The sequence below is a fragment of the Novosphingobium sp. ST904 genome (assembly GCF_001298105.1).
In the GTDB taxonomy this organism is placed as follows: domain Bacteria; phylum Pseudomonadota; class Alphaproteobacteria; order Sphingomonadales; family Sphingomonadaceae; genus Novosphingobium.
Window position 1 is genome coordinate 1 of sequence record NZ_LGJH01000121.1, and the last position, 45,859, is coordinate 45,859.

At 62.3% G+C, this 45,859-nt stretch carries 38 protein-coding genes and 9 pseudogenes; 39 read left to right on the forward strand and 8 right to left on the reverse strand.

Features of this window, described 5'->3' with window-relative positions; all coding sequences use genetic code 11:
• From ADT71_RS06000 to ADT71_RS30120, 4 genes are all read left to right on the forward strand, one after another.
• Window positions 1-316 (forward strand): ATP-binding protein (locus ADT71_RS06000; RefSeq protein ID WP_197282929.1); only part of this gene is annotated, 316 nt, incomplete at its 5' end.
• 149 nt (window positions 317-465) lie between these two features.
• Window positions 466-741 (forward strand): metal/formaldehyde-sensitive transcriptional repressor, encoded by a 276-nt coding sequence (locus ADT71_RS06005; protein ID WP_021243461.1) that lies wholly within the window; start codon window positions 466-468, stop codon window positions 739-741.
• Between the two features lie 10 nt (window positions 742-751).
• Window positions 752-1,675: a CDF family Co(II)/Ni(II) efflux transporter DmeF gene (gene dmeF, locus ADT71_RS06010; protein WP_021243460.1), complete on the forward strand. Its 924-nt coding sequence runs from the start codon at window positions 752-754 to the stop codon at window positions 1,673-1,675.
• 25 nt (window positions 1,676-1,700) lie between these two features.
• Entirely contained in the window at window positions 1,701-1,868 is a 168-nt protein-coding gene (locus ADT71_RS30120; protein WP_081659631.1) for a DUF1289 domain-containing protein, read from the forward strand.
• Window positions 1,869-1,896: 28 nt separating this feature from the next.
• Here ADT71_RS30120 and cueR read toward each other — a convergent pair.
• The 3 genes and pseudogenes from cueR to ADT71_RS06025 form a co-directional block, all read right to left on the reverse strand.
• Window positions 1,897-2,282 (reverse strand): annotated as a pseudogene (gene cueR, locus ADT71_RS06015) (Cu(I)-responsive transcriptional regulator).
• Window positions 2,279-4,573, reverse strand: a complete 2,295-nt coding sequence (locus tag ADT71_RS06020) for a heavy metal translocating P-type ATPase (RefSeq protein ID WP_051187041.1) — start codon at window positions 4,571-4,573, stop codon at window positions 2,279-2,281. The pseudogene cueR and the gene ADT71_RS06020 overlap by 4 nt, the downstream one beginning before the upstream one ends.
• A 177-nt stretch (window positions 4,574-4,750) precedes the next feature.
• On the reverse strand, window positions 4,751-5,638 hold the full coding sequence (locus ADT71_RS06025; RefSeq protein WP_054435800.1) for an NAD(P)/FAD-dependent oxidoreductase: 888 nt from the start codon (window positions 5,636-5,638) through the stop codon (window positions 4,751-4,753).
• 315 nt (window positions 5,639-5,953) lie between these two features.
• Between ADT71_RS06025 and ADT71_RS06030 the strand changes: the two genes are divergently transcribed.
• Together ADT71_RS06030 and ADT71_RS06035 are read left to right on the forward strand one after the other, a co-directional pair.
• Window positions 5,954-6,226, forward strand: coding sequence for a flagellar biosynthetic protein FliQ (locus ADT71_RS06030; protein ID WP_021243456.1), 273 nt, complete (start codon window positions 5,954-5,956; stop codon window positions 6,224-6,226).
• A gap of 99 nt (window positions 6,227-6,325) precedes the next feature.
• Window positions 6,326-7,608, forward strand: a pseudogene (locus tag ADT71_RS06035) (type II restriction endonuclease).
• Window positions 7,609-7,614: 6 nt separating this feature from the next.
• On the opposite strand, the gene copD reads toward ADT71_RS06035, so the two are convergent.
• Entirely contained in the window at window positions 7,615-8,550 is a 936-nt protein-coding gene (copD, locus tag ADT71_RS06040; RefSeq protein ID WP_054435801.1) for a copper homeostasis membrane protein CopD, read from the reverse strand.
• A 4-nt stretch (window positions 8,551-8,554) separates the two neighbouring features.
• On the reverse strand, window positions 8,555-8,947 hold the full coding sequence (gene copC, locus ADT71_RS06045; protein ID WP_051035789.1) for a copper homeostasis periplasmic binding protein CopC: 393 nt from the start codon (window positions 8,945-8,947) through the stop codon (window positions 8,555-8,557).
• A 211-nt stretch (window positions 8,948-9,158) separates the two neighbouring features.
• Here copC and ADT71_RS06050 point away from each other — a divergent pair, with 211 nt between their 5' ends.
• The 17 genes and pseudogenes from ADT71_RS06050 (at window position 9,159) to ADT71_RS06130 (ending at window position 24,450) form a co-directional block, all read left to right on the forward strand.
• A complete protein-coding gene (locus ADT71_RS06050; protein WP_017502273.1) occupies window positions 9,159-9,755 on the forward strand; it encodes a cytochrome c in 597 nt (198 codons plus the stop codon).
• A 135-nt stretch (window positions 9,756-9,890) separates the two neighbouring features.
• A complete protein-coding gene (locus ADT71_RS06055) occupies window positions 9,891-10,172 on the forward strand; it encodes a hypothetical protein (RefSeq protein ID WP_017502274.1) in 282 nt (93 codons plus the stop codon).
• A complete protein-coding gene (locus ADT71_RS06060; RefSeq protein WP_031290470.1) occupies window positions 10,169-10,606 on the forward strand; it encodes a periplasmic heavy metal sensor in 438 nt (145 codons plus the stop codon). The genes ADT71_RS06055 and ADT71_RS06060 overlap by 4 nt, the downstream gene beginning before the upstream one ends.
• The gene (locus tag ADT71_RS06065) at window positions 10,603-11,175 is read left to right on the forward strand and encodes an RNA polymerase sigma factor (RefSeq protein WP_021243451.1); all 573 of its coding nucleotides are present in this window, start codon (window positions 10,603-10,605) and stop codon (window positions 11,173-11,175) included. The genes ADT71_RS06060 and ADT71_RS06065 overlap by 4 nt, the downstream gene beginning before the upstream one ends.
• Before the next feature lie 93 nt (window positions 11,176-11,268).
• Window positions 11,269-13,164 (forward strand): copper resistance system multicopper oxidase, encoded by a 1,896-nt coding sequence (locus tag ADT71_RS06070; RefSeq protein ID WP_021243450.1) that lies wholly within the window; start codon window positions 11,269-11,271, stop codon window positions 13,162-13,164.
• 339 nt (window positions 13,165-13,503) lie between these two features.
• On the forward strand, window positions 13,504-14,424 hold the full coding sequence (locus ADT71_RS06075; protein WP_231635643.1) for a copper resistance protein B: 921 nt from the start codon (window positions 13,504-13,506) through the stop codon (window positions 14,422-14,424).
• A gap of 23 nt (window positions 14,425-14,447) precedes the next feature.
• On the forward strand, window positions 14,448-15,140 hold the full coding sequence (locus ADT71_RS06080; RefSeq protein ID WP_026109409.1) for a PepSY domain-containing protein: 693 nt from the start codon (window positions 14,448-14,450) through the stop codon (window positions 15,138-15,140).
• Between the two features lie 42 nt (window positions 15,141-15,182).
• Window positions 15,183-15,629: a DUF305 domain-containing protein gene (locus tag ADT71_RS06085; protein WP_017502281.1), complete on the forward strand. Its 447-nt coding sequence runs from the start codon at window positions 15,183-15,185 to the stop codon at window positions 15,627-15,629.
• Between the two features lie 71 nt (window positions 15,630-15,700).
• Window positions 15,701-16,096 carry a DUF305 domain-containing protein gene (locus ADT71_RS06090; protein WP_054435802.1) on the forward strand — a complete coding sequence of 132 codons (396 nt, stop codon included), beginning with the start codon at window positions 15,701-15,703 and terminating at the stop codon, window positions 16,094-16,096.
• 46 nt (window positions 16,097-16,142) lie between these two features.
• Window positions 16,143-16,586: a DUF411 domain-containing protein gene (locus tag ADT71_RS06095; protein WP_021243446.1), complete on the forward strand. Its 444-nt coding sequence runs from the start codon at window positions 16,143-16,145 to the stop codon at window positions 16,584-16,586.
• A gap of 193 nt (window positions 16,587-16,779) precedes the next feature.
• Window positions 16,780-17,007 (forward strand): hypothetical protein, encoded by a 228-nt coding sequence (locus tag ADT71_RS33055; RefSeq protein ID WP_231635644.1) that lies wholly within the window; start codon window positions 16,780-16,782, stop codon window positions 17,005-17,007.
• A gap of 103 nt (window positions 17,008-17,110) precedes the next feature.
• Window positions 17,111-17,395 (forward strand): hypothetical protein, encoded by a 285-nt coding sequence (locus ADT71_RS06105; RefSeq protein ID WP_021243444.1) that lies wholly within the window; start codon window positions 17,111-17,113, stop codon window positions 17,393-17,395.
• A gap of 83 nt (window positions 17,396-17,478) precedes the next feature.
• The gene (locus tag ADT71_RS06110; protein WP_369818184.1) at window positions 17,479-18,759 is read left to right on the forward strand and encodes a TolC family protein; all 1,281 of its coding nucleotides are present in this window, start codon (window positions 17,479-17,481) and stop codon (window positions 18,757-18,759) included.
• A complete protein-coding gene (locus tag ADT71_RS06115; RefSeq protein ID WP_054435804.1) occupies window positions 18,756-20,249 on the forward strand; it encodes an efflux RND transporter periplasmic adaptor subunit in 1,494 nt (497 codons plus the stop codon). The genes ADT71_RS06110 and ADT71_RS06115 overlap by 4 nt, the downstream gene beginning before the upstream one ends.
• Window positions 20,246-23,387: pseudogene (locus ADT71_RS06120) on the forward strand (efflux RND transporter permease subunit). The gene ADT71_RS06115 and the pseudogene ADT71_RS06120 overlap by 4 nt, the downstream one beginning before the upstream one ends.
• Window positions 23,388-23,398: 11 nt before the next feature.
• Window positions 23,399-23,791 carry a copper-binding protein gene (locus tag ADT71_RS06125; RefSeq protein ID WP_017502290.1) on the forward strand — a complete coding sequence of 131 codons (393 nt, stop codon included), beginning with the start codon at window positions 23,399-23,401 and terminating at the stop codon, window positions 23,789-23,791.
• Window positions 23,792-23,916: 125 nt separating this feature from the next.
• Complete coding sequence (locus tag ADT71_RS06130; protein ID WP_082370183.1) at window positions 23,917-24,450, forward strand: YgjV family protein; 534 nt, start codon at window positions 23,917-23,919, stop codon at window positions 24,448-24,450.
• 239 nt (window positions 24,451-24,689) lie between these two features.
• Here the strand turns inward: ADT71_RS06130 and ADT71_RS06135 are convergent, their stop codons facing one another.
• The 3 genes from ADT71_RS06135 to ADT71_RS06145 form a co-directional block, all read right to left on the reverse strand.
• A complete protein-coding gene (locus tag ADT71_RS06135) occupies window positions 24,690-25,925 on the reverse strand; it encodes an aspartyl protease family protein (protein ID WP_231635645.1) in 1,236 nt (411 codons plus the stop codon).
• A 96-nt stretch (window positions 25,926-26,021) separates the two neighbouring features.
• On the reverse strand, window positions 26,022-26,894 hold the full coding sequence (locus ADT71_RS06140) for an undecaprenyl-diphosphate phosphatase (protein ID WP_054435805.1): 873 nt from the start codon (window positions 26,892-26,894) through the stop codon (window positions 26,022-26,024).
• Between the two features lie 66 nt (window positions 26,895-26,960).
• Window positions 26,961-29,483, reverse strand: a complete 2,523-nt coding sequence (locus ADT71_RS06145; RefSeq protein ID WP_231635646.1) for a cation-translocating P-type ATPase — start codon at window positions 29,481-29,483, stop codon at window positions 26,961-26,963.
• A 67-nt stretch (window positions 29,484-29,550) separates the two neighbouring features.
• On the opposite strand from ADT71_RS06145, the gene ADT71_RS06150 reads away from it, so the two are divergent.
• From ADT71_RS06150 to ADT71_RS06225, 16 genes and pseudogenes are all read left to right on the forward strand, one after another.
• Window positions 29,551-29,970, forward strand: a complete 420-nt coding sequence (locus tag ADT71_RS06150) for a helix-turn-helix domain-containing protein (protein ID WP_054435807.1) — start codon at window positions 29,551-29,553, stop codon at window positions 29,968-29,970.
• A 107-nt stretch (window positions 29,971-30,077) separates the two neighbouring features.
• Window positions 30,078-32,069 (forward strand): FTR1 family protein, encoded by a 1,992-nt coding sequence (locus tag ADT71_RS06155; protein WP_369818185.1) that lies wholly within the window; start codon window positions 30,078-30,080, stop codon window positions 32,067-32,069.
• 349 nt (window positions 32,070-32,418) lie between these two features.
• A complete protein-coding gene (locus ADT71_RS06160) occupies window positions 32,419-32,652 on the forward strand; it encodes a hypothetical protein (RefSeq protein ID WP_054435809.1) in 234 nt (77 codons plus the stop codon).
• 65 nt (window positions 32,653-32,717) lie between these two features.
• Window positions 32,718-34,075, forward strand: a pseudogene (locus ADT71_RS06165) (TolC family protein).
• Window positions 34,075-35,235: pseudogene (locus ADT71_RS06170) on the forward strand (efflux RND transporter periplasmic adaptor subunit). Before ADT71_RS06165 ends, ADT71_RS06170 begins: the two co-directional pseudogenes overlap by 1 nt.
• Window positions 35,236-35,238: 3 nt before the next feature.
• Window positions 35,239-38,492, forward strand: a pseudogene (locus ADT71_RS06175) (efflux RND transporter permease subunit).
• Window positions 38,492-38,839, forward strand: coding sequence for a DUF190 domain-containing protein (locus tag ADT71_RS06180; RefSeq protein ID WP_054435813.1), 348 nt, complete (start codon window positions 38,492-38,494; stop codon window positions 38,837-38,839). The pseudogene ADT71_RS06175 and the gene ADT71_RS06180 overlap by 1 nt, the downstream one beginning before the upstream one ends.
• Window positions 38,840-39,016: 177 nt before the next feature.
• Window positions 39,017-39,313: pseudogene (locus ADT71_RS33060) on the forward strand (SRPBCC family protein); the annotation flags it as partial.
• A 264-nt stretch (window positions 39,314-39,577) separates the two neighbouring features.
• Window positions 39,578-39,820, forward strand: a complete 243-nt coding sequence (locus ADT71_RS06190; RefSeq protein WP_008828954.1) for a zf-TFIIB domain-containing protein — start codon at window positions 39,578-39,580, stop codon at window positions 39,818-39,820.
• 373 nt (window positions 39,821-40,193) lie between these two features.
• Window positions 40,194-40,376, forward strand: coding sequence for a hypothetical protein (locus ADT71_RS06195; protein WP_008828953.1), 183 nt, complete (start codon window positions 40,194-40,196; stop codon window positions 40,374-40,376).
• Window positions 40,376-40,830: pseudogene (locus ADT71_RS06200) on the forward strand (MgtC/SapB family protein). The gene ADT71_RS06195 and the pseudogene ADT71_RS06200 overlap by 1 nt, the downstream one beginning before the upstream one ends.
• Window positions 40,831-40,898: 68 nt before the next feature.
• A complete protein-coding gene (locus ADT71_RS06205; RefSeq protein ID WP_231635647.1) occupies window positions 40,899-41,249 on the forward strand; it encodes a hypothetical protein in 351 nt (116 codons plus the stop codon).
• 85 nt (window positions 41,250-41,334) lie between these two features.
• Window positions 41,335-41,709: a hypothetical protein gene (locus ADT71_RS06210; protein ID WP_369818186.1), complete on the forward strand. Its 375-nt coding sequence runs from the start codon at window positions 41,335-41,337 to the stop codon at window positions 41,707-41,709.
• 31 nt (window positions 41,710-41,740) lie between these two features.
• Window positions 41,741-42,424: a ZIP family metal transporter gene (locus tag ADT71_RS06215; RefSeq protein WP_008828949.1), complete on the forward strand. Its 684-nt coding sequence runs from the start codon at window positions 41,741-41,743 to the stop codon at window positions 42,422-42,424.
• Window positions 42,421-43,026, forward strand: coding sequence for a cation transporter (locus ADT71_RS06220; RefSeq protein WP_008828948.1), 606 nt, complete (start codon window positions 42,421-42,423; stop codon window positions 43,024-43,026). The genes ADT71_RS06215 and ADT71_RS06220 overlap by 4 nt, the downstream gene beginning before the upstream one ends.
• Window positions 43,026-45,564, forward strand: a pseudogene (locus ADT71_RS06225) (heavy metal translocating P-type ATPase). Before ADT71_RS06220 ends, ADT71_RS06225 begins: the two are co-directional and overlap by 1 nt.
• The last annotated feature ends 295 nt before the right edge of the window (window positions 45,565-45,859 follow it).

A 45,859-nucleotide genomic window follows, 5' to 3' on the forward strand; every position in this document is an offset into this window, starting at 1 on the left:
CGGCCAGCTGGCAGAACGCCTGCTACGTCTCGACCTGCTCATCCTCGACGAGCTGGGTTATCTGCCCTTCAGCCCATCGGGCGGAGCCATGCTCTTCCATCTGCTCAGCAAGCTGTACGAGCGCACCAGCGTCGTCATCACCACCAACCTAAGCTTCAGCGAATGGGCTGGCGTGTTCGGCGATGCCAAGATGACCACCGCGTTGCTCGATCGGCTAACCCACCACTGCCACATCCTGGAAACCGGAAACGACAGCTTCCGCTTCCGTGCCAGCACCGCTGCGCCAAAAGCCAGAAAGGAGAAGCCAGCATCTTGAACCTGCCAGGATACGGCAGCACATAACCCATACCCACCCGGGTCAATTCTCAATGGAAACCCTGGGTCACATCTCAGTGGCAATCAACAGGCTCGGGGGCCTGAGACTGCTCTGGCTATCACCAACGAGATAGGGTAGGGGGGTATGCTATGGGACATTTGACCGAAGGCAGTGATGAGCTCCTGAAGCGCGTGCGACGTATCGCCGGGCAGGTCACGGCGATCGAGAAAGCGCTGACCGCCAACGCCGATTGCACGACGACTCTGCATCTCGTTGCAGCGGCGCGCGGCGCCATGAACGGGCTGATGGACGAGATTATTGAAGAGCATGTCCGAGCCCATGTGGCGGACCCCGACCTCACGGCCGAAGATCGTGCCGCGGGAGCAGACGAATTGATCGCGGTCATACGCCGCTACGCGAAATAAGGCTGAGATCATGACGACGTCCCGCGATATTGACGCCTTTGTGCACGACCATGTGTATCTGGGGGCCTCTCACGACGACAACGCTCGTCGGACGCTGTGGGTGGTGGTGCTGACGGCTGTGATGATGATCGGCGAGATTTTCGCCGGCTATGTCACCGGATCGATGGCGCTGCTGGCCGATGGCTTCCATATGGCAACGCATGCTGGCGCGTTGAGTGTCGCAGCGATTGCTTATGCCTATGCCAAGCAGCATGCATCGAACCGGCGGTTCAGCTTCGGAACAGGCAAGGTCGGCGACTTGGCGGGCTTCGCCTCGGCGCTGGTGCTGGGCCTGATCGCCCTGGGGATCGGGATTGAATCGATCCTTCGGCTGTTCGAGCCCATAAAGGTTGCCTTCGGCGAGGCGACCCTGATTGCCGTCGTTGGGCTTGGCGTGAATATCCTCAGCGCCTTCCTGCTGTCGGGCAGCCACCACCACCATCATGGGCATGACGATCATGCCCACGACCATCATGCCCATGGCGGCGACAACAATCTCCGCTCGGCGTATGTGCATGTCCTCGCCGACGCTCTCACATCGGTATTGGCAATCGCGGCCCTTCTGGCAGGCCGCTACCTTGGCTGGGTGTGGATGGACCCCGTCATGGGGATCGTGGGAGCCGTCGTAATCGCCCGCTGGTCCTGGAGCCTGATGCGAGATACCGCCTCAGTCCTCCTCGACTCGACCGACAGCCATGTTGCCGAGGAAATACAGGATCTCGTTGAAGGGCCAGGCGATGTGCGTATTGCCGATCTGCATGTCTGGCGTGTCGGTCCCGAGGCCCATGCCGCCATCGTCGGAGTGGTCGGCAGTGCGGGGATCAATGCAGGCGTGATCCGCGACCGGCTCGTGCCGGTCCATGAGTTGAAGCACCTAACAGTCGAATGCCACTGACGAGGTTGCTGTTAAGTCGCCGTGCATAGACCTGTGCCGTTTCGATGGCACGACCGGGTGGTGTCGAGGGTGCGGTAGGTCCAAACCCGAATGCCGGGCATGGAAGAAGGCGCAGCCTCAACAGCAACGCAAGATTGCTGCCGATCTTCCGCGCCGGCTCGCGAAACTGGCGGGTCGCGAGTTGCAGAAATGAGCGCGAAGGCCCCGCGCGAAGACTAGATTCAAGATTCCAGATGCGTCAGGATCGGACATTCCGGCCGATTGTTACCGTGACAGCTCCTCGCCAGATCCATCAGCGCTGCTCGCATCGCATTAAGCGCGTCCGCCTTGCGGCCAAGGTCGGCTGCGCGGGACTCTGCCAGTGCCTTGACCTCGGCACTGCGCGGGCCCGATCGGACCATAGATCAAGCAGCTTTCGGATTTCTTCGATTGGAAAGCCGAGGTCGCGGGCATTGGCTATGAACCGAAGTCGATGCACATCGGCATCCGAGTAGTCGCGATACCCACTATCCCGCCGCGCCGCCGACGGGATCAGGCCGATTTTCTCGTAATGGCGGATCATCCGCTGAGAGACCCCGCTCGCGTCCGATGCCGCGCCGATGTTCACAATTCCACCCGGTTGAGCCGCAATGCGTTCGTCACGACGCTGACGGAGGACAGTGCCATCGCGGCCGCCGCGATGATCGGCGAGAGCAGGATGCCGAAGATCGGGTAGAGCAGCCCCGCAGCGATCGGGACCCCGGCAGCGTTGTAGATGAAAGCGAAGAACAGGTTCTGGCGGATGTTGGACATCGTTGCTTCGCTCAAACGGCGCGCACGAACGATGCCGTTCAAGTCGCCCTTCAGCAGGGTGACGCCGGCGCTTTCGATTGCGACATCGGTGCCCGAGCCCATCGCAATGCCGACATCGGCGACGGCGAGCGCGGGCGCGTCATTAACTCCGTCGCCTGCCATGGCCACGATGCGCCCCTCAGCTTTCAATCGCGAGACCACATCGCTTTTCTGATCCGGCAACACTTCGGCTTCGACATCATCGATTCCAAGTTTCCGCCCGACCGCTTGTGCTGTTGTGCGATTGTCGCCCGTCAGCATGACAACCCGGATGCCCTCCTTGCGAAGCGCCGCGATAGCCTCAGCCGTCGTTTCTTTGATTGCATCGGCAATGGCAAGGATGCCGGCGGCCTGTCCGTCGATCCCGATGAAGATGGCGGTCGCGCCGTCTTGGCGCAGCTCATCCGCCTGCGGCTCAAGGGCGCGAACCTCGATCCCGTTTTCTGACAGGAAGCCGGCATTGCCCAGCGTGATGCGCTTGCCATCGACCGTGCCGATCGCTCCCTTGCCGGTTGGGGAATCAAAGTCGGTGACCTCGGGGAGCGCAATCCCCCTATCCTTGGCGGCGGCGACCACGGCCAGCGCCAGCGGATGTTCCGATGCCCGCTCCACGCCGGCGGCAAGCCGCAGCAGCTCGGTCTCCTCATAGCTTGTCGCGGGAACGATGCGGGTAACCGACGGCCGGCCCTCGGTCAGCGTGCCGGTCTTGTCGACGACCAGTGTGTCGATCTTCTCCATCCGCTCCAGCGCTTCGGCATTCTTGATCAGCACGCCGAGCCCTGCACCCCGGCCGATGCCGACCATGATCGACATCGGCGTCGCCAGCCCCAAGGCGCAGGGGCAGGCGATGATGAGGACAGCGACAGCGGCGATCAGGCCATGGGCCAGACGCGGCTCTGGTCCCCAGATTCCCCACACGCCAAAGGCAATGAGCGCGATCAGCAGGACCGCGGGCACGAACCATCCCGCGACCTGATCGGCCAGGCGCTGGATGGGTGCCCGCGAACGCTGGGCGTCAGCGACCATCTGGACAATACGCGCCAACATCGTGTCGCGTCCGACCTTCTCCGCGCGAATGACGAGGGCGCCGCTTTGGTTGATCGTTCCGCCGATGACCGCATCGCCCAGCGCCTTTGTGACCGGCATCGACTCGCCCGTCACCATCGACTCGTCGAGCGAGGATCGGCCGTCTTCGACCTTGCCATCGACGGGTACTTTTTCGCCGGGCCGCACACGGAGACGATCACCGACGGCCACCTGCTCGAGCGAGACCTCCTCATCATCCCCGTCGGCGCCAATGCGGCGCGCGGTCTTGGGCGCGAGGTTGAGTAGCGCCTTAATTGCGCCCGAAGTCCGCTCGCGGGCGCGCAGCTCGAGCACCTGCCCCAGCAGCACGAGCACGGTAATGACGGCGGCGGCTTCGAAATAGATCGCGACCGTCCCGTCCATCATCCGAAACGCTGCCGGGAATACCGACGGGGCGATGGTTGCCACCACGCTGTAGGCCCAGGCCACGCCCGTGCCCATCGCGATCAGGGTGAACATATTGAGGTTCCGTGTCCGCACGGACGCCCACCCACGTTCAAAGAATGGCCAACCCGCCCAGAGCACGACCGGGGTAGCCAGCGCAAACTGAAGCCAACCAGATAGTTGGGGCGGTACAAGATTGTGCAGCGCCGGGAAGAGGTGGCTGCCCATCTCCAGGACAAACACCGGGATGGTGAGCAGCAAGGCGATCCAGAAACGCCGGGACATATCCAGAAGTTCACCGCTCGGCCCAGTGTCTGCCGTCACAAGTTCCGGCTCAAGGGCCATGCCGCAGATCGGGCATGGCCCGGGATGATCCTGGCGGACCTCCGGGTGCATGGGGCAGGTCCAGATTGCGCCCGGTTGAGCGGTTGCCGCCTCCTTCTCACCCTCGGACAGGTAGCGCTCCGGGTCAGCGACAAACTTCGTGCGGCAACCCGCGCTGCAGAAATGATAGTCCTCGCCGTCATGCGAGGCATGATGTGACGTTCCCGTCGGATCAACCATCATCCCGCAAACCGGATCTTTGACCGTTTTCACGTCCGTGCCGCCACCGTGCTTGCCGGCGCAGCAGCTATGGGCGCCCGAATTGCTAGCTGGAACAGGATCAGTCACAGGCTCGTCTCCTTATCGACGAAATGCAATCTGGGGTCTGACATCGTGTCAGGGTCAAGCCCGACATGCATATATTTTTGATGGCTGATTCTGCGCTGGCTCTCAGCCGGGCAACAGATTGTGGATCGCCGTTGCAGCCTTGGCGGCCTGACCGGCCGCAACAGCAATTTGATCCAGCCCTTCGACCATGTCGCCAGCAGCGAACAGGCCGCTGACCGTCGTTTGTTGATGCTCGTCGACGACAATGCACCCTGCCTGGTCCAGTTTCGCACCGGCCATGTGCGCGAGTTCCGAGCGAGGGGAGGTTCCGAGGGCAACATAAAGGGTGTCGAAGCGAAGCGATCGGCCATCGGTCAATTGAGCGATCAGATCCTTTCCATCGATCGACAAATCTCGGACAGGGGCGCGTTCGACCGCGATACCGCTTCGAGCCAGATCTGCCTCTTCGGCCTCCGACAGTTGCGAGCCGTCCTGCGCGAGCAAGGTGACGGTGTCGCTATAGTGCCGCACGAACACAGACTCGGCGGCGCCATGGTCTGAGCACCCCAGCACGGCCACCCGCTTGCCGCGTACCTCATAGCCGTCACAGATCGGGCAATAGCGTATCAGACCTTGCACGAGGCCTCGATCATGCGTTTCCAGCGCCATTCGCGGACGATGATTTCTCACGCCTTGGGCAAGCAATATCGTGCGGGTATTGACGGCCTCGACACCTGTAGTGACCAGGAAGCCCGTCCGGGTCTGTACAATCCCATTGGCTAAACCATCGGAGAGCTTCGCGCCGTAACGCAGGGCATGCCGGCGCATCCGCGACAGCAGATCGTCGCCCGATATGCCGTCTGGAAAACCCATCAGGTTGTGCGTGGCTGGAATGGAGGACGCGCGGCCGTCGCCGGCATCGATGACCAGCGTAGAACGCAGAAACCGGCCCAGATAGGTGGCTGCTGTCAGCCCTGCCGGGCCACCGCCTATGATGACGCAATCGTACATGCGAGCCTTTCGCTGACCTCGGCCGTCACTGATATTACGCGGTACGATGCCTCTTCCCTCGAACAGAGACACGCTCTTCCAAAAAAAAGATCGGGTCGTGAGGGGTAAAACGCCAGCGCTGCGTAAATTGAGATGAAGCCCATCGCCTGGCAGGATGGACAGCCGAGGTGCCCACGGGTCGCAGCGTGGCGCCGGGGCGAGCGGATGTGGGGAAGACGGATTGGAATCAACCGATCGCGCTCCGTGTCGCTCGCCCCGCAACAAAGGTTGCAGCATCACGGGCAGGGGCGTCAGCATCATAGTCGGGTGGGAGCAATGGAGACCTACAGCCCTTTCTCGGCCTCGATGGGCCAGGCGCTTTGGGTGATCATGATCGTCGCTGGCCCCCCGCTGATAATCATGTTGGTGGTGGGGCTGATTATCTCAATGATCCAGGCTGCTACATCGATCAACGAACAGACCGTGAGCTTCGTCCCCAAGCTCCTGACGTTCATCTTGTTCCCCGCGCTTTACGGGGCAACCGCTGGCGATCTCCTGATCGACTATACCCGTGACCTGCTGACGCATATTCCGGACGATATCAAATAATGAGGACCGATTTTCATTCGGGGCGACCACGCAAAAACTGGTCGAATACGGGACGGAGTGCTAGCGTCGGAGAGGATCGGCGCGAAAGGGGAGCGGGGTTTGGCGGAGTTTGAATTGCTGGCGCGGCAACTGATCCAGCGATGGAAGGAAGACCCGAACGCGACGTACCAGAGCTGGTTTCTTTGGGATGAGCGCATCAAGAACTTTCGCTCGATCAGGCGTGGTCTGGCTCAGGTGGTTGCTGAGATCGAAGCCGGTCGGTTTGGCGTGGCCTATCGCGGTTCTTCTCTGGAGACGGTCGTTCATTCAGTCGCCGAGCAGAGGCAGATCTTCAAGGGCGCGGACCATGCGTTTCTCTGGAAGCCCAAATTGCGCATTCCCGACATCTATGAAAACCCGGCGAACCAACGCGCGTTTGGTCGATTGCTGGACCATTGCGCCTGTTGCGACACCGCGGAAGAGATCATCGCAGGTATTCACACGATTGATCGTCTGAACATCAAAGGGCTGGGGCCAGCGGTGGCCAACCTCCTCTATTTCCTGCATCCAACCCTCGTGCCGCCGTTCAACACGGCGATCGTCAACGGCTATAACAAGCTGACCGGCGGCAAGGTGAAGCTCGGAAGCTGGCAGCATTTTCTCGCAATGCGCTCGGGCGTGCTCGACCTGAACGAGCGTTTTCGCGATCTGCTGTCGAACGATCTGGGCGCCATTGGTGGCCTTCTGTTCGACATCGGCTCGGGCCGCTATCCCGCGCCCCCGCGCGACGAGGAAGACCAGACTCTAAGATCCTGGGCCGCGCGCCTCGAGCAAGCCCGGGCCGAAGCTCAAACCCTCAACAAAGCGCTGCAAAAGCAGGGCGAGAGTGACCGCACCCATTCGGAAATCCAGGCGTGGCTGCGCGATATCGGTCTAGCGCTGGGGTATGACATCTGGATCGCATCCAATGACCGGGGACGGCTGCATGACGGGGTGCGCTTGGGGGAGGGGTGCCTCGAGAGCCTGCCAACTTCCATTTCGACATCGACGGGAGCGGATGCGATCCGCCTCATCGATGTTTTGTGGCTGGAGCAAGGCGGCGACCGGGTCGCGGCAGCCTTCGAAGTCGAACATTCGACCTCCATCTATTCGGGTATCGTCCGGATGCTGGACCTTGCGCTGAGCGGCAGCGATCTTCACGCGACAGCCGGATTGTTTCTTGTCGCTCCTGACGCTCGCGAAAGCGAAGTCCGCGCGCAAATCGCAAGGCCCGCGTTCAACCGGATCGCGGACCTCAAATCGCCTATCTTCCCTATGGCGAGCTCGAACGGCACAAGGAGGCGATTTCCCGGTTTGGCTCGGGTCTAAAGGCGATCAAGGCGATATCGCGCGCGCTGCCTTGATGCCTTTTACATCCCGGAGGCAGGTGGCGCCAACAGCCCCAACCAGGCAACTAAGATAAGAATGGTAACGGCGCAGCCGGTCTCGATTGCGAGGCTGCGGCGGAGCGACCCTATCGCCGAGGAGGTGTTGCCTGTCTCGATCGCCGCCGCGAGCGACGGCGTCAGAAAGTAGCGATTGGCCGCCGCCAGCAACAGCATCAAGCCGAACAGCAGCAGCTTTGCCACCAGCAGCAGGCCATAGAGGCTGGTAAACATGGATCCCAGATTGGAGGGGCCGATCAGTATCCAACTATTGATCAAACCCGACACGATAAGCAGCGCCACGACCACCGATCCGACCTTCGCAAATCCATCCAGCGCGCGGTGCGAGAGGTGAATGTGATCCACCGCCATGCGCGCGGCAGGGCGGAAAACGAGGAGGCAAAGCGCGAACAACGCGCCTACCCAGATGCCAGCTGCCCAGAGATGGATGATATCGGCACCAAGATGGACCCATCCCAGCAAGCCTTCGTCGGCAGCGCCATGCCCCGTCCAGGCCAAGGTCGCCAGAGCGACAGCGGCGGTCGCTGACAGCGACCACAGGGCGAAAGCGGGACGCCGCCAACCGACGATGGAAAAATAGAGCACGAGCAGGAGGGCCGCGACCCGTACCTGCCAGACCGTCCCGATCGCAGTGCCCGATATGAGAAGATTGACCGTGGCGCGGTCTACCTGATCGAGTGGCACGCCCCCCATCGAGGCCGCCAGGACCATCATGCCCAGGATAGATAATACGATACCGGCCAGCGCGATTGTCGCCAACACCGACCGGAAACGCAGGACCGAGCCGGATGCCCGCTCAGTCCCGCGCAACGTGTAGAGGCCGAACATCGGCAACCCGAAGAGGAGCATGAGATCGAGGAAAAGTCCCAGCCTCACTGCGATCGCTATGATGTCCGGCACGGTCTTACTGGACCTTGAAGGTGTAGCTGCCCTGGATGCGATGGGTGTCAGCAGAGACGACGTGATAGTCGACCTTGTAGGTTCCAACCGGCAACGGCTTGGCAAGCGTCGCGACGAGCGTCTTGCCATCGGCGCCCACGGTGGCCTTGACGCCGTTCATCTTCATCGGCGCCATCTTCATGCCTGGCATTTCGGTCATCGTCAGGTCGAGCCCGGAAAATTGTGCGACGAGCGCTTCAGAAAAGACGAGCTGAATTCTGGTCGGGGCGGCGACCACGGCATTTGCGGCAGGGGTGGCGGCATTGAGCTTAGGGTGAGCCTGCGCAGCGGTAGCGGTGAGGACAGACGCCGCCATGGCGACGGCAAAGATTGTTTTACGAAACATCGATTTCTCCATGGGCGGCGAGACTGCCGACACATCGAATTACGCACCACGCGGCGCCACCCCTCATCAGGCGCGCAAGAATTCTGCAAATCAGAACCCCGGCGGGATTTGCGAATGAGATCTGCGCGACAGATGAGGGATCGAAGCTTGCAGTGCGTATGGACAATTGGATGGGTGTGAGAACCACCCGGATCCAAGGGACGCTGCCGCTCGGGAGGAAGCTATGGAGAATGCTAGGACGACTTGGCTGCGCAGGCACTTTCCAAGTGTAGGTTTTATCGCTGCGACAGCGCTGGTCGGCGGCGCGCTAGCGGGGATCGTCGTCTATGTGGGTGCCTATGACATCGGGGCGGATTCGCCGCACACCAAACCGGTCTATTGGCTGATCGAGCAGCTCCGAGATCGTTCCATCGCCGTGCGATCTCGTGATGTGAATGTCCCGGCCAACCTTGGGGACGTGAAGCGGCTGCAGAGCGGGGCGGGGCTCTACACCGAGATGTGCAGCGGCTGCCATCTCGGGCCAGGACTGGAAAAGTCCGAAATCAGCCAGGGACTCTATCCGAGGGCGCCGGAGCTTTCCCGCGAGGAGCAAAGATCGCCAAAGGAGCAATTCTGGATCATCAAGCATGGGGTCAAGCTGACCGCGATGCCAGCTTGGGGTAAGACCCATAGCGACGAACTGATCTGGGATATGGTGGCTTTCGTAAGGCAACTTCCGCGTATGTCACCCGCCCAATATCAGGCGGCAATAGCCAGTGCGCCCGAAGACCATGACGCGATGATGAAGGATATGCCCGGCATGACGAAGACGGCGCCATAGCGTTGCGGCTGCTCCGTCGCTGTTGCTCAGATCTGCCCGCTATGTGCGATGCTTTGACGGACAGGCTGATAGAGGGGAAAGTAAAGAACACGTCCTGGGCCGTTGCCCCGGATTGATTGAGGATTGGACTTTTCGATGGATACCGACCTGGACCGGCTGCTGAGCCGCTTACGCAACGAACCGACGCATCCGGGGCTGATTGGTCTGGAGGATGCTGTGTTCCGACGCATAGCGGCATTGCCGCAGGTTTCGACCGCGTCTCAATTCCGCCTCGGTGCGGTCGCGGCTTTCGGAGCGGTACTGCTGGGTATCGCCAGCAATGGCTTTACGCCGCGTGCCGAGGCGTCGGTCACGCTATCGCCTTTCGGGCCATCAAATCCGCTTGCCCCTTCGACGCTGCTGGTAGGTTCTCAATGAAGCCCAAATTGCTCCTCCTCGTCGCCATCGTCGCCTTTGCATCGGCGGTTGCGGGCGTGTTCCTGGGCCGCTACTTTTTCCCGCAGCCCAAGGCAGCCGGCGTCGAGCTCCACGATGTCTTGCACAGCAAGCTCGATCTGGATGATCGTCAGAAGGCCAAGATCGAGCTGCTAGAGCAGGGTTTCGCCGTGCGTCGGCGCGCGCTGGAGCTTGAACTGCGATCGGACAATGCGCGTCTCGCAGCCGCGATCGAGGTCGAACATGGCGAAGGGCCGCGTGTGACCGCGGCCGTCGATCAGTCGCATCAGGCAATGGGCGAACTGCAAAAGGAAACGCTCGGGCACATCTTCGCCATGCGGCAAATCCTTCGCCCCGATCAGGCCAAGACCTTCGATCAGGCGGTGGTTCATGCGCTCACCGACGATGCACGGTGAGTCTGGATCTCCAGGCGTGTTCGGACGGTGAACTAGCGGCACTGACGCTTGCCGGTCGGCAGTCGGCTTTCGCCGAGATTATGCGTCGGCACCAGACAGCGATATTTCGACTGGTGCGCGGCCTGGTCGGGAATGCCGAGGAAGCACTTGATCTCACGCAGGACTGCTTTGTATCCGCGTTCAGCCATCTGCGGAAATATGATGGTGCGCGTCCGTTGCGCGCCTGGCTATCCCGGATCGCGATTAACAAATGTCGCGATTGGCGCCGCCGCCAGAGGGTGCGGCAGCTCTTCACATTTGGCTCCGCGCCGTCGGATGATGAGATTGAGCAAGTGCCGGATGACGCACCCTCCGCACATGCCAGTGCTGAATCGAAAATAGAGGTGGAGCGACTGTCGGCGGCGATCAGCGCATTGCCTGCCACGTTGCGTGAAGTCCTGATGCTCAGGACCGTCGAAGGGCTCAGTCAATCAGAGGCCGCCAAAGCGCTTTCCGTCAGTAGCAAGGCTGTGGAGACGCGCCTGTATCGCGCGCGCGCGCGCCTCGCAGAAATACTCGCTGAGGAATGAGGGGTGCGCGCTGCTCGCGCGTAAGGATAAAGAGATACCGCGCTTAAGCGTCTTTTCAGACCCAAAGTGCTGCACGTTGAACAAGGAGATATTATGTCCCCCGGATTGAACCGCCGCGACCTTTTCCGCGGCGCTGCGCTGGCCGGCGGTGGCCTCGCATTGTCGGCATGGCTGCCGGCATGGGCTCAACCCATTTCGTCCGGGATTGCCAAGCCACTGCCAACGGTCAGCGGGAACGATATCACGCTCAAGATCGCGCATCAGATGATGATGATCGACGGCCGACAGAGCCATGCCATCGGCATCAATGGCACTGTGCCTGCGCCCCTCATCCGTCTGCGTCAGGGCCAAAACGTCCGCCTGTCGGTGATCAACGATCTCGAGGAAGACAGCTCGATCCACTGGCACGGCCTGCTTTTGCCGTTCCAGTTCGACGGCGTGCCCGGCATCAGCTTCCCCGGCATCAAGCCCAAGTCGACCTTTGTCTATGAGTTCCCCATCGTCCAGGCTGGCACCTATTGGTATCATAGCCATTCGGGGCTGCAGGAGCAGTTAGGTCATTACGGACCGATTGTCATCGACCCGGAAGGCGAGGATCCGATTCAGTCGGATCGAGAGCATGTCATCGTGCTCTCCGACCATAGCCAGATGCATCCGCACGCAATTTTCCGGAAGCTCAAGCAGGTCGGCGGTGGCTATTTCAATTATCAGCGGCAAACGCTGGCCGGTTTGCTGGCCAAGGAAGACCAACCCCTCAAGGACCGACTTGACTGGGGCAATATGCGGATGGATCCGACCGACGTGTCCGATGTCACGGGCTCGACCTATACCTATCTCGTGAATGGGCATGGCCCACGGGACAACTGGACCGCGCTTTTCAAGCCAGGTGAGCGCGTTCGCCTGCGTTTCGTCAATGCCTCCGCGATGACGACGTTCAATGTCCGGATTCCCGGTCTCAAACTTACGGTTGTTCAGGCCGACGGGCTCAATGTCAGGCCGGTCGAGGTCGACGAGTTTCAGATCGCGGTTGCCGAGACCTATGATGTCATCGTTACTCCGACCGATGATCGCGCCTACACGCTGGTCGGTGAATCCGTTGATCGTTCGGGCATGGCACGCGCCACACTGGCTCCGCGTGAAGGCATGACGGCCGAAGTTCCGCCGCTCCGCAAGCGGCCCCTTGCCGATATGAAGGACATGGGCATGGGGGACATGGATATGAGCGGCATGTCCGGCATGGACCACGCAGCAATGGGGCATGACATGTCTGCCGGCGGAGCTGCCGCGGGCGGGATGGCAGGCATGGATATGGGGGCCGGCGCGTCGATGCCAAGCATGCAAAAACCGGCGGATAGTTCCATGGCCAACATGCCCGGAATGGGCAGCGGGTCCGGTGATACAATGGGCGGCATGGCGATGGGCGGAATGGGCGGCATGAACATGCGCGACGCCAGCAAAGCGCCGCAGGTTAAGATGGGACCGGGTGTCCAGACGATCTCGCCCATGCCGATGGATCGCACGGGAGAACCGGGACAGGGTCTCGAAGACGTTGGCCACCGGGTTCTTGTCTATCGCGATCTCATGGCGGTGGAGCGCAACCCCGATGTTCGCGCGCCAGACCGCGCGATGGAAATCCACCTGACCGGGAATATGGAACGCTATATGTGGTCGTTCGATGGGGTGAAGCTCAGTGACAAGCGCGAGCCCATTCCCTTTATCGAAAACGAAAGGGTCCGCGTCACGCTCGTCAATGACACGATGATGTCGCACCCGATCCATCTTCATGGGCATTTCTTCGAGCTGGTGACCGGGCATGGCGAGTATTCGCCGCGCAAACACACCGTCAATGTCGCACCAGGAGGCAAGGTAAGTTTCGACGTCACCGCAGACGCAGTCGGCGACTGGGCGTTTCACTGCCATATGCTCTATCACATGCATGCCGGGATGATGCGCGTCGTCTCTGTCCGTCCCCGGGGAGATGCCGCATGAAGTCGCTTCTCCTTCTGATCGGCGCGGCCCCGCTCGCCTTGGCGACCCCAGTCAGCGCGCAGTCGATGCAGAATATGCCGGGCATGAACATGCCTGCTGCTCAGCCAGCGGCGAAGAAAAAGCCGGTGGCCAAGCCAGCAAGCCAGCCCAGGCGCGCCGCTGCGCCCACGGCTAAGGGCAAGCCTGCCACCCCGAAGCGCCGGGCACCGGCAGCAAAACCCAAGTCGGCGCCGCACGACATGTCGGCATGGGGGCTATGTCCGGCATGGAGATGCCCGGTGACAAGACGCCTCCAACGGCTGACCCGCATGCCGGCCACGACATGTCCGGCATGCTGGCATGACCATGCCCGATGGGGCGGGCGGTACGATGAAACACGACATGCCCGGCATGGACATGCAGGCGGCACCCGGCGGTCAGCCGATGCAGCACGATATGTCGTCGATGCCCGGCATGGCGATGGATGGGCCGATGGCAGCCCATGGCGCTGGTGGCACCAGTCTCATGCCCGGCAACGCCCCTGCACCCCAACCTCCTACCGACAACTATGCCGACCGCGTCTACAAAAACGGCGAGATGGCGGCTTCGCGTACCATGCTGCATAAGGAACATGGCGGCTCATCCAGCTCGATGATCCTGTTCAATCTGGCGGAATATCAGGTCCGTAACGGCCGCGACGGCTATCGGTGGGACGGGGAGGCGTGGTTCGGCAAGGATCTCGATCGGCTGGTGGTCAAGACAGAGGGTGAGGGCGTTCTTGCTGGCAGAAGCGGCACCTACATGGAGACCGCAGAAGTTCAGGCGCTCTACAGTCGTGCACTCGACCCTTATTGGAACCTCCAGGCGGGTGTCCGTTACGATTTCAAACCCAACCCATCCCGTACTTATGCGACGATCGGTATTGAGGGGGTGGCGCCTTACTGGTTTGAGACCGAGGCTGCCCTGTTTCTGTCGAACAAAGGCGAGGTGTTGGGGCGGATCGAGGGCTATTATGATCAGCGTATCACGCAACGCCTCATTCTCCAGCCGCGCCTGGAAGTGAACCTTTCAGCACAAAATGTCCCGGAGACGCGGATTGGAGCGGGCATCACGAACGCCGAATTGGGACTGCGTTTGCGTTACGAACTGCGCCGCGAATTTGCCCCCTACATCGGCGTTTCTTACGACCGAAAGTTCGGGCGGACGGCGGACTATGCACGCTCAGACGGAGGGGACGTGAAGGCGGCCAGCTTTGTAATCGGTGTTCGGACCTGGTTCTGAGAAGCGCCAAACTCCGCTTCCACATCGGGGCTAGCCGCGTTCATCGCTGGTTAGCCCTGGTTATCGGCGTCCAGCTGCTGCTTTGGTTTGCGAGCGGTCTTGTCATGAGCCTGTTGCCGATCGAGCGAGTCCGCGGTGAACATCTCGTCGAGCGATCGTCGCCGGCGATATTGGAACAGTCGAGATCGCGCGCGCCGTTGGACCTAGTGTTGCGCGCGGCGACCAGACCCGTGCGTGAAGTCCGATATCGCGCGCTGCTCGGCCGCGAGATTGCGGAGGTCGAGTCTATCGATGGGACGATCTCACTCCACGATGCAGAAACAGGTCGTCGACTTGGTCCCGTGAACGCTGCGATGGCTCGCGCGGTGGCGATACAGGCCTACCGTGGTACGTCGGAGCCGCCGAGCGTGCGCCTGGTTGTGGCGTCGACCCCAGAATTCAAGGGCGTCCTGCCGGCCTGGCGGGTGGACTTCCCTGACCGCGAAGCGACCCGCGTCTATGTTGCCCAGAATAGTGGTCGGATCGTCGCTGTGAGAAATGGAACGTGGCGCCTGTACGATTTCTTCTGGGCGCTCCACATCATGGATTGGAAAAACCACGAAAATTTCAACACGCCGTGGTTGATGGCGTTTGCCGCAGGTGGTCTCGCATTGGCGATCGCGGGTTCGGCACTTTTGTATCTTCGGTGGCCGCGAAAGCGACGCCGCACGGGTTGAATAGTCAAGCAGGATCGGGGCGGGGGCCAAAGGAGACGACCAATGATGAAAAATGCCTATGCGAGCCTCGCCCTGCAGACCTTGGTTGGCGGCGTCATCATGTATCTGGTGATGTTCGTCATGATCGACAGCTTGGGGAGCTTCTACAACAACCTGAATATGCTCTACATGACGCTAATGATGGTGGCGCCCATGGTGGTGCTGATGGTCCTCGCGATGGGCCATATGTTCCCGTCGAAAAAGGCAAACGCGGCCCTTATATTAGGGTCAGTTGCGATATTCGCCGGATCATTTGCCCTCATCCGCACGCAAACAACGATCGGCGATACAGCATTCCTCCGATCGATGATCCCGCATCATTCGGGCGCGATCCTGATGTGCCGCGAGGCCTCCTTGAAGGATCCGGAAATCGTTCGTCTGTGCAGCGGCATCGAGGAATCTCAGCGCCGCGAAATCGATGAAATGAAGGCTATTCTAGCCCGCAAGTAGGCTTCGCGCTCCCGTTCCCGTAAATTTTGTGCCGCCTCACGAGGGAAATGGCGCGCCCATGCGTATTATCAATGCGGGGCGCTGAGGAGAGAATTGTGAAGAAAATAGTCCCCATCATCATCGCTGGATTGGTGGCCGCGCCGGCGATCGCCCAAATGCAGGGCATGGACCATAGCAAGATGGACATGCGCCAGACCATGAACCCCACGCCAGCCAATCCTTACCCGCCTGCAGAAATGGAGATGCATCAGAAGATGATGTCCGCCACGGGCAGCGATGCAACGGAGACCTGGGTGCGCAAGATGATCGAGCATCATCGCGGTGCGATTGCGATGTCACGCATCGTTTTGCGCGACACCAAGGACGCGCAGGTCCGAATGGTGGCGAACAAGTCAATCACCGAGCAAACGCGAGAAGTGGGCGAGCTTCAAGGCTGGCTGAGAGCCCACAACAAGCGCGCCCAATAGACCTTTCCTCCCCCGCCCAGGGGCGGGGGAACCAATAAGGGATCGTATGACACTCAAATTTGCCCTCGCTGCGTTCATAGCAGCCTTCTCCGTCGCCAGCGCCGAAGCTGCCCCGATCATCATGCATCGTGACCCTGGTTGCGGTTGCTGCGAACAGTGGGCGGCCCAGGTGCGCAGACAATTTGGACAAAGCGTCAATATCGTCGACGACCAGCAACGCGGCCGCTTTCAACGCGCTCAAGGCGTGCCCGCTGCGCTGGCATCATGCCATACTGCAATTGTCGATGGCATAGTTTTCGAGGGCCACGTTCCCATTGCCGACATGAAGCGCGCGATCGCGAAGCGCCCGAAGGGCGTAAAGGGATTGGCCGTAGCGGGCATGCCGCTGGGTTCTCCGGGGATGGAAGTCCCCGGCCAAAAACCACAACCCTACTCTGTCATCGCCTTCGGATCGGCGGGTCAGACGGTATTTGCCCGACACGGCGGGTGACCATCTCGTTGATCTTTGATGCTACGAGGCGTAATAAATAACGGCTGTGAAACGCGTTTTGCAACTTCTTCTCCTTCTGGGAGCCATGGTTGGCTTGATTGGCCAAGCGGCGGCCTTTGCGTCCGCTCCGCCTGCGATGTCCGCCCCAATGGCCACGTCTGTGCAGGCCGTGGCTGGGATGTCGGAAGACTGCATGAAGATAATGGCACAGCAGCAACAACCTGCTCAGAAGCCTTGCAAGGGCATAACCCTGGAATGCATCGCGGCCATGGGCTGCGTCGTTCCGCTGGCCGTTCGTAATGACGCGCCTATGCTGGAAGCACGCGAAGCCAGTCCAGCTCTGCCCTTCTGGGCAACCATCACTGTCCTGCACGGCAGTGACCTCACTCCCGAACCGGAACCACCGACTCTCCTTGGCTGATCGACACCGGCTGCCAGGCTGACAGGATTCTTGCGTCTATCGCGCATCTGAAAATCCTGTCTGACCCGCGGCTACCACGATATTTTGCCCAAGGATTACAGTCATGAAGAACCGTGTTTTCTATGCCCTGCTGGGCATTGCGCTTGCCGCTCCCGTTGCCGCTTTCGCCGGCGAACCCAACACAAACTCGCAGTCTGGCCATTATGAATGGCGTCAATCGCCAAACTATGGCCCGCGTGCGCCATCTATGAGCCCCCGTCGCGTCTGGGTGCCCGATGCTCCGCAGATGGCGAACTGCAACTGCGACATGATGAAGATGAGCGCGGCGGACTGCATGAAGGAGATGCATAGCATGGCATCGCCTTCGTCGGCTCCCTCGGCCGGCTAGGCACAGCCTCTGGCCGTGTAAGGTCGCATAGACGGCCAGGCCAGCAGTGGCGGCGGGATTGCCCCCATCCCGCCGCCACTGACATGCCTGCCAGAGTGCGCGACGCCGGCCTGATCCTCCGATCAGGAGTTTTCCATGCGATTGTTTGTTTGTCTGCCGCTGCTCGCGGCAATCCCCGGCGTTGCATTCGCTGGTCCCCTCACTTTCGACGCTGCGCTCCAGCGCGCGCGGCAGGAAGCGCCGTCGATCAAGGCCAAGGCGCTCGCCGCCGAGGCCGCTCGTTCCGCTCGTGGCGCGCCGGATCGCTACCTGATCCGACTCTGGCCGTTGGGCTCGACAGTTTCCCGATCTCGGGGCCATTGGCGTTTGCTCCCGGGCAGGACAATTTCACGATGGCGCGGGTGGGCGTGTCCCAGGATATTCCCAACCTCGCCAAGCGCCGTGCGCAACGCGCCCGCGCTGACAGCGATATCAAGGCTGCAGATGCCGACACCGCATTTGAGGCGCGTTCGGTTGAGGTCGGCACTGCGCTTGCCTGGATCAACCTTGCCTATGCCGAGCGCCGGCTGACCGCGCTTGATGATCTTCTAGCCCGTCTGGAGCGCGTGGTGCGGACAACGCCCAGTGCCGTCGCGTCGGGCAATGCCCGGCCTGCGCAGACTCTTGCCGGCCGACAGGCTATCGCCTCATTAGAAGATCGTCGCAGCGAACTGGTCTCAAACATAGCGCGGGCACGGGCTGCTCTGACGCGATGGACGGGTGACCCGGCGCCTGAAATTGCCGGATCTATTCCCGACTTCCCTGTCGATGGGGCCGAACTGCGCGCTGGCCTGGATCGCCTTCCCACCATGGCAATGATCGACGCCCAGTCCGGTCAGGCAATGGCCGATGTGCGTATGGCCGATGCCAACCGCCGTTCCGACTTCGGGGTGAACCTTGCCTATCAACGCCGCGACCCTCGTTTTGGAGATTATGTGTCAGCCGGTGTGACGGTCAGTCTGCCCTTCTTTACCCGCAGTCGACAGAATGCGGGCATTGCGGCGGCCCAGGAGAATGCCGGACGCATCCTGGCCGAACGCGACGCGGCCCTGCGGGCGCTGGCCGCTGATCTCGAAACCGATCTTGCGGACCATATCATGCATCATGAACAGTGGCTGCGCGCGCGGGACACATTGCTGCCACTCGCCGAGCAGCGGGTGACGTTGGAGACGGCAAGCTACGGGGCAGGTCGCGCCAATCTTGTCGATATCGCGGATGCCTATGCGGCCCTTGCCGACGTCACCCTCAACACTCTCGACCGTGAAGCCCTTGTCGCTGCTGACGGTGTTCGACTGAACCTTACGTATCGGAGCGAATCGCAATGAGCCATTTCACAATCCCTCGGGGCGGCCTTTTCGGTGCCGCGGCGCTGCTCGCGGTCGCCGCTGGCGGGGTCGGTTTCACCATCTCTGAATGGAGAGGAGGATCACCCGACGCTACGGCCGCCAAACCGCCGGCACGCAAGATCCTCTATTGGTATGACCCGATGATCCCCGCTGAGCATCATGACGGTCCAGGCCTGTCGTCGATGGGAATGCAAACAATCCCGCGCTATGCGGATGAGGTGGGGGCAAGCGCGGCACAGCCGGGAATATCGATCGACCCGTCCGCCTCCCAGGCGCTCGGGATGCGAACGGTGGCTGTGCGGCGCGGCGAATTGGCGAGCAGTCTCACCGCCACCGGCACGATCGACTTCAACCAGCGCGACGTTGCGATCGTTCAGGCGCGTGCAGGCGGCTTCGTTTCCCGTGTCTATGGCCGCGCACCTGGTGATGTGATCGGTGCAGGCGCGCCGCTTGCCGATGTTCTGGTGCCGGAATGGGGCGGCGCACAGACCGAGTTTCTGGCGGTCCGCCGCACCGGCAACGCCGCTCTGATCCAGGCCGCGCGTCAACGGCTCATGCTGCTCGGCATGCCCTCCGGCACGATCGCATCGGTCGAGCAAACCGGACGACCGCATAATGTGATCACCATCTCCACGCCCACGGGCGGCGTGATCAAGACGTTGAACGTGCGGGGCGGCATGACCTTGATGGCAGGCCAGACGCTTGCCGAGGTCAACGGGCTCGGCACGGTCTGGTTGAATGCCGCCGTGCCGGAAGCGGTCGCCGGTCCCTTGAAGCCTGGACAAGCGGTGCGAGCCGCGCTTGCAGCCTTCCCCGGCGAAACCATCTCCGGGCGCGTTTCGGCGATCCTCCCCGAGACACAGGCCGACAGCCGCACACTCACCGTTCGGATCGAGCTGCCCAATCGCGGCGGGCGACTGCGTCCCGGCATGTTTGCGACCGTCTCGTTTGGCGGGAGCGCGCAGCCGGCGTTGCTGGTGCCGTCCGAAGCCCTGATCCGCACTGGCAAGCGCACGTTGGTCATGCTCGCGCTCGACAAGGGGCGCTACCGCCCTGCCGAGGTGCAAACTGGGAGGGAAGCTGGCGATGATACGGAGATTCTGGCGGGCCTGAGCGAAGGCGAAAAGATCGTCGCTTTGGTCGAGTTCCTGATCGATTCCGAAGCAAGCCTCTCGGGCGTGGAAGCACGGCCGATCGGTGCTGACATGCCAAAGAGTCCTGCCAAACCTATGCCGACCGGCGCAGTCTATGAGACCGTCGGTACGATCGAAAAGATCACCGCCCAGTCGGTGACGCTGAGCCATCAAGCCGTGCCAGCCATTGGCTGGCCAGCGATGACGATGACGTTTCAGCTCACAGACCCGAAAGTCGCGCGCGGCTTAAAGACGGGCGACCGGGTCCGGTTCGGGTTCGATCAACCACCGAGTGGACCAACCGTGCGACGCATGGCGAAGGTAATGGGCCAGTGATCGCCCATCTCATCCGCTGGTCAGTCAGAAACCGCTTCTTCGTCATGATTGGGGTGCTGACGCTGATCGGCGTGGGCGTCTGGGCGGTGCGATCGACCGCGATCGATGCGTTGCCCGATCTCTCGGACACGCAGGTGATCATCCGCACCTCCTATCCCGGGCAGGCGCCGCAGATCGTCGAGAACCAAGTCACTTATCCGCTCACCACCACAATGCTCTCTGTGCCCGGCGCAAAGACCGTCCGCGGCTATTCCTTCTTCGGCGACAGCTTTGTCTATGTGATCTTCGAGGACGGCACCGATCTCTATTGGGCGCGCAGCCGCGTGCTCGAATATCTCAACCAGGTACAAGGCCGGCTGCCGGCCAGCGCCCGCAGCGCGCTGGGGCCGGATGCGACCGGGGTGGGCTGGGTCTATGAATATGCGCTGGTCGATCGCACTGGCCGCCACGATCTCTCGCAGCTTCGCGGGCTTCAGGACTGGTTCCTGCGCTACGAGCTGAAAACGGTAACGGGGGTCGCAGAGGTCGCCAGCATTGGCGGCATGGTGAAGCAATATCAGGTGCTGCTCGATCCGGTGAAGCTCGCCGCCTACGGCGTGACCCACGCCCAGACGGTCGATGCCATTCAGAAGGCCAATCAGGAGAGCGGCGGCTCGGTACTGGAGATGGCCGAGGCCGAATATATGGTCCGTGTCTCCGGCTATCTGAAGACGCTCGACGATTTCCGCGCCATTCCCTTAAGGACCGCAGCCGGCGGTGTGCCGGTGCGACTGGGCGACGTTGCCACGATCCAGGCCGGCCCCGAGATGCGGCGCGGGATTGCCGAACTGAACGGTGAGGGCGAGGTCGCGGGCGGCGTTGTGATCCTGCGCTCGGGCAAGAATGCGCGCGAGACAATCGCGGCGGTCAAGGACAAGCTCGCAGAGCTCAAGAAGGGCCTGCCACCCGGCGTCGATGTGGTTACGGTCTATGATCGCTCGCAGCTCATCGACCGCGCCGTTGAGAATCTGACCCACAAGCTGGTCGAGGAATTCATAGTCGTTGCGATCGTCTGCGGGCTCTTCCTTTGGCATGTCCGTTCGGCGCTCGTTGCAATTCTCACGCTTCCGCTTGGTGTGCTGGCAGCCTTCGTCGTCATGCGTTTCCAGGGGGTCAATGCCAACATCATGTCGTTGGGCGGCATCGCGATCGCCATCGGCGCGATGGTCGATGCCGCGGTCGTCATGATCGAGAATGCCCATAAGAAAATCGAGCGATGGGAGGAGGATCACCCGGACGAACATCTCGAGGGGGATACCCGATGGACCGTCATCACCGAAGCGGCAGCCGAAGTTGGGCCAGCGCTGTTCTTCAGCCTTCTGATCATCACCCTGTCGTTCATTCCGGTGTTCACGCTGGAAGGACAGGAAGGGCGGCTGTTCGCACCGCTCGCTTTCACCAAGACCTATGCGATGGCGTCGGCGGCGATCCTTTCGGTGACCCTGGTGCCGGTGCTCATGGGTTTGCTGATCCGGGGCAAGATTCCGCCCGAGCAGTCCAACCCGGTCAATCGCTGGCTGACGAACATCTACCGGCCCGCGCTCGACTGGACGATGCGGCGGCCAAGGACCGTACTGCTGATCGCGGCGCTCGCTTTGCAACAACCGCCTGGCCGCTCACCCAGCTTGGCGGCGAGTTCATGCCGAAGATGGAGGAGGGTGATCTGCTCTACATGCCCTCGGCGCTGCCGGGTCTCTCGGCGGCGAAGGCGTCGGACCTGCTCCAGCAGACCGACCGCCTGATCAAGACCGTGCCCGAGGTCGAGAGCGTGTTCGGCAAGGCGGCCGCGCCGAGACTGCCACCGATCCTGCGCCGCTTGAGATGTTCGAGACGACGATCCAGTTCAAACCTCGCGACCAATGGCGACCGGGCATGACTCCGGACAAGCTGGTCGAGGAGCTTGATCGAACGGTAAAACTGCCCGGCCTCGCCAATGTGTGGGTGCCGCCCATTCGCAACCGGATCGACATGCTGGCGACCGGCATCAAGAGCCCGATCGGGGTCAAGGTGTCGGGTGCTGACCTCGCTGAGCTCGACCGCATCGCGCACGATCTCGAGACAGTTGCGAAAACCGTGCCTGGGGTCAGTTCGGCGCTCGCAGAGCGCTTGACGGGCGGGCGCTATGTCGATGTCGATGTCGATCGGGCCGCTGCCGCCCGATTTGGGCTCAATATTACGGACGTGCAGCGGATCGTCTCTGGCGCGATCGGCGGCGAGACGATCGGCGAGACGGTCGAGGGGCTGGCACGGTATCCGATCAGCGTCCGCTATCCGCGGGAGCTACGCGACAGTCTTGACGGAATACGGATGCTGCCGGTCCTGACCCCGTCCGGACAGCAGATCACGCTCGGCACCATTGCGCGCGTCTCGATCGCTGAGGGGCCCCCGATGCTCAAGACCGAAAACGCCCGCCCATCGACCTGGGTCTATGTCGACGTGCGCGGACGCGACCTTGCGTCGGTCGTGAGTGACCTGCAGCATGCGATCGCAAGACAGGTGACGCTCTCGCCAGGGGTTAGCGTCGCCTATTCGGGACAGTTCGAATATCTCCAGCGTGCCGTTGCCAAATTGAAGCTCGTCGTGCCAGCGACGCTGCTGATCATCTTCGTGCTGCTCTACATGATCTTCGGGCGGTTCGATGAAGCAGCTTTGATCATGGGCACTTTGCCGTTCGCACTGACGGGCGGCTTCTGGATCCTCTATCTTCTAGGTTTCAACCAGTCGGTCGCGACCGGCGTCGGGTTCATCGCCTTGGCGGGCGTCTCCGCCGAATTCGGCGTCGTGATGCTGATCTACCTTAAGAATGCGCTTGAGGAGCGGGGCGGGGCTCCCGACGCCGATCAGGTGAAAACTGCCGTGCGCGAAGGGGCGCTTTTGCGGGTCCGGCCCAAGGCGATGACGGTCGCCGTGATCCTCGCTGCCCTCTTGCCGATCCTGCTGGGATCGGGCGCCGGATCCGAAGTCATGAGCCGGATCGCCGCGCCGATGATAGGCGGCATGCTGACCGCGCCGCTGTTGACGATGTTCGTCCTGCCTGCCGCCTATCTGCTGCTTCGGCGGCCGAAGATGAAGCCCAATGACCAACACGTTTCATTATAAAGGAGAAGACCATGAACTACGGACGACTGACCTTTGCCCTCGGCCTCGCGGCACTGACCGTCGCTTGCGGGAAAAAAGCCGAACCGCCCGTTGCGGTCGAGACCAACAAGGCAGAACCCGCCGCCGCTATGAGCGGCAACATGGCAAATATGGCGATGGAGCCGTCGGCTGCCACTGCAATCAAGGTGAAGGGACACGGCACGGTCACCGCGATCGACAAGTCTGCGGGCACGATCACACTCGATCATGGCGCCATCCCCGAAGCCAAATGGCCGGCAATGACAATGGCGTTCAAGGCTGCCCCGGCGATCACAGATGCAGTGAAGGTTGGCGATAAGGTCGATTTTGACCTTATGTTGACGGGCAACGCCGGCGAGGTAACGGCGATCCAAAAGCAGCCGTAAATCCGCGCTACTACGGGCGTTCTTAAATCGTAATTAACCTTGTTCGTTCACGCTTGCACTATGAAGAAAGATAGAGCTGGGCGCGAAACGCAGGTCTTGAGCGAAACAACCGGGTGGCGGCAATCATGATTGCCACCGCGTTCGGCTGCGTCGCGCTTTTGTGCGTCATTAGCTGGCCGTTTTTCGACGACTATCGAACCGCGGTGAAAATCCAGAGCGCGGGTGCTGCCGCCTTCGCGCTCTATTTTTTGATGCTCGGCTCACCCACTGCGGCGATAGCGTGCCTCATTTCATGCTCGCAGCTCGTCATCTCCGCGTCAGTGCGCGATCGCTACGTGGTTAAGAGACTTTATGGAGCGACCCTCATTTTGTTGGCCTTCCTCTCGGTTGTGACTTGGCACGGCATCCCGTCGGCTTTGGCATTTGCCGGCAGTTCGTTGGGCAGTCTCGCAAGACTTCAGACCTCAACGACGCGGATGAAAGGCATTTTCCTGGCAGGCGCACCGTTTTGGCTCGCCCACAATTTGATGGTCGGAGCTTTGTTCGCATTGGGCACGGATCTGGTCTCGTTAGCTTCTAACTTGGCGAACTTGGTAAAGTTCCTCGTGCGACGGGGCGTTTCAGCGCGCGCCTCAACATTAATCGCGTCGATTACCTAGCCCGTCGCGATCTTAGCTTGATTTGGATATCTAACAACGATCGCCGTCTAACTACGGTCGATGTACAGTGATCTCAGACGAAAAATCCTGTGGGATGGGCCTCCGGAGCATAGGTTGCTACTCAACATGATTCATATCCGGTGACATTCATCATCGGCATCGGCATTGCGCTTAGCAGGCGCGGCATCGGTCGCGACGTCGTTGTTTGGTTCTTTGGCAACCTCATTCTGGTGGTCGTTTTAATAATAATCGGCCAGACAAAGGTCGCGCGTCCGCCCTAAGTGATCCTTCAACGCCACGATCGTACCGGGCTTCATGAAGCGCCACCGCCAATGATGGTCGAAAGTATATGATGAATCGATATCGCGACCATTGATTGCGAGAATGCCATCTCCAACGCCCCAGCCGCTTTGGGCAGCGGGGCTGTTTTTCGCTACATGAACAACGTGGAGTTCGTCTTTGGTAAGCGCCAATCCAAAGCCGCTGTGATCCTCTAGCATTGGTAAGCCCCGCTGGGCCGGCCTGAGCCAAAGCTGGCCGGCTGAAACGTCAAGCACCACATCGAACTGTGCGATTAAAGGTAGTCCTATGCTTCCGACGGCACTGGTGGAAAGCCAAGTTGTGGGGGAAAGCGTCGGGGCGGCCCGGATCGGAACTTTACCTAATTTAACTCGATCGGTAATGAACGTGGTGGCACTCGTTATGCCGTCGATGCCTCCGATCGCAGCTGTGGACTGACGAACTCCTTGAAGGAGTCGGTGATCACTTACATAAGACGGGGCCAGCATTAACGCCGTTGAACTCCCCAAATCGAAGACCATAGGCATATTTGCGAGGTCCATCACAGAGGCGTCCACAAGGAGTTCGCGGTTCGACCCGTGTATAAGCGAAACGCGCTCCCAGCCTTTTTCGCCCGCAAATCCGCCTGTGGCGCCAACTGAAAGGCGCCGGTTGGCAAAGTCGAAAGCGACACAACGCTCCGCCAGCATGTCTTCGCCAAGCACCATCTCGACGGGGCGGCCTAGCGCAGACGAAACGGCTTTCAGGTCGGCTATGAAGACAGAGGGCAAGCGTCGCCGTTCACCTCCAAACTTTATCTCGATATTGCGTGCCAACAGAGCACTTGCTCGCCCGCTGACACCTCGAACTGTTCGCTTCTCAGTAGGTGAGAGCCCTAATTTTGTCGCTAGCGAAGAACTAATGATCGATGCTGCGCTACCACTGTCAATAATCGCGCCAACGCTAAGACCCGCCACGTCGATCGAGAGAATTATCGTATCGCCTGTTACAAGGCTGAACGGTTGCCATAGAGGGGAGGTAGAAAACCCCGTCCATTCCTGGCGCGCGGTCACCTCGCGCGCCTGGGTAAGCTTGAAATGAGCTTCAGCTACGAAAGCGCCGGCGTAAATGAGCCCCCTCATCATGTGACGCCGAGTAACCGGAACACCTTCCCAAATCATCTTGGTGTCTTTCACTTTAGTCGGGCCATAAAGGTTTAGGTGCCCAGTCGCCCAGCGATTAGCCTCGCCGTTGTGCGTGACGCTCGCACTCGTTTATGTGGCGCTCCAAAGTCAAATCAGCCACGCGTTCGAGGTCGCAACGAGCAGAAGCACGCCAAGTGTCCCACGATAGATGACGAACGGCCAAGCGGAGAACCGCTCAAGGACGCGCATCAGCGCCCAGATCGCGGCGAATGCCGAAACGGACGCGACAACCAGACCGAGCGCCAAAACGGACCAGCCATGCATATCGAGATGAGTCTTATGCAGCTCCCATATTTCCTTTGATCCCGCGAGAGCGATCGCTGGAATGCCCAACAGGAACGAGAAACGGGCTGCTTCCTCGCGTTTGAATCCGAGCGCGAGCGCGGCAGTGAGCGTTGATCCAGAGCGCGATGCGCCTGGAATGAGGGCACCGACCTGCGCAAGCCCGACGAGCAATGTGTCAACTAGCGATGCCTTCTCAACGCTGCGGCTGTGGCGCGCCAGAAGCTCGGTGAGACCCATCAGCACCGCCATCGCGATGCAGGCCCAGCCAATCACGGGAAAGGCGCGAAAGGGGGAGTTGCATGTATTGAGGCTGTTGGACAGCAGAGCACCCGCCAGCACGATCGGGACTGTCGCAAGAGCGATCCCGATCGCCAGACGGAGATCGGGATCGGCGAACTGTCGATGGCCGATGGCCGACACGGAACCGACCACCAAGCGGCGAACGTCCTGCCAGAAATAGCTGATCACGGCGGCGAGCGCGGCGAGCTGCATCGTGGCCGAAAAAGCCGAGCCGGGATCTCGCCATCCCAACAGGGCGGGCACGACGCGCATATGGGCGGTCGACGAAATCGGCAGAAGTTCGGTGATACCTTGCACAACGCCCAATATGGCGACCTTGGCATACCCCAGTGTCACGAAGCCCGTGTCGACGCCCGCGGCACATTGTCCGGTCATGTCAGTGCAGTCCTATTGGGTGGTGGGTGAGCCTAAATTGTTGCTTCGCTGCCCGGGGTAACCGGATTATTGAACCCGCTCGCCACGACCGACAAGACGCATGCCATTGAGCACGACCAGGAGGGATGCGCCCACATCCGCTGCAATCGCGCCCCAGAGCGACGCCATGCCAAGCAGCGTCAGGCCTGCGAAAACGAGCTTTATCGCCAGCGAGAAGCCGATGTTCTGCCGGATGACGGCGAGCGTCGCCCTCGAATGCCGAATGAGCCACGGCAGGCGAGAGAGATCGTCCTGCATCAGCGCGATATCTGCTGTTTCGATCGCCGCGTCGCTGCCAATCGCGCCCATTGCGATACCGAGGCCCGAGCGCGCCATCGCCGGAGCGTCATTGACGCCGTCGCCGACCATGGCGACGAGGCCGTGCTGTGCTACCAGCCTTTCTATCGCCTCGACCTTTTGTTCCGGAAGCAGCTCGGCGTGAACTTCATCAATGCCGGTGTCGCGCCCGATGGCCTGGGCAGGCGCGCGACTGTCTCCGGTCAGCATGACGATCTGCGCGATGCCAAGTTCATGCAGCTGCGCGATGACCTGCCTTGCCTCGGGACGCACAGCGTCACCGACCGCAATCAATCCGACGACTGACGCCGCTTCACCGACAATGATCCCGGTCAGTCCAGCTACGGCTATCCGATGCAATTGGAGGGTGAGCGCATCATCGCGAGCGCCCCCAAGACGCTCTCCAAGATAGCCCGGCGATCCGACCCAGGCCTCTCGACCGCCGATCGTGCCAACGACGCCTTTGCCGGGGAACGCCGTCACGGCTTTTGCAGGGACCACGTCAACGCCGCGTCCTGCTGCGGCGTCGAGGATCGCACGCGCAATAGGGTGCTCGCTTCGCGCTTCGATGGCCGCGGCAATCGCCAAGAGTTCTAGCTCGTCCCGGCCGCCAAGCGGGACCAGCTCGACAACCTTGGGACGTCCAAGCGTGAGCGTGCCCGTCTTGTCCATCGCGATCGCGGTGATGCGGGCAGGCATTTCTAGATGGATGCCTCCCTTGACCAGCACGCCCTGCTTGGCCGCGCCGGTCAGTCCCGCGACGATGCTGACGGGGGTCGAGATGACCAAGGCGCAAGGGCAGGCTATGACGAGCAGAACCAGCGCCTGATAAAACCAGGCAGCCCAACTGCCCCCGAGCAGAAGCGGCGGCACAAGGAATACTGCCAGCGCGAGCAGCATCACAACCGGCGTGTAGATCCGCGCGAAGCGCTCCACCCACTGTTCGGTCGGCGCACGCTTGCTCTGCGCTTCACCGACCATGCGCACGATACGGGCGAGCGTTGTGTCCGAGGCCGGCCGCGTCGTTACGATCTCGATCGCGCCCATGCCGTTGATGGTCCCGGCAAAGACCGTTGCGCCATGCGTGACGGTGACGGGGACGCTCTCGCCCGTAATCGGCGCCTGATCGACCGCGCTCGTTCCCGCAACCACACGCCCGTCGAGCGGAATCTTGCCGCCGGGCGGAACGATCACCTGCGTACCGACCGCGACGTCAGCGACCGGCACATCCTTCTCGACGCCTGCGGCATCCCGTATCCGGGCGGTGTCGGGCGCGATGTCCATGAGTGCGGCGACGGCGCGGCGGGCACGTCCGAGGCTCCACGCTTCGAGAGCGAGAGCGAGGGCGAAGAAGAATGCGACCGTCGCCGCTTCGAACCATTGCCCGATGCCCAAGGCGCCTGCCACCGCGACGATCATGAGCAGGTTCATGTCTGGCCGGAGCCGTCGCGCGGCAAGGATCGCCTTTGGGGCGACGTACCGAACCGCCGAGAGGATCGCCAGCGAATAGGCGAGCATGGCGAGGAGCGGGGGATGGGTCTCACGCGCCAGACTCTCGTGGAGCACCGCAGCGAGGCCGCTCGCGCGGACATGGATCGCAAAGCCCGTCGCGACCAACACGCCGCTCCCGATCGTCAGCGCGGCCTGGATGCGGCGCCGACGCTGCTCGCCTTGCGCACCGGCACTGTTCTTGCCGTCTTTCCAGAGTTCGGCGCGCATGCCGGCGCGCTCGACCGCCTTCAATATTCCGGCATGATGTACAGCGTCCGAAGTACCCACGACGGACATGCGGCCATTGATAAGATCAAACGACAGGTTTCCCAACCCAACGACCGGCCCGACTTCGCGCTTGAGAACTGCGACTTCGTCACCGCAGTCCATGCCGTGGATTTTGAAGATGACACTATCCGGACGGTCGGGAAGCGTCTGTTGGGCAGGCACCGGTTCGCCCGAGCAGCTGCTGCAACTGTCGGCCTCTGCTTTATCCTCGGTGAACGCATCCGCGGTGATCAATTCGGCTATCATCCCGGTGGTTGATACGGCCTCAATCACTGCCTCCACCCCGATGCCTGAGTCGACGTCGACATCAAGGAAACCGTGCTTTGGCTGGAACGACAGACGCTGCTCGTCTCCGATAAGGGGTACGAGAACCTCCTTGATGAGTCGAACCTCATTCTGGCAGTCGAGCCCGCGGACCTTGAAGCGCCACCAGCGGTCCATCGCTAAAGCGCGTGCGTCGGTTTGCTCGATCATATCGTCACCTCGACTCTTCGAAATGACATCCTCTATAAAGCCTGAAGTCACTAGAGGGTCAAACGATATGTCCGTCGAGCTACTCAGCATCGGAAAGCTCGCCACCGCGACCGGAACGAAGGTAGAGACAATTCGCTACTATGAGAGTGTGGGCTTGCTTGCCCCGCCGGGTCGGACCAAGGGCAATTATCGGGCCTACTCTGCGCAGCATCTCGCACGGCTCAGCTTCATCCGCCGCGCCCGCGCGCTGGGTTTCTCAATCGGCCAGGTCCAGGAGCTTCTCAAGCTCGCTGACCAGAAGGGCATCTCGTGCAAGGCTGTGGACACGATCGCCCGCGATCATCTTGCCGAGATCGACCGAAAGCTTCGGGATCTGAATACGCTACGCTCGGAATTGAGCAGCGTGATCGTCCAGTGTGGGCACGGCACCATTTCGGAATGCCGCATCATTGAAACCCTGGCGCCGGATTCTGCCGCGGGCGGTTAGGAGGGGGCGGCAGGCTCAGATTTGCTTTTGCGGTTAGCTGCGTTAATGCAAACAAGTCGCAAAAAACTGCTTGACCCTCTAGCTGCTAGAGGGTCTAAAAGAAGCGGATGTTTACGTCCTCGAGCAGCCTCTGCCTTTTGTCGATCTGCGGGCGAGCACCCTCACTCCACCGATGGGTGTTCCGCGTATTGACGGTGCTTGCTGCTGCGTCCTGCGCATTGGGCGCAAGCGCCATCGCCCAAGCCGAAACAGTTGACGTCCAGACCGCATGGCGGCTGCTCGACTACATGGCAGTCGATTACGGTGGCGCGGTCTCCGGCGGAAAGGTCAAGAGCGCGTCCGAATATAGCGAAATGACCGAGTTTGCAGCGTCGGTCTCCGCGCGTCTCGCGACGCTGCCGCCAACACCCGAGCGCAGCAGGCTCATCGATCGTGCGGTACGGCTTCAGGCGGTTGTTGCCGCCAAGGGCTCACCGAACCAGGTTGCCGACCTTGCCCATGGTCTCGCCGCCGATCTGCTCAAGGCCTATCCGGTCCCGCTTGCTCCAGCCAAGGCGCCCGATTTCGCTCGTGGTGCGACGCTCTTCGCCCAGAATTGCGCGAGCTGCCACGGTGCGGCCGGCGACGGTCGCGGCCCGAACGCCGCCAAGCTCGCCACCCCGCCAATCGCGTTCACCGACGTTGCTCGCGCCCGCCAGCGCAGCCCCTTCGCGCTCTATCAGGTGATTGACCAGGGCATCGACGGCACCGCGATGCAAAGCTTCTCATCGCTGCCATCCGATGATCGCTGGGCGCTTGCCTTCTATGCTGGACATTTCGCCTTTTCCGATGCCGCCGCTAAGGAAGGCGAACGGCTCTGGAAAGCCGATCCTAGCCTTCGCCAGCGGATTCCCGATCTGACCGCGTTGGCCGGGATGACTCCGGCGATCCTCGCCAAAGACGTGGGAGCAGACAAGGCCGATACGGTCATTGCTTATTTGCGCCGCCACCCGGAAGTGGTCGTTCAGCAGGCATCCGGCTCCCTTGATGTGGCACGCGCGAAGCTTGGACAGAGCCTTGCGGCCTATCGCGCGGGCGACCGCCACAGTGCGCAGGAGCTGGCTCTATCGGCCTATCTCGACGGATTCGAACCGCTCGAACCGATGCTGACCGCGCGTGACGCAACGCTCATGGGGCATATCGAAAGCGCCATGGGCGAATTTCGGGCCTCGCTCCAGCAAGGTCGACCAGCCGACGAGATAGCGAGCCGTGTTCAGGTGCTCGATGGCTTGTTCGACGACGCCGATGCAGCCTTGTCCCCGGACGCGGCGAGCAGCGCTTCGACCTTTCTGGGCGCGTTCACCATCCTGCTGCGCGAGGGGCTCGAAGCTCTGCTGATCGTCGTTGCGATGATCGCCTTCCTTCGCAAGGCCGAGCGACCCGAGGTGCTGCCCTATGTTCATGGCGGTTGGATCGGCGCGCTGGCGGCGGGCGGCCTGACCTGGGCGGTAGCAACCTATGCGATCGGGATCAGTGGCGCGAGCCGGGAGTTGACCGAAGGCTTTGGATCGCTGTTCGCGGGCATCGTCCTGCTCTCCGTGGGTATCTGGATGCACGGCAAGGCGCAGGCGGACCAATGGCAGCGCTACATCCGCGAAAAAATGTCGCACGCACTGTCACGGCAATCGGCTTGGTTCCTGTTCGGCCTGGCCTTCATTGTCGTCTATCGCGAGGTGTTCGAGACCATCCTGTTTTATGCCGCGCTCTGGACCCAGGGTAATGGCGGGGTCATGCTGGCTGGCGCTGGCTCGGCGGTCCTGCTGCTCGGCTTCATTGCCTGGGGGATGCTGCGCTACAGTCGCGACCTGCCGATCGCGAAGTTCTTCGCCTACAGCGCGTGGCTGATGGCGCTTCTCACGATCGTACTCGCCGGCAAGGGTGTGTCGGCGCTGCAGGAAGCCGGCATAATCGACATTGCGCCGCTCGCGGGCGGAATTCGGGTCTCGGTGCTCGGCATCTTCCCGACCGTGCAGTCGATGGGTGCCCAGTTGCTAATGCTCGTCGCGGTGGCTGGCGGGTTCGCTCTCAACCGGCGCCGTGCCGTCGTTGCAACCACCTGATGAAGATCGGACCAGGACCCGATATTCGTCTTGACCCTCTAGTGGCTAGAGGGTGCATAAGGCTTCTCATGATGCTTGCACGCGTGGATAATCATGGTCTGTAGTAGCTGCCAGTCGGATGCGCCGGCGGCGCCCGATCCGCGATGGCACCGGGTGCTGCGGATCGCTCTCGCGATCAATCTTGTGATGTCGGGTCTATCCCGTTGTCGTCTTTCCTGTTAGTTCGTTCTCCGTGCGACGCCTACTTAACATCCTTGCATATTTGACGATCGCCCTCTCCTTGGGGACGACGGCGACGGCACATGTGCTGGAACGGCCGGATATAAGCGTTTCATCGCAAGAAATAGGCGTGAGCGAAGTTGCCATGGGCCATGCGCCCGGCGATGCCGATCAGGTGCCCTCCGACGGTGACAAAGGGTATCCTCACCATCATGGCGGCTGCCACGGCGATCACGTTGCAGCGCCGATCAAGATCTCCAATGCCGCACTCATGCACGACCTTCGGCTCGCGCCCATCTTCGCAAGCCCCTCCATGCGGCCGCTTTCAACTGCCGATCCCGCGCTAAGGCCGCCCCAAGCCTGACAATCCGCTGACCCCGCCAGCCATTGCTGCGCGGGGCGAACTCGGTTCGTCAGGAGTCACCATCTATGTATCGTACAATCGCGGCCTTCATGGTCGCGGCGACCTTGGCCAGTACGGCCGGGGCGCAGACAGCACCGTCGCTCGGCATTCCAGCGACGCCCTCTTCATCACAAGCGGCAGATGCGTTCTCGCTCGAGAACGCTCTGGCTGCGGGCGGTATGCCATCAGTCCCATCGGCCGTCGTCAGCAACGGTTTGGCATCGGGGGCGGGGGGTAACGGTCCTGCGCCCCTGCCATCGGTCGCGGCGGCTACGGCCGGCGTCGATGCCGCGACCGCAGCCCGGCGCGTTGCCGGGCTACGCCCCAACCCCGAGTTTCAGGCTCAGGTCGAGAACGTGGCCGGCACTGGCGTTTTATAAAGGCCTGCGAAGTTCCGAAACGACAGTGGGTGTGGCGCTCCCGCTGGAGTTGGGCGGCAAGCGGCCGGCGCGTGTCGCGCTCGCAACGGCGCGGCTCACCCGTGCTCAAGTTCAGGCTGAAATCGCGCGAGCGGATCTCCGGCTGCGGATTACGCAGCTCTATATCGAGGCCGCCGCCGCGGAGCGCCGCGCCGAAGTGCTGAGCGAACAGGCCGGGATTGCCAACAATGCTTTCCGGGTCTCAAGCGAGCGTGTGAAGGCTGGCGACGTCGGCCCGATCGAACAACAGCGTGCCGACGTGCTTCGCATCAATGCGCAGGTCGCGGCCGACAGCGCCGCCCGCCAGGCACAGGCGGCGCGGGCCAACCTTGAGACATTGTTGTCGGCACCGGTGACGGGGCCGCTCGATCGCGCGTGGTTCGAGAGGATCGATGGCTACGGACGCCACGGCCGATCGAGGTCGAAGGGACGTTGGCCCTGGCGCGGCGGAGGCCGACGTGCGTACCGCCGATGCTCAAGTGCGCGTCGCGAGGTCGCTGCGCGTGCCCGACCTGACCGTCAGCACCTTCGCCCGCCGATTGGAGGCGAGCAATGACACCGCCGCGATGGTGGGTATCTCTTTCCCGATCCCAGTGTTCAACAACGGCAGCGCGTTCGTGGCGCAGTCGCGATCGGAGCAGACGCAGGCGATCGCGCTGCGCAACCTTGCTGTGATCGATACCCGCCAGCAAATCGCCAGCGCGCAAACCGAAGTGGCGAACGCCGCTGCGACCGCGCGGGCGGCAGGTGGACCGGGGCTGGCGGCGGCACAGGAAGCCGCCCGCATCGCGCGGATCGGCTGGACGCAGGGCAAGTTCGACCAGATCGCGCTCCTCGATGCCGAGCGCACGCTCTCACAGACCCGCCAGACCTACGTCGATGCGCTCGCCGCGTACCACGACGCGCAGGCTCGGCTTGACCGGCTCACGACGCCGGCCCCCATGATTTCCGGAGAAGATCGATGATGAACGATAAGCGCCTCCTGGGCGGTGCGGCGGCTGTCGCGATCGTTGCCGCACTTGGCGGCTTCGGGATCGCACGCTGGACCGCGAGCGAACCTGCCGCGACCGAAGCGGCAAGCAGCAACGCCGCTGCCCCGGCAGAAGAGGAAAAGACCCCCGACACGGTGGCGATGACCGAGCAGGCGGTCCAGCAGGCCGGCATCGCCACAGAGACAATCAATCCCGGCGGGCTCGGCGCGGAAATCGTCGCGCAGGCGATGGTCAGCGCATCGCTGCAAGGCGAGGCGATCGTGACCGCCCGCGAGCCGGCGCGGTGACGCGGCTGATGAAGCGCCTCGTGATCCGGTGCGCGCCGGTGAGACGTTGGCTATCGTCGAGAGCCGGGACGCGGCACAGTTTGCCGCCGATCGCACTGCTGCCGCTGCCAAATCGACCTTGGCGCAAAAGGCGCTCGCCCGAGAGCAGTACCTATACCGCCAGAAGGTCTCGGCACGAGTCGAGCTGGAACAGGCGGAGGCGGAAGCCGCTTCGGCGCGGCCGAAGCGCGCCGCGCGAGTGTCGCGGCAGGCGCGGCGCGCGTGACCTCGGATGGTCGCGGTGTGGCGGTCTCGAGCCCGATTTCAGGCCGTGTCACCTCGGAGAATGTCAGTCTAGGCGCGTTCGTCCAGCCTGAAACCGAGCTGATGCGCGTCGCTGATGCGTCGAAGATTCAGATCGAGGCGGCGGTCGGTCCTACGGACGCACAGCGGCTCACTCCAGGCGATCGGGCTATCATCGAGCTGCCCGACGGGCGAACGGCGGAGGCGCGAGTACGCGCCGTCACGCCGGGACTCGCCAACGACACGCGCTCGGCGACCGCCGTTCTCGACGTGTCGGGCAGTCTTCAGCCCGGCCTCGCGGTGCGGGTGAGGCTGCTGCCGAGCCGTGGCAGCACGTCCAACGCGATCGTGGTGCCGGAGGATGCGGTGCAGACGCTCGAAGGGCGCGACATCGTGTTCGTGCGGACCGCGAAGGGCTTCCGCGCGCAGACCGTCACGATCGGTCAGCGCAGCAATGGTCGCGTCGAGATCTTGAAGGGCCTCGTTGGCGGCGCCCAAGTCGCGACCAAGAACGCATTTCTGCTCAAGGCCGAACTCGGCAAGGGCGCGGGCGAGGAAGAATAGACCATGATAGCCAACCTTATGGCGCTCTCCGTCCGCGCCCGCTGGACGGTCCTTGCCTTGTTCCTCGTCATCGCCGGGCTCGGCGTGTGGCAGCTCTCCAAGCTGCCGATTGACGCGGTGCCCGACATCACCACGAAGCAGGTTCAGATCAACACGGTCGACCGCGGCTCTCGCCGGTCGAGATCGAGAAACTCGTAACCTACCCGGTTGAAATCGCGCTCGCCGGCATTCCCGGACTCGAGACGACGCGCTCGATCTCGCGAAACGGCTTCAGCCAGGTGAGTGCGATCTTCACCGACGATACCGACCTCTATTTCGCGCGTCAGCAGGTCGGTGAACGGCTGCGCCAGGCGACAGAAAACCTGCCGGACGGCGTGCAGCCGCAGGTCGGACCGGTGTCGACCGGACTTGGCGAGATTGTCATGTACACGGTTGGCTATGCCAACCCGGACGGCAAGGGCGCAAAAAAAGTCGCCGGCCAACCCGGCTGGCAGCCTGATGGCAGCTATCTGACACCCGAGGGCGAGCGGCTAACTGATGCAGTGGCCAAAGCAAGCTACCTGCGCACCGTTCAGGATTGGATTATCGGCCCTCAACTTCGATCGGTTAAAGGCATTGCCGGGGTCGATTCGATTGGCGGTTATGCCAAGACCTTCGTGGTCGAGCCGGATCCGACGAAGCTCGCCAGTTTCGGTGTCTCGTACAGCGAGCTTGGCCAGGCTCTCGAAAACGCCAATCTCGCGGTCGGCGCGAATTACTATAATCGCGGGGGCGAAGCCTATCTCGTGCGCGTCGACTCACGCGTGCGGACTGTTGATGAAATCCGCAATGCTGTCGCGGCGACGCGAGGCGGAACGCCAATTACCATCGGCCAGATCGCGAACGTTCGCGTTGGTGGCGATTTGCGGACGGGTGCCGGAAGCATGAACGGCCGGGAGGCGGTCATCGGCACTGTGCTGATGTTGATCGGCCAGAACAGCCGCGTCGTGGCTGAATCGGCGACTGCCAAGCTCGACCAGGTAGCAAAGACGCTGCCACCGGGTATCGAGGTGAAGGTGGTGCTGAACCGCGCCGCGTTGGTCGGGGCCACGGTGGCGACGGTTCAGCGCAACCTGACGGAAGGCGCAATCCTCGTTGCAGCATCGTTGTTTCTGCTGCTCGGCAACTGGCGCGCGGCGGTGATCGCGACGCTAGTGATTCCGTTCTCGTTTCTGATGATGGCGATGGGGATGAACGCCTTCAAAGTCCCTGGCAACCTGATGAGCCTCGGCGCGCTCGACTTCGGTCTGATTGTCGACGGCGCGGTCATCATCATCGAAAACTGCCTCGCCAGATTGGCGCATCGACAGGAACATGAAGGCCGACTGCTCTCCCTGCGCGAACGGCTCGAGGAGACGATGCGGGCCGCGCAGGAGATGATTAAGCCGACCGTCTTCGGTCAGGCGATCATCCTGCTCGCCTTCGCGCCACTGCTCACCTTCACCGGCACCGAAGGCAAGACGTTCTCGCCGATGGCGATTACGATCATGCTCGCTCTGGTGGCGGCATTCGTCCTGGCGATTACGCTGGTGCCGGCGCTGGTGGCGATCATGATACGTGGCAAAGTCGCGGAAAAGGACGTTTGGCTGATCCGGAAGTCCAAGGACCGCTACCTGCCGTTGCTGGACAAAGCGATCGCGCGCCCGTGGCCGTTCATCCTCGGCGGGCTTGCCTTTTTCCTGGCGGCAATTCCCGCATTTGGCCTGCTGGGCTCCGAGTTTATTCCCCAGCTCGACGAGAAAAATCTCGCCTTCGCATCAACGCGCGTGCCCTCGGTCAGCCTCGATCAGTCGCTGGCGATGGAACGCAAGGTCGAGGAGGCGGTGATAAAGGTTCCGGAAGTCGCCTTGATGTTTTCCAAGACCGGCACAGCGGAAGTGGCCAGCGACCCAATGCCGCCGAACGTATCCGACGGCTTTGTGATTCTGAAGGAAAAGGAAGAGTGGGCCGCCGGCACAAGCAAAGCTGACGTGGTCGCGAAGATTGAGAAAGCGACCGGAGGGCTGCTCGGGAATCTTTACGAGGTCAGCCAGCCTATCCAGCTTCGCTTCAACGAATTGATCGCCGGTGTCCGCGGCGATGTCGCGATCAAGCTCTACGGTGACGATCTCGACAAGATGGCGCTGACCGCCAACGAAATGGTGCGGGTGCTTCAGACCATACCCGGTGCGGCCAGCGTCAAGGCCGAGCAGGTTGGTGGTGCGCCAGCGCTGGATGTAAGGCTCGACCGCGCCGCCATAGCGCGGCTAGGTCTTACAGTGCGCGACGTTGCGGACACGGTTGCGGCAGGGCTCGGCGGCCGTGAGTCGGGGCTCGTGTACGAGGGCGATCGGCGGTTCGATGTCACCGTGCGCGTACCTGAAGCGACGCGCGCAAACCTTGACGACATCCGGACGCTGCCGGTGCTGCTGCCAGAAGTCGAAGGACGGCCGCGTGCCCAGGTGCCGCTTGCGCAAGTGGCGCAAATCCGGCTGACGGAAGGCCTGAATCAGATCAGCCGGGAAAACGGCAAGCGTCGTGTGGTCGTCCAGGTCAATCTCGGTGGCCGCGATGCGGGTTCATTCGTCCAGGAAGCGCAAGCGAAGATCGCACAGGTCAAGTTGCCTGCCGGTTACTACCTCGAATGGGGCGGTCAGTTCGAGAACTTGGCCGCGGCATCGAAGCGCCTGTCGATCGTCGTGCCGCTGTGCTTCCTGGTCATATTCGGGTTGCTATACATGGCGCTCGGCGGGTTCGGCAGAGCAGCGTCAGTGTTTTTGGCGGTGCCGCTGGGGCTGGCGGGCGGTGTGTTCACGTTGCTGCTGACCGGCATCAACTTTTCGGTGTCGGCGGCGGTCGGGTTCATCTGCCTTGCCGGCGTGGCGGTGCTGAACGGTCTTGTAGTTATGTCCGCGATCCGGGAACGCATCGAAGCTGGGCTGCCGGTAGCGGAGGCAATCCGCCACGGTATGGCTGAGAAGATGCGGGCGGTCATCATGACCGGGTTCGTTCCAGCGATCGGCTTCGTGCCGATGGCGCTCGCCCACGGCACCGGCGCGGAGGTGCAGAAGCCGCTCGCCGTCACCGTGATCGGCGGTCTCGTCGCCGCCACCATCCTGACACTGCTGGTGCTGCCGGCGATCGCGAAAGTGATCCTCGGGCGGACCGATCGTCAAAATGAGCAAGAGGCGAACACGCCGCATGGCGAGGAACCCGCCCCGCTGAAAGGAGAAGCATGATGGGAGAACCGGTTCGGAAACTGCTGCGCATCTATACGGATGAAGCGGCCTATATCGGCGATCGCAAGGTCTTCGAATATGTGGCCTCGTTGGCGCGCGATCAAAAGATGGCAGGCCTGACGGTGCTTGAGGCGCTGATAGGCTTCGGGGCATCGGCGCACGTTCACCGACGCCATGTGCTTGAGAGTGATCGGGCAGTGGTGATCGAAATCGTCGATTTCGAGGACGCTTTGCGCGCGTTCGTCGCCGGTCTGAGTGACGTGCCCGACATTGGTCTAATGACGCTCGAAGCCGTCGAGGTCATCGGCGGCAAGGCAAGCCAGGCCCTGGAAAGCCCGAGCCGATGAACTTCGGTCCGGCAAGCGCGGGGGTCGGCGGCGTGCGATCCCCTGAAGGCTCGCCATCTCCCCTCAATCGCCCGTTTGGTCGGGAAGGAGGCCGCTTTTGCGCGGCCTCCGGCTTGGCCGCGCCTTGGTCGGACAGGACAGGCTACCATGAAGGAAGAAACCACATTCGATTTCAATATGTCAGCGCTGCGGGTCTGGTCGTTGCTGTCCGATTTGAAAGGCTATGCGCGCTGGCACCCGATCTATCGCATCGCGGGCGAGGCGGAGCGGGGTGCCGAAATGGACATTACCTGGCTGCTCTTCAAAGGCGATCGCAAGATGACGACGCAGATGATCATCAACAGGCTAATAAAGACCGAACTGATTGGATGGCAGATGGGCGTGCGGGGGTTTCTGACCTTCGACGAACGTTACGAGATCGAGCCAATCGCGAACGGCGTCTGCGTGCGCCATTCGGTCGAGTGTCGCGGCGTCATCGGCGGCCTGTTCGGCCGCATGATGCGCAAAGGTCTGCGCCGGACCATGCGGCAACAGGACGCGGCGTTTCTCAATCTTCTGCGGCGCAATCGCGACTGCCAGGGCGGTCCAATCGCCACAGTCGGCGCCCTATCAAGCCACCGCCTCCTCGCGGCGCTGCGAACGACTGACCGGCCAACATCCCGAAGAAAGGTATCCATCATGGTAGATAGTCGTCCCTCCCAAGGGCTGCTGTGCCCGACGTGCCGCGTCGATCTCGTCATGAGCGAACGGCAGGGCATTGAAATCGACTATTGCCCGCAATGTCGCGGCGTCTGGCTCGATCGCGGCGAACTCGACAAGATCATCGAGCGCAGCGCCGGGGATGAAGGAGTACGGCCGTTGAGCGGCGCTCGTCTCGGAATATCCGACGATCGCGGCCATGGCGATCATGGCGGAAAGCACGGCTACGAGCGGGGCCATAAGGGCCGCCGCAAGGGCTTTCTGAGCGAATTGTTCGACTGACTGCTATGAATCGGCCGCCACACAACGAGTCCTTCGAGTGTCCGTGTGAGAACGGCCGCGCCATGGGCGTGCCCCCTGTAGCGCCCATGGCGATAGATCGTGGAAAGACGGGGAAATAGCGGCTCGGCGCCTTCGGAGCGGCCCAGTTCGGGGGATCATCCTCGCGACCGGGCTTGCTCTGGCGCCGGGTCTGGTCGGCTGCTCGCCAGCCACCAACAAGAGCGAGGCCGAAGCGTCGCGTGATCGCGAGCTGCCCAACTTCATCGGCGAGCATTTCTACGCCTGTCCTGATGGGTCGCGCCTCGATGTCGACTTCCTCGGCGATGGCCTGACCCTAGACATAAAGACTCGACCGAACGCCGCTCCGGAACGGGTGACATCGCCGGCAAGCGGGCGGACCTATGTCGGCCGGAACCTCAATGTGTCGATCTCAGGCGGCGACCGGATCACGCTCAAGCGCCCCGGCGCGCCTGCCTTGGCCTGCAACAGGGTGCTGGCCTATCAGGATGCACCGGAAGGGGTAGCGAGCGGCCAGGCTGAAGGTTCGGCCGCATGATGACGATCTCGTCATGGGAGGAGTCGCTTTCCCATATCGTCAGTCTCGCGCTGGCCTATGCGTTGGCGCTTCCGGTTGCTGGAACCGGGAGAAGGATGAACGCAGCGCCGGCATCCGGACCTTTCCGCTGGTCGCCATCGCCAGTTGCAGGTTCGTACTCGTAGGTATCGCCATTCTCGGACGCACGTCTCCTGCCCAAGCTCGCCTGCTTGAAGGATTGATTACCGGCGTCGGCTTCATTGGCGGCGGCGCCATATTGAAGCACGCCGGAAAAGCGTCCGGAACCGCGACCGCTGCGAGCCTCTGGGCGACGGGGGCACTGGGCGCCGCGGTCGGCTATGGTCTTTACGACATCGCTGTGATCCTCAGCCTGACCACCTTCCTGACGCTGCACTTCTCTCATCCACTGAAGCGCGCCTCCCAGGATCGCGCCGAGCCGGCTGATCGACAATGAGGCACAATCGTCCCTCCGAAACGCGCGCGACGCGGCGGGTGCCCAAGAGTGGCGGGCAATTCGGGCCGGTGTCGCCGCGCCCAAGCGACGACCGTCGTTCGCGTTTGGAGCGGTGGGCGTCTCTGCTCGAACGCGATCCGCACCGGCTTATCGCGCTGCTGCGTCCGTCATGGGCAGCGGGCGACGACATCGCCCCGATGGCGGCGAGCCCAAGTGCCGTCGATCTGGCCTGGGTCGATCCGGTGTTTCGCGTGACGGGTCTTGCGGGACGCTCTCGGGCCGACGTGAAAGCGTTTTTCCAGCTTTCGGATGCCGAGTTGGACCGGATCGCGGCGGGGTCCCGGCGCGTCCCGCTGCGGCCTGCCTGGCAGGTCGCGCGCGCATCCGCAACGTCGCCGATCCGCGCCCTGAAAAACTGATCCTGATCGGCGTCATGCTCATGATCGTCAGTGTCGTCGGAGCTGCCCAATGGCTTGGATGAATAGGCTCTTCCCGGAAGCGGCTGTGACGCCGGTTTGGTTAGGGTTCGCCGGCATAGCCCTCGTGCTGGCGTCGTCGGGCTGTTCGGAACAGCCTCGCAAGGCGAAACCCACCGAACAGGAAATCCACGCCGGGGACAGCGGGGATGCCAGCGGCATCCCTGGTCGCCACCCCTATCGGTGCGACGACGATCGCCCGCTCCTCGTCGACTTCAAGAATGAGGGCCTGACGCTCGAGCTGCGCCGCGACGGGAACGCTGCGCCGGTTGTCCTGACCGCGCCTGCGGCCGGGCTTCAATATGTCGGCGACACGATGAGCGCGATGTTCTCGGGCAACGAACTCAAGATCGAGGAAGGGGACAAGCCCCCCGTCTTGTGCAGGAAGGATACGAGCTTGTGACCAATCCACCCGGCACAGAGGGGCGCTAACGATGGCGGCGCTCAAATTTTCCCTGATCCCGATGATCGCGATCATGATCGGCGCGCTGATCGCCGGATGGCGCACCCCCGGCGAGAAGCTGGTGGCGGCGATGCAGCATCTCGCGGCCGGCGTGGTGTTCGCCGCTGCTGCGACGGAGATCCTGCCGCTGGTGATGCACGGCGGTTCTCCGACCGCGACGCTGATCGGTGGGGCGCTGGGCGTCGCCGTAATGCTCGGGCTCAAGGCGGCGGAAAGCCGATGGGAAGGGCCGGTGGCACTTCTCGCCGCAATCGGACTCGATCTGGCGATAGACGGCTTGGTTCTCGGCCTCGCTTTCATTGCCGGCGAGAAGGCGGGCACGCTGCTGGCCGTCGCGCTGACCCTCGAAGTGCTGTTCCTGGCCCTGACCCTCACCAACGATCTGGCGGGCCGGTATCGCAAGGCGAAGGCGATCGGACTGACCTGCGCGCTGGCAGTGCTGGTGCCGATCGGCGCTCTGGTCGCGCAGCCGGTAGCGCTGCTGTCGCCGATATGGATCACCGGCTTCCTGAGCTTCGGCCTGATGGCGCTGCTTTATCTCGTTACCGAAGAGCTGCTGGTCGAGGCGCACGAGAAGCCGGACTCGCCGCTTATCAGCGCGATGTTCTTCGTCGGCTTCCTCATCCTCCTGCTGATCGAGGAAATCATGGCATGACGGCTTCACCAGACGCAAAGGTCTCAGCTGAGCGGCGCACACTCTGGATCGTGCTGCTGCTCAACGCGGCGATCGCCGCGGGCTTCTTCATGACGGGCCTGATCGGCGATTCCAGCGCACTCATCGCCAACGGCGTCGACAACCTGTCGGACACCGCGGTCTATGCGCTGAGCCTTATTGCGCTCAGCCACGGGCCGACGTGGAAGACGCGGGCCGCAACCGTGTCGGGCGTCATGCTGCTGATCTTCGCCGTCGGCATCCTGATCGACGTCGGCCGCCGCTATGTCCAGGGCAGCGATCCGATCGGCCCGACGATGATGGTGATGTCGGCCATCGCCGGCGTCGTGAACTATGTTTGCCTGCGCCTGCTCCAGAAGCTCAAGCAGCCCGATGTGAACCTGCGTGCCGCAACCACGTTCAGTTTCAACGACTTCATCTCCAACGGCGGCATCCTGATCGCGGGCGCGCTGGTGCTTTGGCTTGGGACGAATTGGCCCGATCTGCTGGTGGGCCTGGCTACTGCTCTTATCGCGATCAAGGGCGGCATCGAAATCCTGCGTGATGCGCAGGCAGAAACCAAGACCAACGCGGAGACGGCGTGATGACCGAAAAGCTCGAACTCGATATCCCCGTCCTGCTGCCGGAGGTTCCCGATGTGGCCGATGCTTGTGTCGGGCGTCTCGTCTCGACGCTGAGCGCCAAGCCCGGCGTCGAGCGCGCGCATGTCCTGCCTGCCGATGGCGAGACGCCGGCGAAGCTCTGCATTCATTTCGACGGGACGGCGCTTCCGCTGCCGCGTGTGCGCGAGATGGTGCGGGCGGCGGGCGCCGATATCAGCGGGCGATACGGCCATGCGACATGGCAAGTCGAGGGGATCGGGCACGAGCGCCGCGCCCGCACCGTCGGCGAGACTCTGTGCCAGGTGCCCGGCGTGCTGCAGGCGGACGCCAGCGCCTCGGGCAGCGTGCGGGTCGAATATGACAAGGAGCGCGTCGACGAGGCGACGATCGTCGCGGCGCTGGGCAAGCTCAAGGTCAAGCCGGGCAAGCGGACTGGCTCCGATCATGCCGGCGATCATGCTGGAGACGATCACGCGCGGGCGACCATGCCGGGCACGATCACGGGCCTGGCGGTCATGCCGAAGGCGCAGAAAAGCACGGACCGGGCGATGGCCACGATCACGCCCACGCCAATTTCCTCGGCCCAAATACCGAGCTGATCTTCGCGCTCGCCTGCGGCGCGCTGCTAGCGATCGGCTTCGCGATCGAGAAGCTGGTTGCGGGCGCCGCCGACTGGCTGCCGACCGCCTTCTATGTCGGCGCCTATATGTTCGGCGGCTTCTTCACGCTGCGCGAGGCGATCGACAATCTAAAGCTCAAGAAATTCGAGATCGATACGCTGATGCTCGTCGCGGCCGCCGGCGCCGCGGCGCTCGGTGCCTGGGCAGAAGGCGCGCTGCTGCTGTTCCTGTTCAGCCTCGGCCATGCGCTTGAGCATTATGCGATGGGTCGCGCGAAGCGCGCGATCGAGGCGCTGGCCGAACTCGCGCCCGACAAGGCGACGGTGCGCCGTGACGGGCAGACGAGGGAGATTCCCGTCGAGGAGCTGGTGGTCGGCGACATCGTGGTCGTGCGCCCGAATGAACGCCTGCCCGCCGACGGCTTCGTCATCAAGGGGTCGAGCGCGATCAACCAGGCCCCCGTCACCGGCGAGAGCATTCCGGTCGACAAGGAGCCGGTCGCCGATGTCGAGGCGCGCGCGCGAAGCCCGATGCGGTCGAGGCGACGTCGCGGGTGTTCGCCGGCACGATCAATGGCGGCGCGGCGATCGAGATCGAGGTGACGCGACGTTCCAACGAAAGCGCGCTCGCCAAGGTCGTGAAGATGGTGAGCGAAGCGGAGACGCAGAAGTCGCCGACGCAGCGCTTCACCGATCGGTTTGAGCGTGTCTTCGTGCCGGCGGTGCTGGCCCTGTCGTTCATCCTGCTGTTCGCGTGGGTCGTCGTCGACGAGCCGTTTCGCGACAGCTTCTATCGCGCGATGGCGGTGCTGGTTGCGGCCAGCCCCTGCGCGCTGGCGATCGCTACCCCCAGCGCGGTGCTGTCCGGCGTCGCGCGCGCGGCACGCGCCGGCGTGCTGGTTAAGGGTGGTGCCCCACTGGAAAACCTCGGCTCGCTCAAGGCGATTGCGTTCGACAAGACGGGGACGTTGACCGAAGGGCGGCCCCGCATCACCGATGTCGTGCCCGTCGATGGCGCGAGCGAAGAGGATTTGTTGGCGCTCGCTATCGCGGTCGAGGGATTGAGCGATCACCCGCTGGCGCAGGCGATCGTGAAGGATGGACGCGAGCGCTTGGGTGACCGCGAGCTGCCGACCGCGACCGATCTCAAGAGCCTGACTGGACGCGGCGTTACCGCGACCGTCGATGGCGAGACGGTGTGGATCGGCAAGGCCGAGATGTTCGGCAAGGAGGGTATCCCTACACTGAACGCGGCCGCGACCGACGCCATCGCAACACTGCGCGAGGGCGGGCGCACGACGATCGTAGTGCGCAAGGGCGACAAGGACATCGGCGCCATCGGGCTGATGGATACGCCACGCGAAGCGGCCAAGGTTGCGCTCAAGCGGCTCCGCGAGATGGGCATCACCCGGATGATCATGATCTCGGGCGACCATCAGAAGGTGGCCAACGCCATCGCCAAGGACGTTGGCCTCGACGAGGCTTGGGGAGACCTGATGCCGGAGGATAAGGTTGCCTCGATCAAGAAGCTCGCCGGCGAAGACAAGGTTGCGATGGTCGGGGATGGCGTCAACGATGCGCCGGCGATGGCGAGCGCTACGGTCGGCATCGCGATGGGCGCCGCCGGCTCAGACGTGGCGCTGGAGACGGCGGACGTCGCGCTGATGGCCGACGATCTCGCACACCTGCCGTTCGCGGTTGGCCTAAGCCGCCACACCCGCGGCATCATCCGGCAGAATGTGTTCGTCAGCCTCGGCGTCGTCGCGTTCCTCGTGCCTGCGACGATCTTGGGGCTGGGCATCGGCCCGGCGGTCGCGATGCACGAAGGCTCGACGCTGCTGGTCGTGTTCAATGCGCTGCGGCTGCTCGCCTACCGCGATCCGGCGAAGCAAACGGCATAGCGCCAAGTTGCTACTATGCTTGGATCGTCAGCGACGGAACGGCGGCTCATGGCAGCGATGATGCTCCAATGGGCTCCTGAGCTTGCAAAGCATATTGCAATGCCACCCGGGTTGGCCACGGACCTACATAGACTAAAACATTTAGACCGATAATAATAGTTATGTTAAATTTGGCCAATTCCGGGGCAATTAGAACGTGTCGGTTTTCCTAAATAACCGGACGACGGAATGGCGTAAAAACCTTGCGCGGCAGATTTCGCCATAAAATCGCAATTCTGCAGTTTGATTGCCTCGA

Bases quoted from the DNA above. Each gene is read 5' to 3' on its own strand.
- dmeF (WP_021243460.1), top strand. From the start codon at position 752: ATGACGACGTCCCGCGATATTGACGCCTTTGTGCACGACCATGTGTAT.
- ADT71_RS06005 (WP_021243461.1), top strand. From the start codon at position 466: ATGGGACATTTGACCGAAGGCAGTGATGAGCTCCTGAAGCGCGTGCGA.
- ADT71_RS06095 (WP_021243446.1), top strand. From the start codon at position 16,143: ATGACACTCAAATTTGCCCTCGCTGCGTTCATAGCAGCCTTCTCCGTC.
- ADT71_RS06190 (WP_008828954.1), top strand. From the start codon at position 39,578: ATGAGCGAACGGCAGGGCATTGAAATCGACTATTGCCCGCAATGTCGC.
- copC (WP_051035789.1), bottom strand. From the start codon at position 8,947: ATGGAGAAATCGATGTTTCGTAAAACAATCTTTGCCGTCGCCATGGCG.
- ADT71_RS06155 (WP_369818185.1), top strand. From the start codon at position 30,078: ATGTTTACGTCCTCGAGCAGCCTCTGCCTTTTGTCGATCTGCGGGCGA.
- ADT71_RS33055 (WP_231635644.1), top strand. From the start codon at position 16,780: ATGAAGATAATGGCACAGCAGCAACAACCTGCTCAGAAGCCTTGCAAG.
- ADT71_RS06085 (WP_017502281.1), top strand. From the start codon at position 15,183: ATGATGAAAAATGCCTATGCGAGCCTCGCCCTGCAGACCTTGGTTGGC.
- ADT71_RS06075 (WP_231635643.1), top strand. From the start codon at position 13,504: ATGACCATGCCCGATGGGGCGGGCGGTACGATGAAACACGACATGCCC.
- ADT71_RS06070 (WP_021243450.1), top strand. From the start codon at position 11,269: ATGTCCCCCGGATTGAACCGCCGCGACCTTTTCCGCGGCGCTGCGCTG.
- ADT71_RS06140 (WP_054435805.1), bottom strand. From the start codon at position 26,894: ATGACCGGACAATGTGCCGCGGGCGTCGACACGGGCTTCGTGACACTG.
- ADT71_RS06115 (WP_054435804.1), top strand. From the start codon at position 18,756: ATGAGCCATTTCACAATCCCTCGGGGCGGCCTTTTCGGTGCCGCGGCG.
- ADT71_RS06025 (WP_054435800.1), bottom strand. From the start codon at position 5,638: ATGTACGATTGCGTCATCATAGGCGGTGGCCCGGCAGGGCTGACAGCA.
- ADT71_RS06110 (WP_369818184.1), top strand. From the start codon at position 17,479: ATGCCTGCCAGAGTGCGCGACGCCGGCCTGATCCTCCGATCAGGAGTT.
- ADT71_RS06050 (WP_017502273.1), top strand. From the start codon at position 9,159: ATGGAGAATGCTAGGACGACTTGGCTGCGCAGGCACTTTCCAAGTGTA.
- ADT71_RS06145 (WP_231635646.1), bottom strand. From the start codon at position 29,483: ATGATCGAGCAAACCGACGCACGCGCTTTAGCGATGGACCGCTGGTGG.
- ADT71_RS06055 (WP_017502274.1), top strand. From the start codon at position 9,891: ATGGATACCGACCTGGACCGGCTGCTGAGCCGCTTACGCAACGAACCG.
- ADT71_RS06180 (WP_054435813.1), top strand. From the start codon at position 38,492: ATGGGAGAACCGGTTCGGAAACTGCTGCGCATCTATACGGATGAAGCG.
- ADT71_RS06150 (WP_054435807.1), top strand. From the start codon at position 29,551: ATGTCCGTCGAGCTACTCAGCATCGGAAAGCTCGCCACCGCGACCGGA.
- ADT71_RS06125 (WP_017502290.1), top strand. From the start codon at position 23,399: ATGAACTACGGACGACTGACCTTTGCCCTCGGCCTCGCGGCACTGACC.
- ADT71_RS06105 (WP_021243444.1), top strand. From the start codon at position 17,111: ATGAAGAACCGTGTTTTCTATGCCCTGCTGGGCATTGCGCTTGCCGCT.
- ADT71_RS06220 (WP_008828948.1), top strand. From the start codon at position 42,421: ATGACGGCTTCACCAGACGCAAAGGTCTCAGCTGAGCGGCGCACACTC.
- ADT71_RS06060 (WP_031290470.1), top strand. From the start codon at position 10,169: ATGAAGCCCAAATTGCTCCTCCTCGTCGCCATCGTCGCCTTTGCATCG.
- ADT71_RS06030 (WP_021243456.1), top strand. From the start codon at position 5,954: ATGGAGACCTACAGCCCTTTCTCGGCCTCGATGGGCCAGGCGCTTTGG.
- ADT71_RS06215 (WP_008828949.1), top strand. From the start codon at position 41,741: ATGGCGGCGCTCAAATTTTCCCTGATCCCGATGATCGCGATCATGATC.
- ADT71_RS06090 (WP_054435802.1), top strand. From the start codon at position 15,701: ATGCGGGGCGCTGAGGAGAGAATTGTGAAGAAAATAGTCCCCATCATC.
- ADT71_RS06130 (WP_082370183.1), top strand. From the start codon at position 23,917: ATGATTGCCACCGCGTTCGGCTGCGTCGCGCTTTTGTGCGTCATTAGC.